The sequence below is a fragment of the Serratia sp. EC4 genome (assembly GCF_059652115.1).
This window is the reverse complement of record NZ_JBNIDE010000002.1, coordinates 283,853-341,523: the sequence shown is the minus strand read 5'-3', so window position 1 is coordinate 341,523 and position 57,671 is coordinate 283,853. Positions and strand designations below refer to the sequence as shown.

General features: G+C 60.2%; 51 protein-coding genes and 6 tRNA genes (2 of these 57 running past the window's edge). 30 read left to right on the top strand and 27 right to left on the bottom strand.

Annotation, left to right across the window (positions count from 1 at the left end):
• The 5 genes from sucA to sdhC all read right to left on the bottom strand — a co-directional run.
• Positions 1-64 carry the 5' end (the start) of a 2-oxoglutarate dehydrogenase E1 component gene (gene sucA / locus ACP39K_RS08265; protein ID WP_025301881.1) on the bottom strand. The gene continues 2,744 nt to the left of window position 1, outside the view, so only the first 64 of its 2,808 coding nucleotides appear in the window; the start codon lies at positions 62-64; the stop codon falls past the left edge of the window.
• A gap of 275 nt (positions 65-339) precedes the next feature.
• Entirely contained in the window at positions 340-1,056 is a 717-nt protein-coding gene (locus ACP39K_RS08260; RefSeq protein WP_015376975.1) for a succinate dehydrogenase iron-sulfur subunit, read from the bottom strand.
• A gap of 16 nt (positions 1,057-1,072) precedes the next feature.
• On the bottom strand, positions 1,073-2,839 hold the full coding sequence (gene sdhA, locus ACP39K_RS08255; protein ID WP_015376974.1) for a succinate dehydrogenase flavoprotein subunit: 1,767 nt from the start codon (positions 2,837-2,839) through the stop codon (positions 1,073-1,075).
• Positions 2,840-3,187 carry a succinate dehydrogenase membrane anchor subunit gene (sdhD, locus tag ACP39K_RS08250; protein ID WP_004939891.1) on the bottom strand — a complete coding sequence of 116 codons (348 nt, stop codon included), beginning with the start codon at positions 3,185-3,187 and terminating at the stop codon, positions 2,840-2,842. It abuts the gene before it with no gap.
• Entirely contained in the window at positions 3,181-3,570 is a 390-nt protein-coding gene (gene sdhC, locus ACP39K_RS08245; protein WP_004939893.1) for a succinate dehydrogenase cytochrome b556 subunit, read from the bottom strand. The genes sdhD and sdhC overlap by 7 nt, the downstream gene beginning before the upstream one ends.
• A gap of 728 nt (positions 3,571-4,298) precedes the next feature.
• Between sdhC and ACP39K_RS08240 the strand changes: the two genes are divergently transcribed.
• Complete coding sequence (locus ACP39K_RS08240) at positions 4,299-5,591, top strand: citrate synthase (protein WP_016928730.1); 1,293 nt, start codon at positions 4,299-4,301, stop codon at positions 5,589-5,591.
• 58 nt (positions 5,592-5,649) lie between these two features.
• Here the strand turns inward: ACP39K_RS08240 and nei are convergent, their stop codons facing one another.
• The 12 genes from nei to ACP39K_RS08180 form a co-directional block, all read right to left on the bottom strand.
• Positions 5,650-6,441, bottom strand: a complete 792-nt coding sequence (gene nei, locus ACP39K_RS08235) for an endonuclease VIII (protein ID WP_497008422.1) — start codon at positions 6,439-6,441, stop codon at positions 5,650-5,652.
• A 54-nt stretch (positions 6,442-6,495) separates the two neighbouring features.
• Positions 6,496-7,140 (bottom strand): pyroglutamyl-peptidase I, encoded by a 645-nt coding sequence (gene pcp / locus ACP39K_RS08230; RefSeq protein WP_243810974.1) that lies wholly within the window; start codon positions 7,138-7,140, stop codon positions 6,496-6,498.
• A gap of 8 nt (positions 7,141-7,148) precedes the next feature.
• Positions 7,149-8,168 carry a DUF979 domain-containing protein gene (locus ACP39K_RS08225; RefSeq protein WP_033641071.1) on the bottom strand — a complete coding sequence of 340 codons (1,020 nt, stop codon included), beginning with the start codon at positions 8,166-8,168 and terminating at the stop codon, positions 7,149-7,151.
• Positions 8,165-8,896, bottom strand: coding sequence for a DUF969 domain-containing protein (locus ACP39K_RS08220; protein ID WP_016928734.1), 732 nt, complete (start codon positions 8,894-8,896; stop codon positions 8,165-8,167). Before ACP39K_RS08220 ends, ACP39K_RS08225 begins: the two co-directional genes overlap by 4 nt.
• 54 nt (positions 8,897-8,950) lie before the next feature.
• A complete protein-coding gene (gene pxpA / locus ACP39K_RS08215; RefSeq protein ID WP_497008421.1) occupies positions 8,951-9,691 on the bottom strand; it encodes a 5-oxoprolinase subunit PxpA in 741 nt (246 codons plus the stop codon).
• Positions 9,681-10,613 carry a 5-oxoprolinase subunit PxpC gene (pxpC, locus tag ACP39K_RS08210; protein WP_243810972.1) on the bottom strand — a complete coding sequence of 311 codons (933 nt, stop codon included), beginning with the start codon at positions 10,611-10,613 and terminating at the stop codon, positions 9,681-9,683. The genes pxpA and pxpC overlap by 11 nt, the downstream gene beginning before the upstream one ends.
• Positions 10,607-11,263, bottom strand: coding sequence for a 5-oxoprolinase subunit PxpB (pxpB, locus tag ACP39K_RS08205; protein ID WP_016928737.1), 657 nt, complete (start codon positions 11,261-11,263; stop codon positions 10,607-10,609). The genes pxpC and pxpB overlap by 7 nt, the downstream gene beginning before the upstream one ends.
• A 159-nt stretch (positions 11,264-11,422) precedes the next feature.
• Positions 11,423-12,166, bottom strand: coding sequence for a type 2 GTP cyclohydrolase I (locus ACP39K_RS08200; RefSeq protein ID WP_016928738.1), 744 nt, complete (start codon positions 12,164-12,166; stop codon positions 11,423-11,425).
• Between the two features lie 18 nt (positions 12,167-12,184).
• On the bottom strand, positions 12,185-13,165 hold the full coding sequence (locus tag ACP39K_RS08195; RefSeq protein WP_033641074.1) for an MBL fold metallo-hydrolase: 981 nt from the start codon (positions 13,163-13,165) through the stop codon (positions 12,185-12,187).
• Between the two features lie 22 nt (positions 13,166-13,187).
• Positions 13,188-14,618 carry a deoxyribodipyrimidine photo-lyase gene (gene phrB / locus ACP39K_RS08190; protein ID WP_115116085.1) on the bottom strand — a complete coding sequence of 477 codons (1,431 nt, stop codon included), beginning with the start codon at positions 14,616-14,618 and terminating at the stop codon, positions 13,188-13,190.
• A gap of 15 nt (positions 14,619-14,633) precedes the next feature.
• A complete protein-coding gene (locus ACP39K_RS08185) occupies positions 14,634-15,590 on the bottom strand; it encodes a YbgA family protein (RefSeq protein ID WP_016928741.1) in 957 nt (318 codons plus the stop codon).
• Between the two features lie 142 nt (positions 15,591-15,732).
• Entirely contained in the window at positions 15,733-15,942 is a 210-nt protein-coding gene (locus ACP39K_RS08180) for a YbfA family protein (protein WP_004939916.1), read from the bottom strand.
• A 441-nt stretch (positions 15,943-16,383) separates the two neighbouring features.
• Between ACP39K_RS08180 and ACP39K_RS08175 the strand changes: the two genes are divergently transcribed.
• The 6 genes from ACP39K_RS08175 to kdpE all read left to right on the top strand — a co-directional run bounded on the left by ACP39K_RS08175 (position 16,384) and on the right by kdpE (position 24,321).
• On the top strand, positions 16,384-16,473 hold the full coding sequence (locus ACP39K_RS08175) for a K(+)-transporting ATPase subunit F (protein WP_016928742.1): 90 nt from the start codon (positions 16,384-16,386) through the stop codon (positions 16,471-16,473).
• Positions 16,473-18,161 carry a potassium-transporting ATPase subunit KdpA gene (gene kdpA / locus ACP39K_RS08170; protein ID WP_048794600.1) on the top strand — a complete coding sequence of 563 codons (1,689 nt, stop codon included), beginning with the start codon at positions 16,473-16,475 and terminating at the stop codon, positions 18,159-18,161. The genes ACP39K_RS08175 and kdpA overlap by 1 nt, the downstream gene beginning before the upstream one ends.
• A gap of 26 nt (positions 18,162-18,187) precedes the next feature.
• Positions 18,188-20,257 carry a potassium-transporting ATPase subunit KdpB gene (gene kdpB, locus ACP39K_RS08165; RefSeq protein WP_497008420.1) on the top strand — a complete coding sequence of 690 codons (2,070 nt, stop codon included), beginning with the start codon at positions 18,188-18,190 and terminating at the stop codon, positions 20,255-20,257.
• Between the two features lie 18 nt (positions 20,258-20,275).
• Positions 20,276-20,845, top strand: a complete 570-nt coding sequence (gene kdpC / locus ACP39K_RS08160) for a potassium-transporting ATPase subunit KdpC (RefSeq protein WP_048794605.1) — start codon at positions 20,276-20,278, stop codon at positions 20,843-20,845.
• A gap of 73 nt (positions 20,846-20,918) precedes the next feature.
• On the top strand, positions 20,919-23,615 hold the full coding sequence (gene kdpD / locus ACP39K_RS08155) for a two-component system sensor histidine kinase KdpD (RefSeq protein WP_197787894.1): 2,697 nt from the start codon (positions 20,919-20,921) through the stop codon (positions 23,613-23,615).
• A 16-nt stretch (positions 23,616-23,631) separates the two neighbouring features.
• The gene (gene kdpE, locus ACP39K_RS08150; protein ID WP_033637458.1) at positions 23,632-24,321 is read left to right on the top strand and encodes a two-component system response regulator KdpE; all 690 of its coding nucleotides are present in this window, start codon (positions 23,632-23,634) and stop codon (positions 24,319-24,321) included.
• Positions 24,322-24,348: 27 nt separating this feature from the next.
• Here kdpE and ACP39K_RS08145 read toward each other — a convergent pair whose 3' ends face one another.
• The 4 genes from ACP39K_RS08145 to seqA all read right to left on the bottom strand — a co-directional run bounded on the left by ACP39K_RS08145 (position 24,349) and on the right by seqA (position 27,744).
• Positions 24,349-24,648, bottom strand: coding sequence for a DUF3861 domain-containing protein (locus ACP39K_RS08145; protein ID WP_004939927.1), 300 nt, complete (start codon positions 24,646-24,648; stop codon positions 24,349-24,351).
• The gene (locus tag ACP39K_RS08140; protein ID WP_033641079.1) at positions 24,648-25,289 is read right to left on the bottom strand and encodes a PadR family transcriptional regulator; all 642 of its coding nucleotides are present in this window, start codon (positions 25,287-25,289) and stop codon (positions 24,648-24,650) included. The genes ACP39K_RS08145 and ACP39K_RS08140 overlap by 1 nt, the downstream gene beginning before the upstream one ends.
• A gap of 191 nt (positions 25,290-25,480) precedes the next feature.
• Positions 25,481-27,124 (bottom strand): phosphoglucomutase (alpha-D-glucose-1,6-bisphosphate-dependent), encoded by a 1,644-nt coding sequence (gene pgm, locus ACP39K_RS08135; protein WP_016928750.1) that lies wholly within the window; start codon positions 27,122-27,124, stop codon positions 25,481-25,483.
• Positions 27,125-27,201: 77 nt separating this feature from the next.
• Entirely contained in the window at positions 27,202-27,744 is a 543-nt protein-coding gene (gene seqA / locus ACP39K_RS08130; RefSeq protein ID WP_161544481.1) for a replication initiation negative regulator SeqA, read from the bottom strand.
• 224 nt (positions 27,745-27,968) lie between these two features.
• Here seqA and ybfF point away from each other — a divergent pair, with 224 nt between their 5' ends.
• The 4 genes from ybfF to fur all read left to right on the top strand — a co-directional run bounded on the left by ybfF (position 27,969) and on the right by fur (position 30,857).
• A complete protein-coding gene (gene ybfF, locus ACP39K_RS08125; protein ID WP_080286931.1) occupies positions 27,969-28,742 on the top strand; it encodes an esterase in 774 nt (257 codons plus the stop codon).
• A gap of 256 nt (positions 28,743-28,998) precedes the next feature.
• Positions 28,999-29,286 (top strand): LexA regulated protein, encoded by a 288-nt coding sequence (ybfE, locus tag ACP39K_RS08120; protein WP_004939936.1) that lies wholly within the window; start codon positions 28,999-29,001, stop codon positions 29,284-29,286.
• A gap of 255 nt (positions 29,287-29,541) precedes the next feature.
• Positions 29,542-30,081, top strand: coding sequence for a flavodoxin FldA (gene fldA, locus ACP39K_RS08115; protein WP_004939938.1), 540 nt, complete (start codon positions 29,542-29,544; stop codon positions 30,079-30,081).
• 329 nt (positions 30,082-30,410) lie between these two features.
• Entirely contained in the window at positions 30,411-30,857 is a 447-nt protein-coding gene (fur, locus tag ACP39K_RS08110; RefSeq protein WP_004939939.1) for a ferric iron uptake transcriptional regulator, read from the top strand.
• A gap of 251 nt (positions 30,858-31,108) precedes the next feature.
• On the opposite strand, the gene ACP39K_RS08105 is transcribed toward fur, so the two are convergent.
• From ACP39K_RS08105 to nagE, 5 genes are all read right to left on the bottom strand, one after another.
• Positions 31,109-33,766, bottom strand: coding sequence for a beta-N-acetylhexosaminidase (locus ACP39K_RS08105; protein ID WP_497008419.1), 2,658 nt, complete (start codon positions 33,764-33,766; stop codon positions 31,109-31,111).
• Positions 33,767-33,779: 13 nt separating this feature from the next.
• Positions 33,780-34,106 (bottom strand): ChiQ/YbfN family lipoprotein, encoded by a 327-nt coding sequence (chiQ, locus tag ACP39K_RS08100; protein ID WP_016928754.1) that lies wholly within the window; start codon positions 34,104-34,106, stop codon positions 33,780-33,782.
• Positions 34,107-34,152: 46 nt separating this feature from the next.
• Positions 34,153-35,556, bottom strand: coding sequence for a chitoporin ChiP (gene chiP, locus ACP39K_RS08095; RefSeq protein ID WP_033641082.1), 1,404 nt, complete (start codon positions 35,554-35,556; stop codon positions 34,153-34,155).
• Positions 35,557-36,135: 579 nt separating this feature from the next.
• Positions 36,136-37,800 (bottom strand): glutamine--tRNA ligase, encoded by a 1,665-nt coding sequence (gene glnS, locus ACP39K_RS08090; RefSeq protein WP_033641083.1) that lies wholly within the window; start codon positions 37,798-37,800, stop codon positions 36,136-36,138.
• A 240-nt stretch (positions 37,801-38,040) separates the two neighbouring features.
• Positions 38,041-40,077 (bottom strand): N-acetylglucosamine-specific PTS transporter subunit IIBC, encoded by a 2,037-nt coding sequence (nagE, locus tag ACP39K_RS08085; RefSeq protein WP_028127712.1) that lies wholly within the window; start codon positions 40,075-40,077, stop codon positions 38,041-38,043.
• Positions 40,078-40,411: 334 nt separating this feature from the next.
• On the opposite strand from nagE, the gene nagB reads away from it, so the two are divergent.
• From nagB to ACP39K_RS08025, 12 genes are all read left to right on the top strand, one after another.
• The gene (gene nagB, locus ACP39K_RS08080; protein ID WP_004939952.1) at positions 40,412-41,212 is read left to right on the top strand and encodes a glucosamine-6-phosphate deaminase; all 801 of its coding nucleotides are present in this window, start codon (positions 40,412-40,414) and stop codon (positions 41,210-41,212) included.
• Positions 41,213-41,230: 18 nt separating this feature from the next.
• Positions 41,231-42,370, top strand: a complete 1,140-nt coding sequence (gene nagA, locus ACP39K_RS08075) for an N-acetylglucosamine-6-phosphate deacetylase (protein ID WP_060444145.1) — start codon at positions 41,231-41,233, stop codon at positions 42,368-42,370.
• A 27-nt stretch (positions 42,371-42,397) separates the two neighbouring features.
• Positions 42,398-43,618 carry a DNA-binding transcriptional regulator NagC gene (gene nagC / locus ACP39K_RS08070; RefSeq protein ID WP_004939956.1) on the top strand — a complete coding sequence of 407 codons (1,221 nt, stop codon included), beginning with the start codon at positions 42,398-42,400 and terminating at the stop codon, positions 43,616-43,618.
• A 67-nt stretch (positions 43,619-43,685) separates the two neighbouring features.
• A complete protein-coding gene (locus ACP39K_RS08065; protein WP_004939957.1) occupies positions 43,686-44,438 on the top strand; it encodes an HAD-IIA family hydrolase in 753 nt (250 codons plus the stop codon).
• A gap of 189 nt (positions 44,439-44,627) precedes the next feature.
• Complete coding sequence (chiC, locus tag ACP39K_RS08060; protein ID WP_497008418.1) at positions 44,628-46,070, top strand: chitinase ChiC; 1,443 nt, start codon at positions 44,628-44,630, stop codon at positions 46,068-46,070.
• A gap of 284 nt (positions 46,071-46,354) precedes the next feature.
• A complete protein-coding gene (gene asnB / locus ACP39K_RS08055) occupies positions 46,355-48,019 on the top strand; it encodes an asparagine synthase B (protein WP_497008417.1) in 1,665 nt (554 codons plus the stop codon).
• A 219-nt stretch (positions 48,020-48,238) separates the two neighbouring features.
• Positions 48,239-48,315 (top strand) — tRNA-Met (locus tag ACP39K_RS08050).
• Positions 48,316-48,331: 16 nt separating this feature from the next.
• Positions 48,332-48,416, top strand: a tRNA-Leu gene (locus tag ACP39K_RS08045).
• 30 nt (positions 48,417-48,446) lie between these two features.
• Positions 48,447-48,521 (top strand) — tRNA-Gln (locus ACP39K_RS08040).
• A 44-nt stretch (positions 48,522-48,565) separates the two neighbouring features.
• Positions 48,566-48,640: transfer RNA gene (locus ACP39K_RS08035), tRNA-Gln, on the top strand.
• 41 nt (positions 48,641-48,681) lie between these two features.
• Positions 48,682-48,758, top strand: a tRNA-Met gene (locus ACP39K_RS08030).
• A 4-nt stretch (positions 48,759-48,762) separates the two neighbouring features.
• Positions 48,763-48,837 (top strand) — tRNA-Gln (locus ACP39K_RS08025).
• Between the two features lie 87 nt (positions 48,838-48,924).
• Here the strand turns inward: ACP39K_RS08025 and ubiF are convergent.
• Entirely contained in the window at positions 48,925-50,106 is a 1,182-nt protein-coding gene (ubiF, locus tag ACP39K_RS08020; RefSeq protein WP_048796867.1) for a 3-demethoxyubiquinol 3-hydroxylase, read from the bottom strand.
• A 197-nt stretch (positions 50,107-50,303) separates the two neighbouring features.
• Here ubiF and miaB point away from each other — a divergent pair, with 197 nt between their 5' ends.
• The 7 genes from miaB to ACP39K_RS07985 all read left to right on the top strand — a co-directional run.
• Complete coding sequence (gene miaB, locus ACP39K_RS08015) at positions 50,304-51,728, top strand: tRNA (N6-isopentenyl adenosine(37)-C2)-methylthiotransferase MiaB (RefSeq protein WP_004939964.1); 1,425 nt, start codon at positions 50,304-50,306, stop codon at positions 51,726-51,728.
• 119 nt (positions 51,729-51,847) lie between these two features.
• Entirely contained in the window at positions 51,848-52,183 is a 336-nt protein-coding gene (locus tag ACP39K_RS08010) for a zinc ribbon domain-containing protein YjdM (protein WP_016928764.1), read from the top strand.
• Positions 52,184-52,417: 234 nt separating this feature from the next.
• Positions 52,418-53,473, top strand: coding sequence for a PhoH family protein (locus ACP39K_RS08005; protein ID WP_497008416.1), 1,056 nt, complete (start codon positions 52,418-52,420; stop codon positions 53,471-53,473).
• The gene (gene ybeY / locus ACP39K_RS08000; RefSeq protein WP_497008415.1) at positions 53,470-53,943 is read left to right on the top strand and encodes an rRNA maturation RNase YbeY; all 474 of its coding nucleotides are present in this window, start codon (positions 53,470-53,472) and stop codon (positions 53,941-53,943) included. The genes ACP39K_RS08005 and ybeY overlap by 4 nt, the downstream gene beginning before the upstream one ends.
• An 85-nt stretch (positions 53,944-54,028) precedes the next feature.
• A complete protein-coding gene (gene corC / locus ACP39K_RS07995; RefSeq protein WP_004939973.1) occupies positions 54,029-54,907 on the top strand; it encodes a CNNM family magnesium/cobalt transport protein CorC in 879 nt (292 codons plus the stop codon).
• Between the two features lie 7 nt (positions 54,908-54,914).
• Positions 54,915-56,444, top strand: a complete 1,530-nt coding sequence (gene lnt / locus ACP39K_RS07990) for an apolipoprotein N-acyltransferase (RefSeq protein ID WP_033641090.1) — start codon at positions 54,915-54,917, stop codon at positions 56,442-56,444.
• Between the two features lie 394 nt (positions 56,445-56,838).
• Positions 56,839-57,671 carry the 5' portion of an amino acid ABC transporter substrate-binding protein gene (locus tag ACP39K_RS07985; protein ID WP_004939976.1) on the top strand. The gene runs 64 nt beyond the window's last position, so 833 of the gene's 897 nt are visible here — the first part of the coding sequence; its start codon is at positions 56,839-56,841; the stop codon falls past the right edge of the window.

The window sequence follows — 57,671 nt, the reverse complement described above, 5'->3', positions numbered from 1 at the left end:
AAGACTGGTTCGCGCCCGCCAGATAGGAGGAATCCAGCCAGGCCTTCATTGCGCCGTTCTGCATCATGATCCCTTAAGCTTTGAAGCTTTAGTTTTCGCCGTGGTTAACATAATTACCGTGATGAATACGGTTTGCCGTAAAACGGTTCACTCGACGTACTTGCGGCCATGACGGCCCGATACGTTCTGTTATGGACCTTGCGGTCCCTTACAAGGAACCTCTAAAAACCGGCGGAAGAACCAGGCTGCATAGCGCCGCAGCCGCGGGTCAGTTTTTAGAGGTTCCCTCCCCTATGGGATGTGCGCCGGAAAAGAGCCCGGCGCAGCATCTCATTCCGTTTATGCGCCGCGTTGCAGCAGCATGGACTTGATATGCCCGATCGCACGCGTCGGGTTCAAGCCTTTAGGACATACACTGACACAATTCATAATGCTATGGCAGCGGAAAACACTAAAAGCGTCGTCCAGATCATCTAAACGTTCTTGCGTTTCCGTGTCACGGCTGTCGATCAGGAAGCGATACGCCGCCAACAGACCGGCTGGGCCGATGAACTTGTCCGGGTTCCACCAGAACGATGGGCAAGAGGTTGAACAGCAGGCGCACAGGATGCACTCGTACAGACCGTCCAACTTGGCGCGCTGCTCCGGCGATTGCAGGTGCTCGCGCGCCGGCGGGTTCTTGCCGTCGTTCAGCAGGTATGGCTTGATCTTTTCATATTGGGTATAGAACTGGCCCATATCCACCACCAGATCGCGCACTACCGGCAGGCCCGGCAGCGGACGGATCACGATCTTGCCGTTGCCTTTGCGCAGCGACGAAACCGGAGTGATGCACGCGAGGCCGTTTTTACCGTTCATGTTCAGGCCGTCGGAACCGCACACGCCTTCGCGGCATGAGCGACGGAACGACAGGGTCGGGTCTTTTTCTTTCAGCTGGATCAACGCATCCAGCAGCATCATGTCGCGACCTTCTTCCGCTTCCAGGGTGTAATCCTGCATGTGCGGCGCGTCGTCGACATCCGGATTGTAGCGATAAATGGAAAATTCGAGTTTCATCTGTCGATCTCCGCAATTAGTAAGAACGCACTTTCGGCGGGAATGCCGGGCGCAGCTTCGGTTGCATGTTCACTTCACGACGCGTCATGCTTTCCGATTGCGGCAGATACAGCGAATGGCACAGCCAGTTGGCGTCATCGCGTTCCGGATAGTCGAAGCGGCTGTGTGCGCCACGGCTCTCGGTACGGAAGTTGGCCGACACGGCGGTGGAATACGCGGTCTCCATCAGGTTATCCAACTCCAGACATTCGATGCGCTGGGTGTTGAACTCGCTGGAGGTATCGTCCAGGCGTGCGTTCTTCAGACGTTCACGGATCACTTTCAGTTCTTCCAGGCCCTTGGCCATCGCATCGCCTTCGCGGAATACCGAGAAGTTGTGCTGCATGCAAGACTGCAGCGCTTTGCGAATTTCGACCGGGTCTTCGCCGGAACGGGTATTGTTCCAACGGTTCAGACGGTCCAGCGAGGCTTCCACGTCGGAGTCGCTGGCGTCACGGCTCACGCCCTGCTCTTCCAGCGATTCCTGCAGGTGCATGCCGGCGGAACGGCCGAACACCACCAGGTCGAGCAGCGAGTTGCCGCCCAGGCGGTTGGCGCCATGCACCGATACGCAGGCGATTTCGCCCACGGCGAACAGCCCCGGGATCACCACGTCTTCGCCCTTCTCGTTCACGGTCAGCGCCTGGCCGGTCACCTTGGTCGGAATGCCGCCCATCATATAGTGACAAGTTGGGATAACCGGGATCGGCTCTTTCACCGGATCGACGTGCGCGAAGGTGCGGGACAGTTCCAGAATGCCCGGCAGACGGGATTCCAGCACCTCTTTGCCCAGGTGATCCAGCTTCAGCTTGGCGTGCGGGCCCCAAGGACCGTCGCAGCCGCGGCCTTCGCGGATTTCGATCATGATCGAACGGGCAACCACGTCGCGGCCCGCCAGATCTTTGGCGTTCGGCGCATAACGCTCCATGAAGCGCTCGCCGTGCTTGTTCAGCAGGTAACCGCCTTCGCCGCGGCAGCCTTCGGTCACCAGCACGCCCGCGCCGGCGATGCCGGTCGGGTGGAACTGCCACATTTCCATGTCCTGCACCGGCACGCCGGCGCGCAGCGCCATGCCGACACCGTCGCCGGTGTTGATGTGGGCGTTGGTGGTGGACTGGTAAATGCGGCCTGCGCCGCCGGTCGCCAGCACGGTGGCCTTGGCTTTGAAGTAAACCACTTCACCGGTTTCGATGCAGATAGCCGTGGTGCCGACCACCGCGCCGTCCTGGTTTTTCACCAGATCAAGCGCATACCACTCGGAGAAGATGGTGGTGTGGTTTTTCAGGTTCTGTTGGTACAGGGTGTGCAGCAGCGCATGGCCGGTACGGTCGGCTGCGGCTGCGGTACGCGCCGCCTGCTCGCCGCCGAAGTTCAGCGACTGGCCGCCGAACGGGCGCTGATAAATGCGGCCGTCGTCCAGACGAGAGAACGGCAGGCCCATGTGTTCCAGTTCCAGAATCGCTTCCGGGCCGGTTTTACACATATATTCGATGGCGTCCTGGTCACCGATATAGTCGGAACCTTTCACCGTGTCGTACATATGCCATTCCCAGTTGTCCTCGTGGCTGTTGCCAAGCGCGACGGTGATGCCGCCCTGTGCGGACACGGTATGGGAACGGGTCGGAAAAACTTTGGACAGCAGGGCACAGGTCGAGCCCGCTTGGGAAATTTGCAGCGCGGCACGCATGCCCGCACCGCCGGCGCCGATTACGACGGCATCAAACTCTCTGACTGGCAGTTTCATTTAAGCACCCCACACTACGATTGTTCCGTACAGTAAATAGACCAGCAACGCGACCACGACAGCCAGCTGCAACACCAGGCGAACCGCCAGCGGCTTGACGTAGTCCGTCAGCACCTGCCACAGCCCGATCCAGGCGTGCACCAGAATCGACAGCAAGGTCAGCAGAGTGAACACTTTCGTAATGGAAGTGGCGAAGAAACCGCGCCAGATGTCATAAGTGAGTTCCGGAGCCGTGACGAAAAAGCCCAGGATATACAGGACGTACAGGGTGATGATGATCGCGGAAGCACGCAGCAGCAGCCAATCGTGCACGCCGTTGCGCCCTAATGCAGAAACGTTGTTTACCATACGAGGACTCCAGCCAGAACTGACAGCACGACGGTCAGACCGATCGCCACCTGGGCGGAACGGGTGCCGGCGGCCAAACTCTCTTCGATGTAGCCAAAATCCATTAACAAGTGACGGATGCCACCGCAAATGTGATAGGCCAGCGCCGTGAGGATGCCCCAGAATATGAATTTGACGATGAAGCTATTCATGATGGCGGCCGCCTGCAGGAACCCCTCTTGGGAAGAGAGTGACAGGCCCAGCAGCCAGAGGAGGATACCCACGGCAACGAAGGTAATTACGCCAGAGACTCGGTGTAAGATAGACGCTATCGCAGTTACGGGGAACCGGATCGTTTGCAGATCCAAGTTGACAGGTCGTTGTTTTTTCACGTATTTGCCCACACAGCTCTTATTATTTTCCTTCCTCCGGGCCTGGGCGGGGATCAGACAGCGTTAAGAGCCTAAAACCCTTACACGTCACGCGCTCAAACATCAACATCCTCTGTGCTCAAACGGCGCGCATTTATAACGCTGGGTGCTCCTACTTCAGGGTAATCCGGAGACCTGGCGGCAGTATAGGAGGATCACATTCTGATTACAATTCTCATACAACCGCTTTGATAACATTTCCCCCGAACAGTGATTCAGATCACGGATTTCACAATTAGTGCAAAATTAATTATCTGATTTGACAAGAGATCAACATTTCCATTACATATAGGGGCACAAACGGTCCTATGATGCGCTATGGGTCAGCAGATACACTTCCTCCCGGGTTCGAGTTATGCAACAGTGTATTTGGCGAACCTATCCCAATAGCCGTTGTTTCCCGCTCGAGTTTGCCGGCGTCAAAAGCAAATAAAGCACATAAAAACAGATTATTGGGATAGGTTCACATCTCTTCGAACAGCTCATAGGTAAGATTAACAGACTATAACGAATTACTATGAATCGTTAACAACTGGTCACCCGTCTCGTTCGCCTGGTCAGCACTCTGTACCCTACCCGCGCACAGTTGCGCAGTCGCTCACAGAGTTAGCGTCCGCACCATTTTTTGCGGGCAACCTGCAGAGATTTAAGGTATTTCAGTTGTTAGTGGTTTTTAAAATAAGGCGCTAAGGAGACAGTAAATGACTGATAAGAAAGCGACGCTAACCATTAACGACAGCGAAGCTCCGATCGAACTGGGCGTATTGACACCAACACTGGGCCCTGATGTCCTCGATGTCCGCGCTCTGGGTTCCAAAGGTTATTTCACATTTGATCCCGGCTTTACCTCCACCGCTTCTTGCGAATCCAAGATTACCTTCATCGACGGCGACAAAGGCGTGCTGCTGCACCGCGGCTTCCCTATCGAGCAGCTGGCGAAAGAGTCTTCCTACCTGGAAGTGTGCTACATCCTGCTGTACGGCGAGACCCCAACGCCGGAAGAGTTCGAAACCTTCAAGACCACCGTAACCCGTCACACCATGATCCACGACCAGATCACCCATCTGTTCCGTGGCTTCCGCCGCGACTCGCACCCGATGGCGGTGCTGTGCGGCGTGACCGGCGCGCTGGCGGCGTTCTACCACGATGCGCTGGACGTCAACAACGAGCGTCACCGTGAAATCACCGCGTTCCGCCTGCTGTCCAAAATGCCGACCGTGGCCGCGATGTGCTACAAATACTCCCTGGGCCAGCCGTTCGTTTATCCGCGCAACGATCTGTCCTACGCCGGCAACTTCCTGCACATGATGTTCGCCACTCCGTGCGAAGAATACGTGGTGAACCCGGTGCTGGAACGCGCCATGGACCGCATCCTGATCCTGCACGCCGACCATGAGCAGAACGCCTCTACCTCAACCGTGCGCACCGCCGGCTCTTCCGGCGCCAACCCGTTCGCCTGCATCGCGGCCGGCATCGCCTCCCTGTGGGGGCCGGCGCACGGCGGCGCCAACGAAGCGGCGCTGAAAATGCTGGAAGAGATCAAGACCGTCGAGCACATTCCGGAATTCATCAAACGCGCCAAGGACAAGAATGATTCCTTCCGCCTGATGGGCTTCGGCCACCGCGTGTACAAGAACTACGATCCGCGCGCCACCGTGATGCGCGAAACCTGTCACGAAGTGCTGAAAGAGCTGAACAAGAAGGACGACAACCTGCTGCAAGTGGCGATGGAGCTGGAACACATCGCGCTGAACGACCCGTACTTCATCGAGAAGAAACTGTACCCGAACGTCGACTTCTACTCCGGCATCATCCTGAAGGCGATGGGCATTCCTTCTTCCATGTTCACCGTGATCTTCGCCATCGCGCGCACCATCGGCTGGATCGCCCACTGGAACGAAATGCACGACGAAGGCATCAAAATTGCCCGTCCGCGTCAGCTGTACACCGGCTATGCCGAACGCGATTTCAAATCCCAGCTGAAAAACAAGTAAGCCGCTTACCCGGCTGAAACCGCACAGCGCCGCCCCTTCGGGCGGCGTTTTTTTTTGGTTATTTCTGGCAACCCGGGCACCAATAAAACGGCCGCGACGACAGATCGGTGCGCACGATCATCCCACCGCAGCGTTCGCAGGGCTCGCCGCTGCGATGAAATACCTTGAAGCGAAACAGCGCGCCGTGATGACGGTTGTCATCCGCCTGCCCGCGCGTCTGGTAGGAGAGGCGCGGCACCGCCAGCAATGCCTCCGCCAGGCGCCACAGCGCCTCTGGCGCCAGATCCTGCGGTTTGTGCTGCGGCGCCAGTTCGGCCTGCCACAGGATTTCGGCGCGCAGATAGTTGCCCAATCCGGCAAGAAACGCCTGGTCGAGCAGCATGCCGCCCAGCTGCCTGCGGCGAAAACGCGGCGTCAGCAACCGCTCCTGCACCTCATCCACTGTCAGCGACATGTCCAACACGTCAGGGCCGATGCGTTGCAAAAACGAGTGTTGTTCTATTTCCTCGCGCGGCCCGAGGGTAATGTCGGAAGCGCTGTAGAGCAATATCGCGCTGCGGGCGGTTTCCAGCCGCACCCGCAGATCGCGTTTGGTCTCCGGCGTCTCCCCCGCCGCCGCCACTTTCCACACGCCATACAGCTGGTTATGGCTGTACATCGTCAGCCCGTTGGAGAAATGGGTCAGCAGCGCCTTGCCGCGCGGCTCGATGGCGACGATGCGCTCGCCGAGCAAACGCTGGCTGTAGTGCTTCAACTGGGGAAAAGCGAAATCGACGGCGGTCAGCGGCTGATCGATCACCGCCGCCGCCAGTTTGTCCGCCGCCCGGCGGATCTCCGGTCCTTCCGGCATAGGCCACTCCTTGCGTAGACCCGGCGCAACCCGGTGCGCCGGGAGTGTTCTTGATTAATGCGTCGCGCCGCCCACCACTTTCAGATCGTGTTCCACCTGCAAAGCGATGGAAACGGCCAGCTCCAGCGCAAACAGCACCGTCGAAGCCGCCATGCTCGGCGCGCCGGAGTGCGCCGCCGCCTGCTCAGGCAGATACGGGATATGGATAAAACCGCCCTTCACCTCGCGTTGGCCGCTCAAACGGTGCAGCAGCCCATACATCACATGGTTGCACACGTAGGTGCCGGCAGTCTGCGAAACGGCGGCCGGAATGCCGGCCTCGCGCATCGAACTCACCATCGCTTTGATCGGCAAGGTGCTGAAATAGGCCGCCGGACCGCCGGCGACGATCGGCTCGTCCACCGGCTGCTGCCCCTGATTGTCGGGAATGCGCGCGTCGTCGACGTTGATCGCCACCCGTTCAATCGTGATGTCGGTGCGGCCGCCGGCCTGGCCGATAGCCAACACCATCACCGGCTGCACCTCGTCGATCGCCGCGTTGAGCGCCTCCAGCGCCGCGCCGAACACGCACGGCAGCTGGCGCGCCACAATGCGCGTGCCGACCAGTTCCATATCGTTGAGCTGCTTCACCACTTCCCAAGAGGGATTGAGGCGCTCACCACCAAACGGCTCGAAGCCGGTGATCAATACTTTTTGCATCCTTACTCCTACAGGAACATCAGGAAATACAGCAGGAACACGTTAACCAACAGCAGCAGCACGCCGGTCGGCACCTGCGCCTTGATCACCGCATTCTTGTCCGGCAACTCCAGCAGCGCCGCCGGCACAATGTTGAAGTTCGCCGCCATCGGCGTCATCAGGGTGCCGCAATAGCCGGAGAACATGCCGATCGCCGCCATCACCGCCGGGTTGCCGCCGTGCTGCAACACCAGGATCGGAATGCCGATGCCGGCGGTAACGATCGGGAACGCGGCGAAGGCGTTGCCCATCACCATGGTCAGCACCGCCATACCGATAGCGTAGACCGCCACGGCGATAAAGCGGTTATCGACCGCCAGATACTCCTGGGTCAAATGCGAGATTGCGGTGCCAACGCCGGCGACGGTAAACAGCAACCCCAGCGTGGCGAGGATCTGCGGCAGAATGAACGCCCAGCCGATCGAATCCAGCAGGCGCCGCGCTTCCTGCACCGGCTGCAACGCCTTCTCATGGGTCATTTTCACCGCGATCGCCAGGCCAATCAGGCAGCCGACGGTCATCGAGAACAGGGTGATCAGCGTCGCGTGGTTACCGCTGCCGAACACCGCGCTTTGCAACGCCGGAATGTTGTTGAACAGCAGCACGCCGATCACCGTCACGACCGGGATCGCCAACGCGGGGATAAACAGCTTGTTGCCCAAACGCTTGGCGCTGGTCTCGCGCTCCTGCGGCGTTCGCTGATGATAGCTGCCGAGGCGCACGCCGCCGAAGCCGGCGATCAGGGCCATCACCACCACCACCCCGCCAACGATGATGTGCAGCATGCGTTTCTCGTTACTGCCCTCGCCCAGTACGTCGCCCAGCAGGCGGTAAGTCCAGTCGCCGACCAGGAATACCAGGCCGTACAACCCCCAAAACAGCCCGGTGGTGATGCGGCGCGGATTGGCGCGATCGCGGAAGGACATCACCGCCACAATCAGCAGCACCGCGCCGGCCAGCCAGTAGAGATATTGTTGCTGGAAGTTCATCGTGCCTCCCCCTTCGCCTGCAGCGCCGCCTGATTCAGCTGCGCCAGCTCGGCGCTCAGCTGTTTATCCATCCGATACAGCCGGAACGCGTGGATCAGGAAAGCGAAAATGGCGGTCGGAATGCCCCACAGCGCGATATGCAGCGGCTCGGTCTGAATGCCACCGGACTCCAGCATAAAGTTATGCATGAAGATGATCGCGCCGAACGCCACGAAAATATCTTCGCCGAAGAACAGCCCGACGTTGTCGGTCGCGGCCGACATGGCGCGCAGGCGGTGGCGGGTACGTTCCGGCAGCTCGCCGTAGCGGTTTTCCGTCGCCCCTTCCGCCATCGGCGCCAGCAGCGGCCGCACCATCTGCGGATGCCCGCCCAGGCTGGTCAGCCCCATCGCCGCGGTGATCTCGCGCACGAACAGGTACACGATCAGCAAACGGCCGGCGGTGGCGCTTTTGATCTTGGCGATCCACGCCTGCGCACGCTCTTTCAGCCCGTGGCGCTCCAGCAGGCCGATCACCGCCAGCGGCAGCAGCAGGATCAGCGGCAGGTTACGGGTGTTGAGAAAGCCCTCGCCGAGCTTTTCCAGAATGACGTCCAGCGGCATCAGCGCCGCCAGACCGGTGATGATACCGGCGGCGATCACCACCAGCACCGGGTTGAAACGCAATACAAATCCGACCACGATGGCGGCGATGCCGATCAGTGGCCAGAGATTCACGGCCTGTTCCATAGTCTTCCCTCGATATTTTCTAATAGTTTTTTGCTTGTGATGTTGTGTCTTGCTTTACTGCTCCGCGCTTACGCGGATCCCCTGCTGAACAAAACTGTCCCGCAGCTTGCGCGCATACGCCAGCGCATGCTCGCCGTCCCCGTGCAGGCAGACGGTTTCCGCCTGAACGGCGGCCCAGACGCCATCCACGCTGCGCACCCGGTGGTGGCGCACCATCTCCAGGGTTTGCACCAGCGCCTGTTCGTCGTCCTCGATCAGCGCCCCCGGCAAACCGCGTGGCACCAGCGTGCCGTCGGCCTGATAGCCGCGATCGGCGAACACCTCTTGCCGAGTGGTCAGACCGAGTTTTTCCCCGGCGCGGATCAGCTCGCTCCCGGCCAGCCCCACCAGCCGCAACGCCGGATCGACCGCCTGCACCGCCCGGGCGATCGCTTCCGCCAGCGCCGGTTCAACCGCCGCCTGGTTATACAGCATGCCGTGCGGCTTGACGTGCACCATCACCCCACCCTCAGCGCGGGCGATGGCCGCCAGCGCCCCGAGCTGATACACCACCTGCGCGTACACCGTTTCCGGCGGCAGCTGCATGCGGGTGCGGCCGAAATTCTCCCGATCGGGAAAACTCGGGTGGGCGCCGATCGCCACGCCGTACTGCAATGCCCAGCGCACCGACTGGCGCATGGTCTGCGCATCGCCGGCGTGGAAGCCGCAGGCGATGTTGGCCGAACTCACCAATTGCAGCAGCGCCTGGTCGTTGGCGCAGCCTTCGCCGAGATCGGCGTTCAAATCAACGATCATGTAACCCCCAGGCAATCTGTCGAAGGAAGAGATCCTGCTCGGCCTTGGCGCGCTGCGCCTCGGCCAGTGAGCAGAGAACGAAGTGGATCGGTTCGCCGAGACGGACCTGCGCCAGATGGTAGAGATCGGCTTCGATCACGCAGGCGATGCGCGGGTAACCGCCGGTGGTTTGCGCATCGGCCATCAGCACGATCGGCTGGCCGTTGTGCGGCACCTGCACCACGCCGGGCAGCAGGCCGTGCGACAGCATCTCGCGGTCGGTGGTGCGCTCCAGCGGCGTGCCGCCGTGCAGGCGGTAGCCCATGCGGTTGCTCTGCGGGCTGAGCTGCCAGGCGGTGCGCCAGAACGTGTCCTGTGCCTCTTCGCTGAATTCGGCGTACTCCGGCCCCGGCAGCGCGCGGATGCGGTTGGTGAACAGCAGCTGTTTCACGCCGCAGCGATGTTGAGGTTGAGCGGCCGATTTGCCCAGCGGCAGCCGATCGCCGTCCTTCAGGTTACGGCCTTCGTGGCCGCCAAAGGCGGCTTTCATGTCGGTGCTGCACGAGCCCAGCATTTCCGGCACGGCGATACCGCCCGAGATCGCCAGGTAGCTGCGCATGCCGCGTTTCGGCGTGCCCAGCACCAGCCGCTGCCCCTTTTTCACCGGATAGCGCCAGCCGGTCCACAGCGGCTTGCCGTCCAGCTGCGCGTCGCAGCCGGCGCCGGTCAGGGCGATCCAGCCTGCGCGGGTAAACTCGGCGCTGAACTGGCCGAGGGTGATCTCCAGCCCGGCGGCCTCCGGCGCATTGCCCACCAGCAGGTTGGCGATCTTCAGCGCCGGTTGATCCAGCGCTCCGCCGGTGCTGATGCCCAGACGGCGGAATCCCTCGCGGCCCAAATCCTGCACCGTGGTATAGATGCCGGCGCGCAGAATAATCAGCATACGCCCTCCTTCTGCGGCACGAAGCGTACGTTATCGCCCGGACGCAGCAGCGTCGGCGGCATTTCATGCGGATTGAACAACGCCAACGGCGTGCGGCCGATCAGCTGCCAGCCGCCGGGCGTCACCAGCGGATAGATGCCGGTCTGGCCACCGCCGATGCCGACGGAGCCGGCCGCCACCGCCAGACGCGGTTCAGCGCGGCGCGGCGTCGCCAGTTGTTCCGGCATGCCGCCCAAATAGGAGAAGCCCGGCTGAAAGCCGAGAAAATAGACCACATAGGCCGCCGCCGCGTGGCATTCCACCACCTGTTGCGGCGTCATGCCGGTATGGCGCGCCACTTCATCCAGGTCGGGGCCCTGTTCCCCGCCGTAGACCACCGGAATATCCACCTGGCGCGACTCCGGCGTCAGGCGCTCTTTGCTTTCCCAGCCCTGCTGCAGCAACGCCAGCATCGCTTCGGCGTCGGCCTGCGGCGTATGCAGCAGCAGCGTCAGGTTGTTCATCCCCGGCACCACTTCCCGCACGTCGGGATGGTGATTCAGCTTTTCCGCCAGCGCCCAGATGCGCTGCTGGCTCGGCAACGTCACCGGCGGCGACAGTTCAAGCACTACCGCTCTTTCACCCAACAGGTAATAACGCGCTTGTTGCACCCTTATTCTCCTTATTATTATCGCGCTGAAAAACACACCAGTTATGCGTGACGCGGCCCTGGCTGTCAATAGAGCGCAACCATAAGGAAAATAAGGAAATAGCGCGATAAAAGGATTCAGCCGGCGCACAGGCCGGGCTGGATCCGGGGAAGAGAAAAATCAGGCGGGATTCGGGATATCGATAAAGGTCACATCAAAGCCGTGGTGTTGGGCCAGCCACTCACCCAACGCTTTCACGCCGCCGCGCTCGGTGGCGTGGTGACCGGCGGCGAAGAAATGTACGCCCATTTCGCGCGCGCTGTGAATGGTCTGCTCAGACACTTCACCGCTGATGAACGCATCGACGCCGAAGCGCGCCGCGCTGTCGATAAAGCCCTGGCCGCCGCCGGTGCACCAGGCCACGCGGCGAATATGTTCAGGCGCGTTATCGCCGCAGTGCAGCACCGCGCGCCCCAGTCGGCTTTCGATACGCTGCTGCAGCGCTTCACCGGTCAGCGGCTGCTCAAATTCGCCGTGCGGCACCAGCGGTTCGACGTCGCCAATCACCCGGATGCCCAGCGCCTGCGCCAGCTGCGCGTTGTTGCCCAGCACCGGATGCGCGTCCAGCGGCAGGTGGTAGCCGTACAGATTGATATCGTGGGTCAGCAGCGTTTTCAGGCGATTGCGTTTCATGCCGCGCACCGCCGGCGCCTCGTTTTTCCAGAAATAGCCGTGGTGCACGATAATCGCGTCGGCCTGATGCGCCACCGCGGCGTCCAGCAGCGCCTGACAGGCGGTGACGCCGGTCACGATGCGCTGCACGTGCGGGCGGCCTTCTACCTGCAAACCGTTGGGGGCATAGTCCTGAAACGCCGCGGCGTTCAGTTCCGTGTTGATCAGTTGTTCCAGATCGAGGTTACGCATTCTCTTCTCTCTTCATAGTCAAAATGTCTGCCGGTCGCCCTGCGCCATCAGGATGAATTTCACCCCCAGATCGTTGCCCTGCGTCAGCTGCTGCGCAATGGCGGCGCGCGCGTCTTCGCCCTGCTTCAGGCTGGGCTTGATGTGGCTGATGACCACCGGCAGCCCCTTCAGCGAGCCTTCGCCGCCGCTGTACTGCGTCAGGTTCTTCAGCTCCTTCAGCAGCCAGGCCGGCGTCAAATGACCGTACAGATGTTTGTCCTCCACCCCGTTGGGGTAAGAGGTTTCGATAATCATGCCTTTGAGCTTTTTCTGCTCGACAAGCGGCCCCAGCGCGCGCCAGACGGTATCGAGATCGCGCGACTGCTCCACCTTATCCGGCCCGGTATCGCCGAAGTAGGCGAAGAACTCGTTGCCGTTGGAAATCAGCAGCATCGACGAAGGGTAGCGATCGTGGCTGAGCGGGTACATCACGCCGGTCAACCCGGTCAGCCCGAGGGTAAACCGCTGCTGCGGCCGCACCGTTTGCAGCCGGTAGGTGCCCAGCCGCGCACCGTTGCCGGCGTCGGTAAAGTTCGGCCAGGCCTTCCAGTTAAAGTAGTGATTACGCAGGGTCAGCACGGTGTCCGCCTGGGCGTAAACGGTTTTTTTATTGTCCTCGGGCGAGCCGACGATCAGCCCCGCCACATGGTCCAGATGGCCGTGGCTGATAAAGTAACTGCCGATCAACTGCCGGAACACATGGCCCTGCGGCGTGTAAGGCGCGGCCAACTCGGCGGTCACCTGCGGGAAGCTGCCCTTCTCCAGCCCTTTGGCGATGCCCGGCAGCAGCGAACCGGCGTCCAGCGCCACATACTGCGGCTGATTGTCGCTGCGGATCAGGTAGGAAGTCAGGTTGCCGTCGCTGACGCCGCCGTCGACGCCCAGCGCCACCACGTCAAAGCCGGCGATCGCCAGCGCGGAATAGCCGCTCAGGCACAGGGCCAACACCTTTTTCATCATTGCGTCGCTCCTTGCAGTTGCCTCAAGACTCTCCCCGTTTCGCCGCCTCGAACGCCGCCAGCGTCTCCAGGCGGGCTTGCTTATGATCGACGATCGGCAGCGGGTAATTCAGCACGCATGGCTGCTTTTCCGCCCAACGGTGAGGATGATGGATGTCATTGTCGGGCACATCCGCCAGTTCCGGCAACCATTTACGGATAAAAGTGCCTTGTGGATCAAAACGTTCACCCTGCGTCGTCGGGTTGAAGATGCGGAAATACGGCGCGGCGTCGGTGCCGGTGGACGCCGCCCACTGCCAGCCGCCGTTGTTGGCCGCCAGATCGCCGTCCAGCAGTTGCGACATGAAGTAGCGCTCCCCGGCCCGCCAGTCGATCAGCAGATCCTTCACCAGGAAACTGGCGCTGATCATGCGCAGCCGGTTATGCATCCAGCCGGTGGCGTTCAGTTGGCGCATGGCGGCATCGACGATCGGGTAGCCGGTCTCGCCCCGCTGCCAGGCCTGCAGCTTCGCCGCGTCATCGCGCCAGCGCACTTTGTCCGTCCAGGCGATAAACGGCCGATGGCGGCACAGCTCGGGATAGGCCACCAGCAGATGGCGGTAGAACTCGCGCCAAATCAGCTCGTTCAGCCAGGCGAAAGCGCCGCTCTCGCGATCTTCCAGCAACCGTGGGCATTCGGCGCGCAGGCGATTGAAGCACTGGCGCGGCGACAGCGCGCCAATCGCCAGATAGGGCGACAGGCTGCTGGTGCCGGCGATGGCGGGCAGATCGCGCTGGCGAAGGTAATCCTGCACTTGCTCACGGCAAAAGGCGCGCAGACGTTGCAGCGCGGCCTCCTCGCCGGCGGGATAGCCATCCCCAACCTCCGCCGCGGGGTAATCGAACGCCGCCGGCGCCTCAGGCGCAGGCAACGCGCCACCGGCACGGGTTTTAGGCGCCGGCAGGCAGCTGAGATCGGACTCGGTCAGGCGCTGAATGAAAGCGTTGCGAAACGGCGTATAGACCTTGTACATCTCGCCGCCGCCGGTTTGCACGCTGCCCGGCGGCAACAGCAGGCTGTCATCGAAACCGCGGCATGCCACCCGGTCGCTCAATCGCTGTTCCAACCGCGCATCGCGGCGCCGTTCATTCAGTTCGTACTGGCGATTGTAAAACAGCGCATCTACCTGCTCTCGCTCGCAATAGTCCGCCAGCCAGTCGATCGACGCGGCAAAGTCCGTGCCAGCATGGCAATGCAGCGCAATGCCTTTTTGCGCCAACGCCTGCTGCACCGCCCGCAGGCTGGCGTGGATCAGCGCCGCCTGCCGCGGCGCCATCTCATGTTGCCGCCACTGCTGCGGGGTGGCGATAAACACCGCCAGCACCCGGGCTTCGGGATCGCTGCAGGCGGCGTGCAGCGCTTTGTTGTCGGTGATACGCAGATCGTTACGCAACCAGACCAGATGCGTGGTCATAAAACTCCTTGTCAATCAATGGCCGTAACGCAAACGCAGCGCCTCCGGGTAAGGTTCGAAATAACGTTGTTCCGCCAGATAGCGGTCGGGGTATTCCGCCATGTAATGCTTAAGCAGCGCGATCGGCGCCAGCAGCGGCTGCATGCCCTGCCGATAACGGTCGATCAGGTGCGCCAGTTCCTGACGCTGCGCCGCGCTGAGCTGACGGCGGAAATAGCCCTGCACGTGCATCAGCACGTTGGTGTGGTTGCGCCGCGTTGCTTTGTGCGCCAACAGCGCCATCAGGCGGCTGCGGTATTCCACGGCGAAGGCCTCCAGCGAGTCCCAGCGGTGAATATCGGCGACGAAGCGCCCCAGCTCGCGATAAGCCGGCTGCGAATGCGCCAACAGTGAAAGCTTGTAGCGGCTGTGAAACGCGATCAGCCCGCCGCGGGTCAGCCCCTGGCGCCACAGCATATTCAGCTCATACAGCGCGTACACCCGTTCAATGAAGTTTTCCCGCAATGCCGCATCCTGCAATCGTCCGTCTTCTTCCACCGGCAGCCACGGCATCTGACGCAGCAGTTCAGCGGTAAACAGCCCGACGCCGTTTTTACGCGAGTCTTTGCCGTTCTCGCTGTAGACCCGCACCCGCTCCAGTCCGCAGCTCGGCGACTTGGCGCAGACGATATAACCGCACAGGTGCTGCAACGCGGCCACGCGCTGCGAGGAGAAACTGCGCATCTCCTCAGTCAGATCCACGCCGGCGTCGTTGCTGTAACGCATCGCCGGCCACGGCTGCGCCTGTTTCACCAGGCGCAGCGCCGGGCGCGGCGTGGGCAGACCAATCGCCATTTCCGGGCAAACGGGCTCAAAGCGCACATAGGGCGCCAACTGTTCCACCGCAAAGGCCAGCCGCTTGTGGCCACCGTCGAAACGCACCGCATCGCCCAGTAAACAGGCGCTGATGCCGATAGGGATCTTGTCACTCATACCGCTCTCCCGCGTTGTTAGCCGATTGAGGAAAGTGTAGAAGAATGGCTTGCCGAATACGACCTTGCACTTGATAGGGGCGGCTATAGGCATAAAAAAACCCCCGCCGCAGGGCGAGGGTTTTTCGTGAATCAGTAGTGGCTCAGTAGAAATCGCAGGACGCCAGTTCCGCCTGCTGCAGCCAGACCGGCTTATCGCTGGTTTTTGACCAGACGCGGTGCAGGTAGCTGTAAAAACGCCCGCGATCGCTGCGGAACAGCATCACCGGCAGGGCCAAAATGCCCGCGATCACCACTGCGCTGCGGCGCAGGAGAATCCGATGCAATGAATAAGCGTGATAGGTCGTAGACATGCGAACCTCCTTAAAAACGCCTGCCGTTGATTTGTCAGGGAAAACGGCGTGGGCGTATCAAATGAACAATCGGTAATTTGGTAACTGGACAAAATTTTAGCGCACTTGATGAAAGTTTACTACTCATCCGACCACTAAATCGCACAAAAAATCGCTAATCACCATGCTGATTCGTAATTTTGTTACAATCAAGTTAATTTTTAACTAAACATGGGTTACATTGTGGTTATTATTCGGTTCTTCATCCCACGCCTCAGCCCCTGCTTATTCACACATCAGGCGCAATCTCGCCGCAAGCAGGCTGCCTGAAATGGCCAATTTCCGCTGAAATTTCAGTCATTTTTATACTTTTTTTACACCCGCCCGCGCGATTTTTTCATCTTCTTTCTACCCCTCTCCCTACACTGCCTCTATCAAAAACAACACCTCTGGAGGTGTCCCGTGAGTTTCAGCGTTATTGGTGGTGCGCTGTTGGTTCTGCTGCTGTTGGCCTATCTGGTCTACGCCCTGTTTAACGCGGAGGATTTCTGATGGCGGCTTCAGCCTTTTTACTGATCGCCAGTTTCCTGCTGGTGCTTCTGCTGCTGGCCCGGCCGCTGGGCGGCTTTATGGCGCGCCTGATCGAAGGTGAGCCGCTGCCTGCGCTGCGCGCAGTGGAAGCCGGCGTCTGGCGCGCCTGCGGCATCCGCCCCACCGAGATGAATTGGTGGCAGTACGCGCTGGCGATCCTGGCGTTTAACCTGCTCGGCCTGGCGCTGCTGTTCGCCCTGCTGATGGCGCAAGGCTCGCTGCCGCTCAACCCGCAAGGCTTCCCGGGTCTCTCCTGGGATCTGGCGCTCAACACCGCCGTCAGCTTCGTCACCAACACCAACTGGCAGGCCTACAGCGGCGAAAGCGCCCTCAGCTATTTCAGCCAGATGGCCGGGCTGGCGGTGCAGAACTTCGTCTCCGCCTCCACCGGCATCGCCGTGGCCTTTGCGCTGATCCGCGCCTTCACCCGCCGCGCCGGCAAGACCGTCGGCAACGCCTGGGCCGATCTGTTCCGCATCACGCTGTATGTGCTGCTGCCGATCGCGCTGCCGATCGCCCTGTTCTTCGTCAGCCAGGGCACGCTGCAAAACTTCCTGCCTTACCTGCACGTCACCACGCTCGAAGGCGCGCAGCAGACGCTGCCGATGGGGCCGGTGGCCTCGCAGGAAGCGATCAAAATGCTCGGCACCAACGGCGGCGGCTTCTTCGGCGCCAACTCGGCGCACCCGTTCGAGAACCCAACCGTGCTGACCAACTTCGTACAAATGCTGGCCATCTTCCTGATCCCCTGCGCGCTGTGCTTCTCCTTCGGCCAGTTGGCCGGTGAAAACCGTCAGGGCCATGCGCTGATCTGGGCGATGGCGCTGATCTTCGTGGTGGCGGTGGTAGTGGTGATGGTCGCCGAACTGGCGGGCAACCCGCACCTGAGCGCGTTGGGCGCCGACAGCAACATCAATATGGAAGGCAAAGAGTCGCGCTTCGGCATTCTCGCCACCAGCCTGTTCTCGGTGGTGACCACCGCCGCGTCCTGCGGGGCGGTCAACGCCATGCACGACTCTTTCACCGCGCTGGGCGGCATGGTGCCGATGTGGCTGATGCAGATCGGTGAAGTGGTGTTCGGCGGCGTCGGCTCCGGCCTGTACGGCATGCTGCTGTTCGTACTGCTGACGGTGTTTATCGCCGGTCTGATGATCGGCCGCACCCCGGAATACCTGGGCAAGAAGATCGACGTTTACGACATGAAGATGACCGCGCTGGCGATCCTGGTCACGCCGACGCTGGTGTTGCTGGGCAGCGCGCTGGCCATCGGCACCGACGCGGGCCGCGCCGGCATCCTCAACCCGGGCGCCCACGGCTTCAGCGAAGTGCTGTACGCCCTGTCTTCCGCCGCCAACAACAACGGCAGCGCCTTCGCCGGGTTGAGCGTCAATACGCCGTTCTACAACCTGCTGCTGGCCTTCGCCATGTTCGTCGGCCGCTTCGGGGTGATCCTGCCGGTGCTGGCGATCGCCGGTTCGCTGAGCGCCAAACAACGCCAACCGGCGGGCAACGGCACCCTGCCGACCTATGGGCCGCTGTTTATCGGCCTGCTGATCGGCACCGTGCTGCTGGTGGGTGCGCTGACCTTCGTGCCGGCGCTGGCGCTGGGCCCGGTGGCCGAGCATTTGCAGCTTTGGTTGGCAAACTAACCGACGTCACAGAGAGAGAATAAGAGATGACTCGCAAACAACGCGCGCTGTTTGAACCGGCCCTGGTGCGCACCGCGCTGATCGATGCGGTGAAAAAACTGGACCCTCGCGTTCAATGGCGCAACCCGGTGATGTTCGTGGTGTATATCGGCAGCCTGCTGACCACCGCCATCTGGCTGGCGATCCTCGCCGGCCAAACCGACGGCGCCGCCGCCTTTACCGGCAGCGTCACCCTGTGGTTGTGGTTCACCGTGCTGTTCGCCAACTTCGCGGAAGCGCTGGCCGAAGGGCGCAGCAAGGCCCAGGCGGAAAGCCTGAGGGGCACCAAGAAAACCAGCTGGGCGAAAAAGCTGGCCGGCCCGCGCCGCGACGGCGCCACGGAGAAAGTGGCCGCCGAAAGCCTGCGCAAAGGCGATATCGTGCTGGTGGAAGCCGGCGACACCATCCCGTGCGACGGCGAGGTGCTGGAAGGCGGCGCTTCGGTGGATGAAAGCGCCATCACCGGCGAATCCGCCCCGGTGATCCGCGAATCCGGCGGCGACTTCTCCTCGGTCACCGGCGGCACCCGCGTGCTGTCTGACTGGCTGGTGGTGCAGTGCAGCGTCAACCCGGGGGAAACCTTCCTCGATCGCATGATCGCCATGGTGGAAGGCGCCAAGCGCCGCAAAACGCCGAACGAGATCGCGCTGACCATCCTGCTGGTGGCGCTGACCATCGTGTTCGTGTTGGCCACCGCCACCCTGTTCCCGTTCTCGCAATACAGCGTCGAGGCGGCCGGCAGCGGCAGCGTGGTCACCATCACCGTGCTGGTCGCATTGCTGGTTTGCCTGATCCCCACCACCATCGGCGGCCTGCTGTCCGCCATCGGCGTGGCCGGGATGAGCCGCATGCTCGGCGCCAACGTGATCGCCACCAGCGGCCGCGCGGTGGAAGCCGCCGGCGACGTGGACGTGCTGCTGCTGGATAAAACCGGCACCATCACGCTGGGCAACCGCCAGGCGTCGGAGTTCCTGCCGGCGCCGGGCGTGAAAGAGCAAGAGCTGGCGGACGCCGCGCAGCTGGCCTCGCTGGCGGACGAAACGCCGGAAGGCCGCAGCATCGTGGTGCTGGCCAAACAGCGCTTTAACCTGCGCGAGCGCGATCTGCAGGCGCTGAACGCCACCTTCGTGCCCTTCTCCGCCCAGACCCGCATGAGCGGCGTCAACGTGCAGGAACGCATGATCCGCAAAGGCGCAGTGGATGCCATTCGCCGTCACGTCGAATCCAATCAGGGCCACTTCCCGCGGGCGGTGGACGATCTGGTGGAAAGCGTGGCGCGCACCGGCGGCACGCCGCTGGTGGTGGCGGAAGGCGCCCGGGTGCTGGGCGTGGTGGCGCTGAAGGATATCGTCAAAGGCGGCATCAAAGAGCGCTTCAATGAGCTGCGCAAGATGGGCATCAAAACGGTGATGATCACCGGCGATAACCCACTGACCGCGGCGGCGATCGCCGCCGAAGCCGGGGTGGACGATTTCCTGTCGGAAGCCACGCCGGAAGCCAAGCTGGCGCTGATCCGCCAGTATCAGGCGGAAGGCCGTCTGGTGGCGATGACCGGCGACGGCACCAACGACGCCCCGGCGCTGGCGCAGGCCGATGTGGCGGTGGCGATGAACTCCGGCACCCAGGCCGCCAAAGAGGCGGGCAACATGGTCGATCTGGATTCCAACCCGACCAAGCTGATCGAAGTGGTGCATATCGGCAAACAGATGCTGATGACGCGCGGCTCACTGACCACCTTCAGCATCGCCAACGACGTGGCCAAATACTTCGCCATCATTCCGGCGGCGTTCGCGGCCACCTATCCGCAGCTGAACGCGCTGAACGTGATGCACCTGCACTCCCCGGCCTCCGCCATCATGTCGGCGGTGATCTTCAACGCCCTGGTGATCGTGTTCCTGATCCCGCTGGCGCTGAAAGGGGTGAGCTACAAACCGATGAGCGCCGCGGCCCTGCTGCGCCGCAACCTGTGGCTGTACGGAGTCGGCGGCCTGCTGGTGCCGTTCGTCGGCATCAAACTGATCGACCTGATCCTGGTCGCGCTGCACGTCGCCGGTTAACCATTGAGGGAAATGAACATGACGTATTTACGACCTGCGCTGGTGATGGTGATCCTGCTGACGCTGATCACCGGCATCGCCTATCCGCTGCTGACCACCGGGCTGGCGCAGCTACTGTTTTCGGGCTCGGCTAACGGTTCGCTGCTGTACCAGGGCGACAAGGCGGTCGGCTCCGCGCTGATCGGCCAAAACTTCACGCGCGCCGACTATTTCTGGGGCCGCCCGTCGGCCACCGGCGATTCGGCCTATAATCCACTGGCCTCCGCCGGCAGCAACCTGGCGGCCACCAACCCGGCGCTGGATAAGGCTATCGCCGAGCGCGCAGCGCAGCTGCGCCAGGCCAATCCTGCGATGAGCGGCCCGATCCCGGTGGATCTGCTGACCGCCTCCGGCAGCGGGCTGGATCCGCAGATCTCGATCGCCGCGGCGCGGTATCAGCTGGCGCGGGTCGCGGCGGCGCGTCATCTGCCGCCGGAACAGATCGCCAAACTGATCGAAGACAACACCGATCGGGCCACGCCCAACTTCATGGGCGAATCGGTGGTGAACGTGTTGAAGCTGAACCTGGCGCTGGATGCGTTGAAGTAACGCGCCGTATTCAGCATAGTGATAGGGTTCGGCGTGCCGAACCCCTTTTTGCTTGGTAACACAAGGAATTGCCATGGTCGAAGAAGAACAGCAGCGTCCCGATCCCGACAGCCTGCTGGCGCTGGCCAATGAAAAACCGCGCGGCCGGTTGAAGGTATTCTTCGGCGCCTGCGCCGGCGTGGGCAAAACCTACGCCATGCTGCAGGAGGCCCAGCGCTTGCGCGCACAGGGACTGGATGTGCTGGTCGGCGTGGTGGAAACCCACGGCCGCAGCGAGACCGCCGCCCTGCTCGACGGCCTGGCGCTGCTGCCGCAAAAACGCATCCAGCATCGCGGGCGACTGGTGCATGAATTCGATCTCGACGCCGCGCTGGCGCGCCACCCGGCGCTGATCCTGATGGACGAACTGGCGCACAGCAACGCCCACGGTTCGCGCCACCCCAAACGCTGGCAGGATGTGGAAGAGCTGCTGGACGCCGGCATCGACGTGCTGACGACCGTCAACGTGCAACATCTGGAAAGTCTGAACGACGTGGTGGGCGGCGTGACCGGCGTGCGGGTGCGCGAAACGGTGCCCGACCACGTGTTTGACGAGGCCAGCGAAGTGGTGCTGGTCGATCTGCCGCCGGACGATCTGCGCCGACGGCTGCACGAAGGCAAAGTGTATATTCCCGGCCAGGCCGAGCGCGCCATCGAGCACTTCTTCCGCAAAGGCAACCTGATCGCCCTGCGCGAGCTGGCGCTGCGCCGCACCGCCGATCGGGTCGATGACCAGATGCGCGAGTTTCGCGACACCCAGGGGCGCGAGAAAGTGTGGCACACCCGCGACAGCATTCTGCTGTGCGTCGGCCACAATAGCGGCAACGAAAAGCTGGTGCGCATCGCCGCCCGGCTGGCGGCGCGGCTTGGCTGCCATTGGCATGCGGTCTACGTGGAAACCCCCAAGCTGCACCGACTGCCGGAAAACCAGCGCCGCGCCATTCTGCGCGCGCTGCGGCTGGCGCAGGAGCTGGGCGCCGAAACCGCCACCCTGGCCGATCCGTCCGAAGAGCGCGCGGTGCTGCGCTACGCCCGCGAGCATAACCTCGGCAAAATCATCATCGGCCGCCGCAGCGAGCAGCGCTGGAAACTGCGCGGCAGCTTCGCCGATCGCCTCGGCCGGCTGGGCCCGGATCTCGATCTGGTGATCGTGGCGCTGGACAGCGACGCCGCGCAGCCCCCGCCGGGCAAGGAGCACGACGGCCGCAGCTTCAATGAGAAATGGCGCATGCAGCTGCGCGGCTGCGCGGTGGCGATAGCGCTGTGCGCGCTGATTACCCTGCTCTCGCAGTGGCTGCTGCCGGGCTTCGATCAGGCCAACCTGGTGATGGTCTATCTGCTCGGCGTGGCGATCGTCGCGCTGTTCTTCGGCCGCTGGCCGTCGGTGCTGGCGGCGGTGATCAACGTCGCCAGCTTCGATCTGTTCTTCGTCCAGCCCGAATGGTCGTTCGCCGTCAGCGATATGCAGTATCTGTTGACCTTCGGCGTGATGCTCGCCGTCGGCATCATCATCGGCAATCTGACCGCCGGAGTGCGTTATCAGGCCCGGGTGGCGCGCTATCGCGAGCAGCGGGCGCGCCATCTGTACGAAATGTCGCGCGGGCTGAGCCGCGCGCTGACCGTGGCCGACATCGCCAACACCAGCCGTCATTTCCTCTCCAGCAGCTTCCAGGCGAAAACCGTGCTGCTGCTGCCGCAGGAAGACGGTCGGCTGCAGCAAATGATCGGCGAGGAAGGCGGGCTGCTGTCGGTAGACGAAGCCATCGCGCGCTGGAGTTTCGACAAAGGCTTGCCGGCCGGCGCCGGCACCGACACCCTGCCCGGCGTGCCTTACCAACTGCTGCCGCTCAATACCCCCAAACAGACCTTCGGCCTGTTGGCGATCGAACCCAACAACCTGCGCCAGCTGATGGTGCCGGAACAACAGCGGCTGCTGCAAACCTTCGCAGTGCTGATCGCCAGCGCGCTGGAACGGCTGCACCTGGCGCGCAGCGCCGAAGAAGCCAAGCTGGACGCCGAACGTGAACAGCTGCGCAACTCGCTGCTGGCGGCGCTGTCGCACGATCTGCGCACCCCGCTGACGGTACTGTTCGGCCAGGCGGAAATTCTCACGCTGGACCTGGCGGCCGAAGGCTCCAATCACGCCACCCAGGCCAGCCAGATCCGCCAGCAGGTGCTGAGCACCACCCGGCTGGTGAACAACCTGCTGGATATGGCGCGCATCCAGTCCGGCGGTTTCAGCCTGCGTAAAGAGTGGCAGTCGCTGGAAGAGATCGTCGGCGCCTCGCTGCACATGCTGGAGCCGCTGCTCAGCCAGCATCCGATCGAGGTCGAGCTGCCGTCGGAACAGATCCTGGTCAACTGCGACGGCAGCCTGCTGGAACGGGTGTTCACCAACCTGTTGGAAAACGCCAATAAATACGCCGGCGCCGAGGCCACCATCGGCATTCGCGCCCGCACGCTGCCCGAGTGGCTGGAAGTCGAGGTCTGGGATAACGGCCCCGGTATCCCCGCCGATCAGCTGCAGCTGATTTTCGACAAGTTTTCACGCGGCAATAAAGAGTCGGCGATCCCCGGCGTCGGCTTGGGGTTAGCGATTTGTCGTGCCATTATTGAAGTGCATGATGGCCGCATCTGGGCGGAAAACGGCGCCAACGGCGGCGCCAGCTTCCGCTTCGTGCTGCCGCTGGAAAAACCGCCCGAGATCGACGGCGACGCCTTCGATCTGTAATCAACGCAGGGGAAACGTGAGCATAACGCCAACCAACATTCTGATTGTTGAAGATGAAAAAGAGATCCGCCGCTTCGTGCGCACCGCGCTGGAGAGCGAAGGCCTGCGGGTGTTTGAAAGTGAAACGCTGCAGCGCGGGCTGATTGAGGCCGGCACGCGCAAACCGGATCTGATCATCCTGGATTTGGGGTTGCCGGATGGCGACGGGCTGAGCTACATCCGCGATCTGCGGCAGTGGAGCGCCATTCCGGTGATCGTACTGTCGGCGCGCAACGCCGAAGAGGACAAAATCGCCGCGCTGGACGCCGGCGCCGACGACTATCTCAGCAAACCGTTCGGCATCGGTGAGCTGTTGGCACGGGTGCGGGTCGCGCTGCGCCGCCACTCCGCCAGCCAACAGGAAAGCCCGCTGGTGAGCTTTTCGGCGATCACCGTCGATCTGGTGAATCGCCGGGTGCTGCGCAACGACGAAGATCTGCACCTGACGCCGATCGAGTTTCGCCTGTTGGCGGAGCTGCTGGCCAACGCCGGCAAGGTGATTACCCAACGCCAGCTGTTGAGCCACGTCTGGGGGCCGAACTACGTGGAACACAGCCACTACCTGCGCATCTACATGGGCCATCTGCGGCAGAAGCTGGAAGCCGATCCGGCCCGGCCCAAACATCTGCTGACCGAAACCGGCGTCGGCTACCGTTTCATGCCTTAACCCCGGCGAGCGCGGTGTGCCGCGCCTTTACGCCGCCGGGCCCTTCTTCAATCCGACCATAAATTCCTTAAACGCCTCGCGCAGCGGAGCGAACACCGGGTGTTTGCGGTTTTCGATCATCACTTCGGAGAACAGTTTCAACCCCACGGCGAAGGCCGCGCTCTGCTCGGGGCCGAAGTTCAGATCGTCACGCGCCCGAATGCGCTCGACGATCTCGAGAATATCGTCATGATTGGTCACCTCAAAACTCAGCGGTGCCTTCTCGACGGGGTTGCCCTGGCGGTCGCTCAGGGCTTCAACGGTAATGTTAAAACGGTGGCCGGGCATCAGTTCTCCTCCTGCTGCGTGGGTTGAATGTGCATTTCGCTTTCGATCGCCGCCACGGCGGTCAGCAACGCGGCGTTGATGCGCTCCACCTGCTGCGGCGTGAGATCGGCGCGCATCACGTTGCCGCGCAGCAGGCTGCGCAGACGGTTCATGGCGTCGTAGATGCCTTCCGCCAGGTTGCCGTGCCGATGATGCTCGCGGCCGGCGCCCGCCAGACGCGCCAGAATGACGTCAACCACCTGTTGATGCTTTTGCAGCTCGCCCTCGCCCGCCGTGGTGATGCGGTAGCTTTTTCGGCCGTTGCCGGTGGTGAGCGGTTCGAGAAAATCCTGTTCTTCCAGCAGCGTCAGCGTGGGGTAAATCACCCCCGGGCTCGGCACATACAGGCCGGAAGAGGCTTCCTCGATCGCCTTGATCAATTCGTATCCGTGGCTGGGCTTGCGCGCCACCAGCGCCAGCAACACCAGGCGCAGATCGCCGTGTTCGAACAGACGATGACGCCCGCCCCGGCCGCCGCGCCCACCTCGGCCGTGCTCTTCGCCTTCGCCGCCGAAGTGATGACGCCCGCCGCGATGACGGCGCCCCTCTTCGCACGCATGAGGGTGGTGGTGATGCCGGTGTAAACCTAATCGATGAAACATAGGGTGATACCTCGCTTTAACAGTGAACATCAATACGAGGTTGTTTAGATATATCTAAACAGCGTCGATAACGCTAATCTAGATCGATATATCTAAATGCGCAAGCGCGTGCCGTGAAAAAGATATATCTAAATTGCAGACATAAAAAAAGCGCTGTAAAAACAGCGCTTTTTATCCATCAAGAAAAGCGATTACTTGGCGGAAGCCAGCACTTCGCTGACGATCTCGACCGCTTCGTGCTCAATCTTCTCGCGGTGTTCCGCCCCGAGGAAGCTCTCGCAGTAGATCTTGTAAGCCTCTTCGGTGCCGGAAGGACGGGCCGCGAACCAGCCGTTGTCGGTCATGACTTTCAGGCCGCCGATCGACGCGCCGTTGCCCGGCGCCGCGGTCAGACGTGCGGTGATCGGATCCCCGCCCAGCGTACTGGCCTTGACCATCTCCGGCGACAGCTTGGACAGCGCCGCTTTCTGCGCATGGGTTGCCGGCGCCTGGATACGGTTGTAGCTCGGCGCGCCGAAGCGCTTGGCCAGATCGTCATAATGATGCTGCGGGTTCTCACCGGTTACCGCGGTGATTTCAGCCGCCAGCAGGCACATGATGATGCCGTCTTTGTCGGTCGACCAAGGCTGGCCGTTGAAGCGCAGGAACGAGGCCCCGGCGCTCTCTTCACCGCCGAAGCCCAGGCTGCCGTCGAACAGGCCGTCCACGAACCATTTGAAACCGACCGGCACTTCCACCAGCTTGCGGCCCAGGTCAGCCACCACGCGGTCGATCATCGCGCTGGACACCAGCGTTTTACCTACCGCCACATCGGCGCCCCACTGCGGGCGATGTTGGAACAGGTAGTTGATGGCTACCGCCAGATAGTGGTTCGGGTTCATCAGGCCTTTCGGCGTGACGATGCCGTGGCGGTCGTAATCCGGATCGTTGGCGAACGCCAGATCGAATTTGTCGCGCAGCGCCAGCAGGCCGGCCATCGCCGACTCGGACGAGCAATCCATGCGGATGATGCCGTCGTGGTCCAGGTGCATGAAGCGGAAGGTCTGATCGATGGAGTCGTTCACCAGCGTCAGATCCAGCTTGTAGTGTTCCGCCACCCGCTGCCAATAGGCGATGCCGGAGCCGCCGAGCGGATCCACGCCCAGCTTCAGGCCGGCGCGTTGAATGGCCGGCATGTCGACCACGTCAACCAGCCCTTCGACATAAGGCTGCACCAAATCTTTGGCGTGCAGGTGGCCGCTGTTCCAGGCCTTGTCCAGCGACTGGCGCTGAACGCCTTTCAGCTGCTGCGCCAGCAGTTCGTTGGCGCGCTTTTCGATCACCGACGTCAGGTTGGTGTCAGCCGGGCCGCCGTTCGGCGGGTTGTATTTGATGCCGCCGTCTTCCGGCGGGTTGTGGGACGGCGTAATGACGATGCCGTCAGCCTGCGCGCCGCCGCGGCGGTTGTGGCACAGAATGGCGTGCGATACCGCCGGCGTTGGCGTGAAGCCGTTGTTTTCCTGCACGATCACATCGACGCCGTTGGCGGTCAGCACTTCCAGCACGGAAATAAAGGCCGGCTCGGACAGCGCATGGGTGTCTTTGCCCACGTAGCACGGGCCGGTGGTGCCCTGCTGATGACGAACTTCGGCGATCGCCTGAGCGATGGCGAGGATGTGCGCCTCGTTGAAGCTGTGGCGCTGCGCGCTGCCGCGGTGGCCGGAAGTGCCAAACTTCACCGCATGTGCGGCATTGCCAGCTTCCGGTTGCAGCACATAGTACTGCGACGTCAGCTGGGCTACGTTGATCAGATCGCTTTGACGGGCGGGCTGCCCGGCACGTGGATTATTCGCCATCGACATATCTCCCTCATCCCTGTCGGTGACCGGGCAAATACGTCGCGCACGGCCATCATGACGGGCTGTTCGCTAAATTAGACGGTACCGCAAACTTTCTCGATCAGTTCCGCCGGGAACTGCATCGCCTGCATGATGTGTTCGATCATGCTGCGCTTGCGGCCGGTATTGGTATTGGTGATCACCCAGTAAGGGGTGCCCGGTACATGCTTCGGCTTGGTGTGCGTGCCGTTGGCCAGCAGGGTCTGCTGATCGCCGGCGAAATAGGTGCGGGTGCGGCCGGTCAACGCCTCGGTAGCGGCGGCGAAACCGGCGGCATCGAGGGTGTATAGCGTGGACAGCACCAGCATGAAACGGTTGACCGCTTTGTTCTGCTCGGCGTATTCATCCGACAGCAGCAGTTCACGCACGGCGCGTACGCGATCGCGCGGGCGCTGAACCGGCGTCGCTTTTTCCAGTTCGACGGACGACGACGCACTGGCGGCAGGCAACGCGCGCACCGGCTGACCGGCGGTGAATTTCAACATGCGGCGTAAAATATCGGACGCGCTTTCACCGATGTGTTGCGTGTGGCTGGCAATATAACGGTAAAGCTCTTCGTCGACTTCAATAGTTTTCATCTTTATCCAATACTGTTTTTTCTACTTAGAACCTGAAGCCAGATCCTGCATTCAAGCCATGGGATTATAAGGTTAAAAGCGCTGGGGCGAACACAACAATGTGCCTCCGGACGGCAAATGCAGACTAATACCTATAGCCGGCACTGCCAAGCCCGCGCCGCGAAAATTCCGCATGATTCATCGTGCGATTCAATCATGATACCCTAATCTGAATCTCTCTCAGTATGAACTTCGCCATGAAATTACATTATCAACTGCTGGCCGCCGAGTCAGACGCGCTGCCGGTGCTGCTGATCCACGGCCTGTTCGGCAATCTCGACAACCTGGGCGTGCTGGCGCGCGATCTCCATAAACAGCACAGTGTGATCAAGGTCGATCTGCGCAACCATGGCCTCTCCCCGCGCGCCGACGACATGAACTACCCCGCCATGGCGCAGGATCTGCTGGCGCTGCTCGACGAACTGCAGTTGGAGAAAGCGATCGTCATCGGCCACTCGATGGGCGGCAAAGCGGCGATGGCGCTGACCGCCATCGCGCCCGAGCGCATCGCCAAGCTGATCGTCATCGACGTCGCGCCGGTGGATTACCAGACCCGACGTCATGACGAGATCTTCGCCGCGCTGAAGGCCGTCAGCGCCGCCGGCATCACCCAGCGCCAGGCGGCCGCCCAGTTGATGCGCGACTACCTGCAGGAAGAAGGCGTGATCCAGTTCCTGCTGAAGTCCTTCCATAACGGTGAATGGCGCTTCAACCTGCCGGTGCTGATCGAACGCTACGAAGACATCACCGGCTGGCAGGACGTCCCGGCCTGGCCACACCCGACCCTGTTCATTCGCGGCGGCCTGTCGCCGTACGTGCAGGACAGCTACCGTGCAGATATCGCCCGCCAGTTCCCGCAGGCCCGCGCGCACGTCGTCGCCGGCACCGGCCATTGGGTGCACGCCGAAAAACCGGAAGCGGTGCTGCGCGCCATCCACCGTTTCCTCGGCGAAGCCTGAAAAATACGTTAATCTGGCGAAAAAACGCGCTAAAGATAACGGCTTAGCGCGTTTAGCCCGCAGTTAGGCATTGTCGCCGCTCCATCTGCTGGGGTAATATGGCGCGCTATAATTTTGCCGCCGCGCCAGCGCGTTCGCGAACGCCGGTTCGGGGGTAAATTTGGGTTAGGGTTTATTGGCCCGAAGTGTGTTAATCGATGCCTCCGGAAGCGTGCGAGCGCTTTTTGATGCAAACTCCCTTGCAGTACCGCTACCTATGGCAAAAGAACAAACGGATCGCACGACGCTGGATCTGTTCGCAGATGAACGCCGTCCGGGGCGCCCGAAAACCAACCCGCTTTCCCGCGATGAACAGCTTAGAATCAATAAGCGCAATCAGTTACGGCGCGATAAAGTGCGCGGATTGCGGCGCGTAGAGCTGAAAATCAACGCGGATGCGGTGGACGCCCTGAACAAACTGGCGGAACAGCGCAACATCAGCCGCAGCGAACTCATCGAGCAGATGCTGTTGGCGCAACTGGCGGAAGAACAGCCGGAACATTGATCTCTTCGGCCGCACGCGCGGCGCGGCGTTAAGGACAACGCCGGATCGACCACGCTTTTCTTCATCCTTCGGCATCGCATAAATGCGATAAAACCCCGGCGCCACTTTCTGGCATGATACGCATTTACCGGTAAGAGACTGCGCCTGTCGGCGCCCGCCACCATGGCGAAAGGCTCTTGTCATGGCATCATTTTAATCGGCGGCAGTGCCGGCGCCGAGTAATGCAATTAATTGAATTTAAAGGTTATACGCGATATGGCTACTGTAGGCATTTTCTTTGGCAGCGACACTGGCAATACCGAAAACATTGCCAAAATGATCCAGAAAATTCTTCAGAAACAGTTTGGCGACGATGTCTCAGAAGTGCATGACATCGCCAAAAGCAGCAAAGAAGACCTGGAAGGGTTCGATATCCTGCTGCTGGGTATCCCGACCTGGTACTACGGTGAAGCGCAGTGTGACTGGGATGATTTCTTCCCGACGCTGGAAGAAGTCGATTTCAACGGCAAACTGGTGGCGCTGTTCGGCTGCGGCGACCAGGAAGACTACGCGGAATATTTCTGTGACGCGATGGGCACCATCCGCGACATCATCGAACCGCGCGGCGCGGCCATCGTGGGCCACTGGCCGACCAAAGGCTACCACTTCGAAGCTTCCAAAGGCCTGGCGGACGACAACCACTTCATCGGTCTGGCGATCGACGAAGACCGTCAGCCGGAGCTGACCAATGAGCGCGTGGACGCCTGGGTCAAACAGATCGTCGAAGAGCTGAGCCTGGCCGATATCGTCGGCTAAACGCCGGTACTGGCGAAAGGTTGAACAAAGGCCCTGTAAAGTGCATAGTGTGCCGACAGGGCCGTCATCGGCAACAGGGATTGCTGCGATAGAAGCTACAGATTTGTAACTTCCCACCCCGTCACGGTAGACTGAGATATCGGTTTATCCCATCCATCAAGGCGTTGCATGCAAAACATGCAATAGTGCAATTATATCTTTGTTAACAACCGGCGGTTTCCATTTAGTACAACCGGTTCTATAATGAGACGCATTAACTCTTTGTGCCGACCGATGCCACAGGCGAGTACGCCTCAACTTGATTAGCATAGTAACAGGACTGAATTCGCATGACCGACAACAACATCGCATTGAAGAAGGCCGGCTTAAAAGTCACGCTTCCGCGACTCAAAATCCTGGAAGTACTGCAAAATCCGGAATGCCATCACGTCAGTGCGGAAGATTTGTACAAAAAACTGATTGATATGGGCGAAGAGATCGGCCTGGCGACGGTTTATCGCGTACTGAACCAGTTTGACGATGCGGGCATTGTGACACGTCACAATTTCGAAGGCGGCAAGTCCGTGTTCGAGCTGACCCAACAGCATCACCACGATCACCTGATTTGCCTGGACTGCGGCAAAGTGATCGAATTCAGTGATGAATCCATCGAAGTGCGCCAGCGTGATATCGCCAAGCAGCACGGCATCAAGCTCACCAACCACAGTCTGTACCTGTACGGCCACTGTGAAACCGGTGACTGCCGCGAAGACGAATCGCTGCACGACAAGAAATAAGCCTGACCGGCTATGAAAAACCGCCTCACATTGGGGCGGTTTTTTTATGCCCGCCGTACAACGGGCAAAAAAATCCCCGGACAAGCCGGGGGAAGATCATGTCATGAAATACTACAATTGCAGCGGCACTGCGACTCCACGTACTGCTCTCACTTCAACATCCGCCCCACGCCGGCACGCGCGGGGGCGAACGCATTCCCCCTTCATTATGATGCGGCCCGCTGCCAGAACCACGGGCCCCGGAGCCAGACCTAGACCTTCTCGGCGCGGCTGTAGCGTTTACCGTCCGGGCTGACCGAACGCACCTGCACGTCACCGGAGACCGTCGGCTTGGCCTTGGCGTCATAGCGCTGCCACTGCTTGCCGCCGTCGGTGGAATACTCGATGCCCAATCCCGGCAGCGCGATATTCGCTTCCAGCTTGCCGCCCGCCACGCGGGCGCCCGGCACCGGCAGACGATAAGCGACGCCGCCTTTGTCCAGCTTGGCCAGTTCACGTTGGCCCAGGATATTGGCGAAGCGCAGCCAGTCTTTCTCCAGCGCCTGGGTATCGACAAAGTGGGTTTCCCCGCCTTTGTATTCGCGGCCGGCGCGATAGTCCTGCTCCCAACCGGCGCGGTGCCAGGCGCGTTCCGCCACCGACAGCGCGCGCGGGAAGATCATGTATTCCATCTGCGGATCGGTGCGCTGGGTTTCGCTCCACAGCTGAGCGGACAGACCGTAGGCACCCGGCCACGGCTTGTCGCTTTTGGCGTTGAAGTGGTTGCCGTCGCGGTCGACCGAGGTTTCCGCGTTCTGCGGCATGTTGTCCGGCGCGAAGCTGAACACCTTGCGCTCGTCGCTGAAGCGGGTGCCCCAGTAGTAACCGCGCTCGTCCGGATTCACCTCGTAAGGGAAGTCCATGTAGACGTAGTCCGGGTTGGAGACCACCACTTCATACCCTTTATTGGCCCAGTCGTTAACGCTGTCGAAACCGCCCCAATACAGGGTGTCCCAGAAGTTGACGCCCACGCGCGAGGTGGCGAACGCCTTCGAACTTTCGGCGTCTTTCAGACCGTCCTGCCAGGCCTGCATTCTGTCGATGCCGTGCGCCTTCACCAGCTTGCTGACCTCCTGGCCGAAGTAGCTCGGCAGGTGCTCCATGTCGGCCACCTTGCCTTCTTTGATCATCGTCTGGCACACCTGCGACTTGGCCCACGGCTTGTCTTCATTACTCTGGTCAATGATGCCTTTACCCGGTTCCGGTTTCGCCTTGTCGGTATAGCCTGCGCCCAGGCGGATGTTTTTCGCCTCATCGCCGCCAAAGTGCCAGGTTTTGATCGGCTGGCCGGCTTCTTTATGCATCTGGGCAATCTCGCCAATCACCTTGTCGACAAAGCGCTGGGAAGAGTCCAGGCACGGGTTCAGGTAGCTCTGGCGGTTAAAGAACTGCACGGAGGTGGTGTTGGAGGTATCGGTCGGATCCACCAGGCGGAATTCGTTGGCCTCCTGCTCTTTCCCGGCGGCATGCAGCTTTTTATAGCGCGCTTCCATCGAGACCACCGCGGCGCGGGCGTGTGCCGGCATGTCGATCTCCGGGATCACCTCAATCTGGCGCGCCTGAGCGTATTTGATGATGTCGATATAGTCCTGACGGCTGAAGAAGCCGCTGTAGACGTCCGGCCCCTGGCCGTACTGCGGCAGCAGGCAGGTGGTTTCGCTCAGATCGTGGCAGCGCTGGCCGCCGACTTCCGTCAACTCCGGCAAACCGGGGATCTCGATGCGCCAGCCTTCGTCATCGCTCAGGTGGAAGTGGAATTTGTTGAGCTTGTAAGCCGCCATCTGATCCAGCAGGCGCAGCACCGCGTCCTTCTTATGGAAGTTACGCGCCACGTCGAGGAAAATGCCACGATACGGGAAGCGCGGCGCATCGCTGGCGTCCAGCGTGGCGATCTTGCCGCTGCCGTCGCTCGGCACTAACGACAGGATCGACTGCAGCCCGTAGAACACCCCGGCCTGATCGAAGCCGATCACTCGCGCCTCTTTCTTGCCGATTTTCAGCTCATAGGCGCCCGATACCGCCATCGCGCCTTTAAACTTGCCCGGCTGGATATCGGTCTTGATCGGGTAACCGTTGGTCTGAACCGGCACGCCCAGCAGCGCGAAACGCTGGCTGACGACGTCCGCCGCCGGCTTGACCAGCGTGCTCAGATCCAGCGCCACCCCTTTGCGCAGGTCGGCGTCCTGTGCGTGGACCTTCACCTGCATCGGCGTCGGCACGATCTGGCCGCGCAGCGCGCCGGCGGGCAGCGTCTGCAGATCGGCATTGCTGACAAAGCGCGAAGCCGGCGTCATCAGAATGTTTTTGTCGTCCTTGGTGCGCTTCCACTGGTCGCCGGTGAACGGCGCCACAAACTGATCCAGGTTTTCGGTGTCGGTATTCGCCAGCATTTTCGGCTTGGCGTCGCCGGAGGTGGCATACCAACGCGGCAGGAAGTCGTTTCTGAACAGCTGCCAGTATTCGGCGACCACCGGGATTTCCACCGCCTTACCGGCCGGGAAACCGCTGAATTTGGCGGTCGGCTCCAGCTTGTACAGATCGCCGGTCAGATGCGCGATCTTGAACTGGTCGTTGTCCACCCGCAAGGTCTGCCGCGGGCTGTGGAAATAGATGACCCAGTCTTTGCCGTCGATCGCCTGGCCGTCGTTGCTGAGGGTGAACAACACCCGGTTGCAAGAGGCCCAGTCGGCGCCCAGCGCCGCGCAATCCACGCCGTTTTCGCCGGCGCGGTTATCCAGCATTTTCACGTTCAGCTTCAGCTGGCTCAGCTGATCCACCAGCTGTTGATCGGCCATGGCGCTCCCCATGCCGCCCAGGAATCCCATCGTTGCCGTCAACGCGGCTAATGCGCTCAGTTTGAATGCGTTCATCTTCTCATCCTTCTTAATTATTGTTATCGCGAATTTCTTGCCACAGCTTGCCGCACTTGGCGTCATAAGCCTGACCGTTACCGCTGTGAACCGCCATAATGCAGTTCTGATAATCCATCACCCGCACCGTTTCCTGCTCAGCAAATTGCTGGTGCTGTTTTTCTTGTTTCAGCACGTTCAGCACCGACTTGCAGGGCTGCAGACGCTCCGGCGAACCTTCGGCGGTGTTGATGCAGGCGCTGTAAGCCTGCTTCAATTTGGCGTCTTCCGGCGGCGCGGCGGGTTGCGCACAGGCGCTCAAGGCCGCGGCGGCCGCCAGCATCAGCATGATTTTTTTCATCGTTGAATTCCCTTAACTGCCCCCGGCGGCGAGGCCGGGGAACGCATCAGAAGATGGTGAATGGCGCGATGACCATGAACTTGACGTCTTTCTCGTCCTGGAAGATGTTGCCGTAACCGCCGCCCCAGCTCGGGATGTTGGTGTGGTTGTCATACTGGGTGTAGTGCAGCTTGATCAGGGTGCCCTTGGCGCGCCCTTCCTGGATGGTGTACATCGCGTCCAGGCTCCAGGCGCTCTCTTTCAGGCGCTGGCTCTGATCGTAGATCGGGTTGGTGCTCGGCTTGGCGTCCCAGGCGTACACGTAGGAGCCGCCGACCGCCATGCCCGGCAGGTTCCAGTTGCTGAGGTCGTACATCACGCCGGCGTACACCGCTTTCTCGCCGTTGGCGTTAAAGTCGGAGCGGTTGTCCCACCACACGTCCAGACGGCCGTTGGATGAGGCGTAGGTCGGGGTCATACGTTGCAGGAAGAAGCCCTGGTTGCCTTCCGCCTTGACCATGGTGCCTTCCAGACGCCAGTTGAACTGCCCGGTGGTGTAACCGAAGGTCAGCGCCTGCAGCCAGGCCAGGCCGTCGTAGATGCTGTTCGGATCGTTCTTGTCGCTGATGCGGTCTTCCGCGCCGTAGAACTGGTAACTGGTGGTCAGCGGGTTGCCCAGCAGATCGAATTTGTAAGACGCCTTGGTGAAGTACTGATTCACGTAACCCTGGGCTTGGCCGAAAGCGGCTTCCAGCACCAGATCGTTTTTGAAATCGTACTTGGCGCCCAGCGAGTGCAGATAGGAGACGCGGGTTTTCTTATCATTCTGGCGGAAGTCGTCCACCTCGATATGCCACGGCGCCTTGTATTTGTCGGCCCACATGTAGGAGAAGCTCAACGCGCCGGCATCGCCGTAGTCGAACTTGGCGCCGGCCTCGGCGCCCTGATAGGTGCCCGGCATAAAGCTCCAGTGCGGCGCCAGCAGGGTTTGGCCGCTCGGCTGAATGTAGCCGGCGCGCGCCCAGACCGGGCCGTATTTGAATTTGGCGGCGGCTTTGTACAGGCTGATACCGCCTTTGTCACCGGAGTAGTCTTCGTCGTAGGTACGGTTCTTCGAGGAGAACGCAATTTCGTTCGGGTGACCGCTGGCGCTGGATTCAGCCAGTTCGATGGCGGTAAAGGCGCCGACATCCAGACCGAACATGTCCCAGGCGTAGCCCGACGCGAAATCCAGGCTCAGGTTGGCGGTGGAGTGCGACAGGTTGGTGGTGTATTGGTTGTAATCCTTGCTGTCCGGATTGAGATCTTTACGGTCACGCTCACGTTGCCAGTAATAGATGCCGCCGGTCAGCGTGGAATCATCGATAAACCCTGCGGCTTTCGCCTCAGGCGCCATGGCAAACCCTGTTCCCAACAGCGCGCCCGCGACTGCGAGCGCCAGCGTTTTACGCTGAGCACCGTGCGTACCCATAGTGAAATTCCTCTTTGACTTAACTTAAAAGTTGCAGCCGCCTGTGTTCACCACTGCCCTGCACGACTGCCAATAAAAAACCCGAACGGGTAAAAAATATTGCCGACGAGATGTTATTCCCACAGCACTAATTGCTACAGATAGACTATTTTTCGCGACGCGAATTATCAAATGAAAAATGCGGGAGATTTGTCAAAGTATGACAAGCAGCACATATCAGTGAGATTTTGTTACGTCGGTGTTCATGGAGGGTGTCGAATAAAAAATTCAATTAAATCAGAATAAATTAAGATAAGAGGTCAACCAGAGACGATTAATGGTTTCAGCCTGACTAAATTCGTCAGTCAGACGATAAAAATTGAGAGCGCTCTCTAAATGAAATTAATTCGCATCACGAATATATAAGTAAAAATTAAGACTATTAAACCCAATATCAGAAAACTTATTGATTAACGCACCGCGATTAATTAAACACAGCCCGGAATAGCTGGGCAGGAATAGATGGTTTGCTCAATAGCAGACATAAAAAAAGCGCGGCTTAAAGCCGCGCTGATTCATTAATTTTCGAGGCGAATAAGATTAGCCTTCGATTTTCGCCCAGGTGTCACGCAGGCCGACGGTGCGGTTAAACACCAGATGTTCGGCCGACGAATAACGGTTGTCGGCGCAGAAGTAGCCTTCACGCTCGAACTGGTAGGCCTTCTCCGGCTGTGCGGCCGCCAGACTCGGCTCGACGAAGCCGTGCTTGATGACCAGCGATTCCGGGTTGATGGTGGAGAGGAAATCCTCCGCCGCGCCCGGGTTAGGCACGCTGAACAGGCGATCGTACAGGCGAATTTCCGCCGGCAGCGCGTGCGCCGCGGACACCCAGTGGATCACGCCCTTCACCTTGCGGCCGTCGGCAGGATCTTTGCTCAGCGTTTCCGCATCGTAGCTGCAGAAAATGGTGGTGATCTCGCCCGCTTCGTCCTTCTCGACGCGCTCGGCCTTGATCACGTACGCATTGCGCAGACGCACTTCCTTGCCCAGCACCAGACGCTTGTACTGCTTGTTGGCTTCTTCGCGGAAGTCGGCGCGATCGATATAGATCTCGCGGCTGAACGGCACATCGCGGCTGCCCATTTCCGGCTTGTTCGGGTGGTTAGGCATGGTGACCATTTCCACCGCATCGCCCATGTTCTCGATGACGACCTTCACCGGATCCAGCACCGCCATGGCGCGCGGTGCGTTCTCGTTAAGATCGTCGCGAATGCAGGATTCCAGCGCCACCATCTCGACGTTGTTGTCTTGCTTGGTCACGCCGATACGCAGGCAAAACTCACGAATCGAGGCGGCGGTATAACCGCGGCGGCGCAGGCCGGAGACGGTCGGCATGCGCGGGTCATCCCAACCTTCGACGATCTTCTCGGCCACCAGCTGGTGCAGCTTGCGCTTCGACATGATGGCGTATTCGAGGTTGAGACGCGAAAACTCGTACTGCCGCGGGTGGCAAGGAATGGTGATGTTATCCAGCACCCAGTCATACAGACGGCGGTTATCCTGGAATTCCAGAGTACACAGCGAATGGGTGATCCCTTCCAGCGCATCGGAAATGCAGTGGGTGAAATCGTACATCGGGTAGATGCACCATTTGTTGCCGGTCTGGTGGTGTTCGGCGAACTTGATGCGGTACAGCACCGGATCGCGCATCACGATAAACGGCGAAGCCATATCGATCTTGGCGCGCAGGCAGGCGGCGCCTTCGGCGAACTCGCCGTTGCGCATCTTCTCGAACAGCGCCAGGTTCTCTTCCACGCTGCGGTCGCGGTACGGGCTGTCTTTGCCCGGCGCGGTCAGGGTGCCGCGATATTCACGGATCTGCTCCGGCGACAGCTCATCGACGTAGGCCAGCCCCTTGGTGATCAGCTCAACCGCATACTGGTGCAGCTGATCGAAATAGTCTGAGGAGTAATGAACGTTGCCGCTCCACTCAAAGCCCAGCCACTCCACGTCGTGCTTGATTGACTCCACGAACTCGATGTCTTCTTTCACCGGGTTGGTGTCATCGAAACGCAGGTTGCACTGGCCCTGATAGTCCTTGGCGATGCCGAAGTTCAGGCAGATGGACTTGGCGTGGCCGATATGCAGATAGCCGTTAGGCTCCGGCGGGAAACGGGTATGTACCGACGTGTGTTTCCCCGACGCCAGATCTTCATCGACGATCTGACGGATAAAATTGGTTGGGCGGGCTTCAGCCTCACTCATTTCACTGTTCCTCAATGCAAAGCGCTACACATAACCGCCTATGATCCAACAAGCCACGTCTGGAAACAACCGTTTGTTTCACGAAAAATGCGGCATATTGCACCCTCGGCGCGCAGCGCGCCGCCGTGGCGCGAAACGGGATAAAAAAAGCGGGAAGAGATCGCTCTCTTCCCGCCAAGTCGGGGCAAACTCCGCCATGATGCGTGACCGGCCCCGGGTACTACTCAGGTAAAAACGGCCTTACTTTTGGATCTCGTACAGCTTGGTCTGACCGGCGACCACTGAGCCGCTGGCCAGCGCCGCCAGGCCGGCATAGTCGTCAGAATTGCTGACCACCACCGGGCTGATCATCGAACGCGCATTGGCGTTCAGGTAATCCAAATCCAGTTCCAGAATCGGTTGACCGGCTTTCACTTCCGCGCCCTCTTCCACCAGGCGTTTGAAGCCCTGGCCTTCCAGCGCGACGGTGTCGATCCCCATGTGCACTACGATCTCGGCGCCCTTGTCGGTTTCCAGGCAGAAGGCGTGGTTGGTATTGAAGATTTTCACCACGGTGCCGTCAGCCGGCGACACGACGATGTTGTCGGTCGGGCGAATCGCCAGGCCGTCGCCTACCGCCTTGCTGGCGAAGGCTTCGTCCGGCACCTGATCGAGCGCCACCACTTCACCGGTTACCGGCGCCACCAGCGTTTCAAACGCGGCTTTCGGTGCGTTCGGCACCGCCTGCGGTTTGGCTTCCGCAGCAGGAGCCGCCGCCGGAGCCGCCGCAGCCGCCACCGGGCCGGCCGCAATTACGTTGCGCATTGCGCTGGCAATCAGCTCGGCACGGGTGCCGACGATCACTTGCACGCTCTGCTTGTTCAGACGGATAACGCCCGACGCGCCGAGGCGCTTCGCCAATGCGTCGTTCACCAGCGCAGAGTCCTTCACGTTCAAACGCAGTCGGGTGATGCAGGCGTCGATGCCGGTCAGGTTGTCGGAGCCGCCGATCGCGCCGACGTAGCGACGGGCCAGCGTGGTGGTTTCATTCTCGTCTTTACCGGCGCTGCTGTTGACGTTGACGTCATAACCGTCGGTTTCGTCACCGGCAACCGCCAGCTCGCGGCCCGGGGTCATCAGGTTGAACTTGTTGATGGTGAAGCGGAACACCACATAGTAGATAACGAAGAACACCAGGCCCTGCGGGATCAGCATGTACCAGTGGGTCGCCAGCGGGTTACGCACCCACAGCATCATATCCACCAGGCCGGCGCTGAAACCGAAGCCTGAAATCCAATGCATGTTAGCGGCGATGAACACCGAGATACCGGTCAGTACGGCGTGGATCACGTACAGCACCGGTGCCACGAACATGAAGGAGAACTCCAGCGGTTCGGTGATGCCGGTAAAGAAGGCAGCGAATGCCCCTGCCATCATGATCCCCAGCACCTTCGCCTTATTCTCAGGACGCGCGCAGTGATAGATGGCCAGCGCCGCGCCCGGCAGACCGAACATCATGATCGGGAAGAAGCCCGCCTGATAACGGCCTGTGATGCCAACAACCGCTTTACCCGCGTCAATCGACTGCTGGCCGCCGAGGAAGTTAGGGATATCGTTGATGCCGGCCACGTCGAACCAGAACACCGAGTTCAGCGCGTGGTGCAAGCCGACCGGGATCAGCAGGCGGTTGAAGAAGGCGTAGATGCCCGCGCCGACGGAGCCCAATTTTTGGATGTGTTCGCCGAAGCTCACCAGAGCGCCGAACACGACCGGCCAGACGAACATCAGGATGTAAGCGACCAGGATCATCAGGAAGGAAATGAGGATCGGCACTAAACGGCGGCCGCTGAAGAACGACAGCGCCTTAGGCAGCTCGACGCCGCTGAAGCGGTTGTACACTTCGGCGGAGATGATACCCACCAGAATACCAACGAACTGGTTCTCAATCTTGCCGAACGCGGCAGGCACCTGATCGAGCGGGATCTTCTGAATCATCGACACGGCGGCCGGTGAACAGAGGGTAGTCAGCACCAGGAAACCGACGAAGCCGGTCAGTGCGGCAGATCCGTCCTTATCTTTGGACATGCCGTAGGCGACACCAACGGCGAACAACACCGCCATATGATCGATAATCGCAGAGCCAGACTTAATCAATAAGGCAGCGAAAGCGTTGTCGCCGCCCCAACCAACAGGGTCAATCCAGTACCCGACGCCCATCAAGATGGCGGCGGCGGGCAGCGTGGCGACCGGCACCATCAGCGCCCGTCCCACCTTTTGCAAATAACTAAGAATGTTCACCTTTTCCCCCTATGTTGTCCGCGGACGGACCCTATTAGTAGTTTATTTGGAGCTCTCACTACCTTTTTAGAAACAGCGCTTGGCACGTATCACTCATGCCGAGTGTAAAAAAATTATTTTGTATCGCAAATTAAAACCTCCCTTTTTGTGATAAATATCACCAAAAAGTAGTCTTCACCTCCCAGATTGCTGGCCATCACACAAAACTTATTTTATCATTCAAAAAATCAACCGAACGGACGATTCACGCGAGAATCATAAAGCTGGGTTACGCTTAGGACTCCCGCAGGCCCGTACAGTATAGCTTTAGTTTACTTATCCCAAGAGGTGTTAGATGAGACTTATCCCACTGAAAGATACCGCACAAGTCGGCAAATGGGCCGCGCGTCATATCGTTCAACGCATCAACGCATTCAAGCCAACCGCAGAGCGCCCGTTTGTACTCGGCCTGCCTACCGGCGGCACGCCGCTGGAAGCCTACAAACATCTGATTGCGATGCACAAAGCAGGTGAAGTAAGCTTTAAGCATGTTGTGACTTTCAACATGGACGAGTACGTTGGCCTGCCGCAGGAACACCCGGAAAGCTACCACACCTTCATGTACCGCAACTTCTTTGATCACGTTGATATTCCTCGTGAAAATATCAACCTACTGAACGGCAACGCCGCGGATGTCGACGCCGAGTGCCGCCAGTACGAAGAGAAGATCAAGTCTTACGGCAAAATTAACCTGTTCATGGGCGGCGTGGGTATCGACGGCCATATCGCGTTCAACGAGCCGGCTTCGTCCCTGGCTTCGCGCACCCGCATCAAAACGCTGACCGAAGACACCCGCATCGCCAACTCGCGCTTCTTCGGCGGCGACGTCAGCCTGGTGCCGAAATATGCGCTGACCGTCGGCGTGGGTACGCTGCTGGACGCGGAAGAGGTGATGATCCTGGTGACCGGCCACGCCAAGGCGCAGGCGCTGGAAGCCGCTGTGGAAGGCAACATCAACCACATGTGGACCATCAGCTGCCTGCAGCTGCACGCCAAAGCGGTGGTGGTGTGCGACGAACCGGCCACCATGGAACTGAAAGTCAAAACCGTCAAATATTTCCGCGAGTTAGAAGCGGAAAGCGTGAAAAGTCTTTAATCTTTGCAGGGGGCTACGATGTTCGCTTTAACCCACGGCCGAATCTATACCGGCCACGACGTACTTGATGACCATGCAGTCATTATCGCTGATGGGCTGATTGAGAAAGTCTGCCCGGTGGCTGAATTGCCCGCCGGCATCGAAACGCGCGACCTGGGTGGCGCCATCCTGGCCCCCGGGCTTATCGACGTGCAGCTGAACGGCTGCGGCGGCGTCCAGTTCAACGATTCGCTGGAAGCCATCTCGGAAGAAACGCTGGAGATCATGCAGCGCGCCAACGAGAAATCCGGCTGCACCAGCTATCTGCCGACGCTGATCACCAGCAGCGACGAATTCATGAAGCACAGCGTCAACGTGATGCGCGCTTATCTGAAAAAGCACCAAAACCAGGCGTTGGGCCTGCACCTGGAAGGGCCGTACCTCAGCCCAGTGAAAAAAGGCACCCACAACCCGGCGTTCATTCGCAAGCCGACCCAGGACATGATCGATTACCTGTGCGCCAACGCCGACGTGATCACCAAGGTGACGCTGGCGCCGGAAATGGTTGAGCCGCACTTTATCAAGCAGCTGACCGAGGCCGGCATCGTGGTCTCCGCCGGCCACTCGAACGCCACCTACGATCAGGCGCGCACCGGCTTCGCTGCCGGCATCAGCTTCGCCACCCACCTGTACAACGCCATGCCGTATATCACCGGCCGCGAACCGGGGCTGATGGGGGCTATCTTCGATACGCCGGAGGTCTATACCGGCATCATCGCCGACGGCCATCACGTAGCCTGGGCGAGTATCCGTAACGCCAAACGCCTGAAAGGTGATAAATTGGTCTTGGTCACCGACGCGACCGCACCGGCGGGTGCAGATATTGACCAATTTATTTTCGCCGGTAAAACAATATACTATCGGGATGGGCTGTGCGTGGATGAGAACGGCACCCTGAGCGGTTCCGCGCTGACCATGATCGAAGCGGTGCAAAACAGCGTCGAGCATATCGGCATCGCGCTGGACGAAGCGCTGCGCATGGCGACGCTGTACCCGGCGCGCGCCATCGGCGTCGATCACCGTCTGGGTACCCTCGAAGCCGGCAAGGTGGCTAACCTGACCGCCTTCACCCGTGATTTCAAGATCACCAAAACGCTCGTTAACGGTAACGAGGTTTAATTCAATGAACAGCGAGTAACATTATTGATGAGCACTGGCGGACAAGCACAAATAGGGAACGTTGACTTAGTCAAACAACTTAACGGCGCGGCAGTTTATCGCCTGATCGACCAACAGGGCCCGATCTCGCGCATTCAAATCGCCGAACTCAGCCAGCTCGCCCCCGCCAGCGTCACTAAGATTACTCGCCAGCTGCTGGAGCGCGGGTTGATCAAAGAAGTCGATCAGCAAGCCTCCACCGGCGGCCGCCGCGCGATCTCCATCGTGTCGGAAACCCGTCATTTCCATACCGTCGCGGTGCGCCTCGGCCGCCACGACGCCACCATCACGCTGTATGACATGAGCGGTAAATCGCTCAGTGAAGAACACTATCCGCTGCCGGAACGCACCCAGGAAACGCTGGAGAATGCGCTGTTCGCCGCCATCGCCCAATTCATCGAAGCGAACCAGCGCCGCCTGCGCGAGCTGATCGCCATCGCGGTGATCCTGCCCGGCCTGGTGGATCCGGCGCTGGGCGTGGTGCGCTACATGCCGCACATCAGCGTCAGCAACTGGGCGCTGGTGGACAACCTGCAGCAGCGCTTTAACGTCACCAGCTTCGTCGGCCACGATATCCGCAGCCTGGCGCTGGCGGAGCACTACTTCGGCGCCACCCGCGACTGCGAAGACTCGATATTGGTACGCCTGCACCGCGGCACCGGCGCCGGCATTATCGTCAACGGGCAGATTTTTCTCGGCAACAACGGCAACGTCGGCGAGATCGGCCATATCCAGATCGATCCGCTCGGCGAACGCTGCCACTGCGGCAACTTCGGCTGCCTGGAAACGGTGGCCGCCAACGCGGCGATCGAACAGCGCGTGCGCCAACTGCTGAGCCAGGGCTATCCAAGCAAACTGACGCTGGAAGACTGCGGCATCAACGCCATCTGCAAGGCCGCCAACCGCGGCGATCTGCTGGCCAGCGAAGTGATCGAACACGTCGGCCGCTATCTGGGCAAGGCGGTGGCCATCGCCATCAACCTGTTCAATCCGCAGAAGGTGGTGATCGCCGGTGAGATCACCGAAGCGGACAAGGTGCTGCTGCCGGCGATCCAAAGCTGCATCAATACCCAGGTGCTGAAGGACTTCCGCAAAAATCTGCCGGTGGTGACCTCCGAACTCAATCATCGCTCGGCTATCGGCGCTTTCGCCCTGGCCAAACGCGCGATGCTCAACGGCGTGCTCTTGCAGCGATTGCTGGAAAGCTGATCCGCCGCTTCTGGCAGGTGTGTTATCGTCACTTCTTGCCTGCCGTAATCATGAGAAACAGCGACAAATGAAAATCAAAAACGTTATATGCGATATCGACGGCGTGCTGCTGCATGACAATACGCCGGTGCCCGGCGCCGATCTGTTCCTGGCGCGCATCCAGGAACAAGGCATGCCGCTGGTGGTGCTGACCAACTACCCGTCACAGACCGCACAGGATCTGGCGAACCGCTTCGCCGCCGCCGGGCTGGAAGTGCCGGAGAGCGCGTTCTATACCTCGGCGATGGCCACCGCCGACTTCCTGCGCCGTCAGGAAGGCAAAAAAGCCTATGTGGTCGGCGAAGGCGCGCTGATCCATGAGCTGTACAAAGCCGGTTTCACCATCACCGACATCAACCCGGATTTTGTGATCGTCGGTGAAACCCGCTCTTACAACTGGGACATGATGCACAAAGCCGCCTACTTCGTCAGTAACGGCGCGCGCTTTATCGCGACCAATCCGGATAGCCACGGCCACGGCTTCTCGCCGGCCTGCGGCGCCCTGTGCGCGCCCATCGAGAAGATCACCGGCCGCAAGCCGTTTTATGTCGGCAAGCCCAGCCCGTGGATCATTCGCGCCGCACTGAATAAAATGCAGGCGCACTCGGAAGAGACGGTGATCGTCGGCGATAACCTGCGCACCGACATTCTGGCGGGCTTCCAGGCCGGCCTGGAAACCGTGCTGGTGCTGTCCGGCGTCTCCACGCTGAGCGACATCGAAACCATGCCGTTCCGCCCGAGCTACGTCTACCCTTCCGTCGCCGATATCACCATCTTCTGATCCATCGATGGCGGCTGCCCGGCCGCCATTATTTCCCTCTTCCTGGCCGCAGTTTGAATTTAATTCGTTCATGGCCGCAAAAGGTTTCAGCCTGCCTGCGCTAAAAATCCTCATTATAAGTTTACGCCCCGCCAATAGCTGATATTGCCGGCGAGCGAAAAACCCTCCCCCCTAATGAATGAGGCCACCATGAGCACAAATAACATTATTAATGCCGTCGCCGCCGATGACGCGGCCATTATGCCGTCTATCGCCAATAAAAAGATCCTGATGGGTTTCTGGCACAACTGGGCCGCCGGCGCCAGTGACGGTTATCAACAAGGCCAGTTCGCCAATATGAATCTGACCGACATTCCCGCCGAGTACAACGTAGTGGCCGTCGCCTTTATGAAAGGCCAGGGCATCCCGACCTTCAAACCTTACAACCTGTCCGACGCCGAGTTTCGCCGCCAGGTGGGTGTGCTGAACAGCCAGGGCCGCGCGGTGCTGATCTCCCTCGGCGGCGCAGACGCGCATATCGAGCTGAAGACCGGCGACGAAGAAAAGCTGAAAGACGAGATTATTCGCCTGGTGGAAGTCTATGGCTTCGACGGCCTGGATATCGATCTGGAACAGGCGGCGATCGGCGCCGCCAATAATAAAACCGTCTTGCCTGCAGCATTGAAAAAAGTAAAAGACCATTACGCCGCGCAGGGGAAAAACTTTATTATCAGCATGGCGCCGGAATTCCCGTATTTGCGCACCAACGGCACCTATCTGGATTATATCAACGCCCTTGAAGGCTATTACGACTTTATTGCGCCGCAATATTACAACCAGGGCGGCGACGGTATTTGGGTGGATGAACTCAACGCCTGGATCACGCAGAATAACGACGCCATGAAAGAGGACTTCCTCTACTATCTGACGGAAAGCCTGGTCACCGGCACCCGCGGCTATGCGAAAATCCCGGCGGCGAAATTCGTTATCGGCCTGCCGAGCAACAACGATGCCGCCGCCACCGGCTACGTGATCGACAAACAGGCGGTGTATAACGCCTTCGCGCGTCTTGACGCCAAAAACCTGTCGATCAAGGGCCTGATGACCTGGTCGATCAACTGGGACAACGGCAAGAGCAAAGCCGGCGTCGCCTACAATTGGGCGTTCAAAACCCGCTATGCGCCGCTGATTCAGGGCGGCGTCACCCCGCCGCCGGGAAAGCCTAATGCGCCGACGGCGCTGACGGTCGCCGAGCTGGGCGCCACCTCGCTGAAACTGAGCTGGGCCGCCGCCACCGGCGCGTTACCGATCGCCAGCTACACCGTCTACCGCAACGGCAACCCGATCGGCCAGACCGCCGACCTGTCGCTGACCGACAGCGGCCTGACCCCGGTCACCCAGTACAGCTACTTCGTTACCGCGACCGACAGCCAGGGCAATACCTCGCTGCCGAGCAGCGCGCTGGCGGTCAAAACCGCCAACGACGGCACGCCGCCCGATCCGGGTGCGCCCGAGTGGCAGAACAACCACAGCTACAAGGCTGGCGACGTGGTGAGCTATAAAGGCAAGAAATACACCTGTATCCAGGCGCACACCTCCAACGCCGGCTGGACGCCGGACGCCGCCTTCACCCTGTGGCAGCTCATCGCCTAATCGCTAATCGATTGCCGGTCAAACTGGCCGGCAATCCCGCCATCACGCTAAAAATTGCATAATCGATAATTTTTCACGCCGATAACTGAACATCCGTTAAAAACCGCACCTAAGCAAACAACTATTTCTCAACGCATGGCTAAAACGCTTGCATCTCCCGCAGCTTTTGGCGCATTTTCATAACCACAGCGCAGCAAAACCGGGTTATCGCTGATAAATCGGCAATGCTGCCCATAACAGTAAAAAACAACATCACAGTCATAAAAGCCCGTTAGGAGAGTTGTATGTGTTCTATTTTCGGTGTGCTCGATCTGAAGTCCGATCCCGTTGAACTGCGTAAGAAAGCGCTGGAGCTGTCACGTCTGATGCGCCACCGCGGCCCGGATTGGTCCGGCGTTTACGCCAGCGACAAAGCCATTCTGGCTCACGAACGCCTGTCGATCGTCGACGTCAACAACGGCGCTCAACCGCTGTACAACGCTGCGCACACCCACGTTCTGGCGGTCAACGGCGAAATTTACAACCACCAGGCGCTGCGCCAACAGCTGAGCGACCGCTATGCGTTCCAGACCGGTTCCGACTGTGAAGTGATCCTGGCGCTGTACCAGGAGAAAGGCCCGGACTTCCTCGACGATCTGCAAGGCATGTTCGCCTTCGCCCTGTATGACACCGAAAAAGACGCCTACCTGATCGGCCGCGATCACCTGGGCATCATTCCGCTGTACATGGGCCACGACGAGCACGGCAACCTGTACGTCGCCTCGGAAATGAAAGCGCTGGTGCCGGTGTGCCGCACCATCAAGGAATTCCCGACCGGCAGCTATCTGTGGAGCCAGGACGGTGAGATCCGTGAATATTATCGCCGCGACTGGTTCGATTACGACAGCGTCAAGGACAATGTGACCGACGCCGCCGCCCTGCGCACCGCGCTGGAAGAGTCGGTGAAAAGCCACCTGATGTCCGACGTGCCCTACGGCGTGCTGCTGTCGGGCGGGCTGGATTCCTCGGTCATCTCGGCGATCACCAAGAAATACGCTGCGCGCCGCGTGGAAGATCAGGAACGCAGCGAGGCCTGGTGGCCGCAGCTGCACTCCTTCGCCGTCGGCCTGGAAGGCTCGCCGGATCTGCGCGCCGCGCAAGAGGTGGCCAACCATCTGGGCACCGTGCACCATGAAATCCACTTCACCGTGCAGGAAGGCCTGGACGCCATCCGCGACGTGATTTATCACATCGAAACCTACGATGTCACCACCATTCGCGCCTCGACGCCGATGTACCTGATGTCGCGCAAAATCAAGGCGATGGGCATCAAGATGGTGCTTTCCGGCGAAGGCGCGGACGAAGTGTTCGGCGGCTACCTGTACTTCCATAAGGCGCCGGACGCCCGCGAATTCCACGAAGAGACCGTGCGTAAACTGCTGGCGCTGCACATGTTCGACTGCGCGCGCGCCAACAAGGCGATGTCCGCCTGGGGCGTCGAAGCCCGCGTGCCGTTCCTGGACAAGAAATTCCTCGACGTGGCGATGCGCATCAATCCGAAAGATAAAATGTGCGGCAACGGCAAAATGGAAAAACACATCGTTCGCGAATGTTTCGAGTCCTATTTGCCGGCCAGCGTGGCCTGGCGCCAGAAAGAGCAGTTCTCCGACGGCGTTGGCTACAGTTGGATCGACACGCTAAAAGAGGTCGCTGCGCAGCAAATCAGCGATCAACAGCTCGAAACTGCGCGTTTCCGCTTCCCGTACAACACGCCGACCTCTAAAGAAGGCTACCTGTACCGCGAAATCTTCGAGGAGCTGTTCCCGCTGCCGAGTGCCGCCGAATGCGTGCCGGGCGGCCCGTCCGTCGCCTGCTCGTCCGCCAAGGCCATCGAATGGGACGAATCGTTCAAGAAGATGGACGATCCTTCCGGCCGCGCCGTCGGCGTGCATCAGGCCGCCTATAAATAATCGCGCGGCGTTTTCCCTTGGGGCGGGCCTTTTGGCCCGCCTTTTTGTTGCCTTTTTCCTCCGCCAACTGCCTGAATTGCCGATTTTATCGCCATAATGTTCACAACCCAGACAAACGGCGCTTCCGGGCGCTTTTTCGGGAAAAAACTTGTTGACGCAAATCGGTCATATACGCATAATGCGCCCCGCAACGCCGATGAAGGCAAAGCAAAAAAAGAGGGCTACGTAGCTCAGCTGGTTAGAGCACATCACTCATAATGATGGGGTCACAGGTTCGAATCCCGTCGTAGCCACCATCTCTTTTTTGCATTTGCGGGAGTGGCGAAATTGGTAGACGCACCAGATTTAGGTTCTGGCGCCGCAAGGTGTGCGAGTTCAAGTCTCGCCTCCCGCACCATTTCTCTTCATCGTCGGCGCAGTATGTTGATGGGGTATCGCCAAGCGGTAAGGCACCGGTTTTTGATACCGGCATTCCCTGGTTCGAATCCAGGTACCCCAGCCATATTCTTTCGGGAACGGGGTTTCAACATAAGATTTGTTTGCAGGTGGGGTATCGCCAAGCGGTAAGGCACCGGTTTTTGATACCGGCATTCCCTGGTTCGAATCCAGGTACCCCAGCCATAACAAACTGCTTGCAAATCAAAGAAGTAAAAAGTAACATCGGCTACGTAGCTCAGCTGGTTAGAGCACATCACTCATAATGATGGGGTCACAGGTTCAAATCCCGTCGTAGCCACCATAATTGGGGTGTCGCCAAGCGGTAAGGCTCTGGTTTCTGATACCAGCATACCCAGGTTCGAATCCTGGCACCCCAGCCATATTTAGAAAAGCCCGCTTCGGCGGGCTTTTTGCTGTCTGGCGTTCAGCCAATCCTAACGGGCCCAGCCGCCGCTGAGCCCTACCGGTTACAATCCCAAGGCGTACTTCAACGCATGCTCTTTCAGCTTGCCCGCCCGCTGCGCGGCCATCAGCGCCAGATTGCGCGCCACGTTCAGCGGCGCCAGGTTATTGCTGAAGGCGGTATAAAACAGATCCATGCCGCTCTGCATCAGCAGATTGTCGGTGCGACGGCGACGCTGATAACGCAACAGCACCGCCTCGCTGCTCCAGTCCTCTCCCTGATCCCGCGCCTCGCTCAACACATTCAACAAGGCATCCACATCGCGATACCCCAGATTGACGCCCTGCCCGGCCAGCGGGTTGATGGTATGCGCGGCATCCCCCAGCAGCGCCAGCCCCGGCAGTACGTAACGCTGCGCATGACGCCGCGTCAACGGGAACGATCCGGCGGCGTGCACCTTGACCGGGCCCAGTCGCGCCGGAAAAGCGGCGGCGATCTCGCGCTCCAGCTGCGCCGGCGGCATCGCCTGCAGTTGGCGAATGCGCTGCGGGCTGTCATACCACACCAGCGATGCCCAGCTGTCGTACAGCGGCAGGAAGGCGCGCGGCCCGGACGGGAAGAAGCGCTGCCAGGTCACATCCTGCTGCGGCGCGCCGGTATCGACGGTGATCAACATGCATGCCTGACGATACTGCCAACCGTTGGTGCCGATCGCCGCCAGCTTGCGCACCTGCGAGTTGGCACCATCGGCGCCGATAACCAGCCGCGCTTGCAGCGTCTCGCCGCTGTCCAGCGTCAACTGCCAGGCCTTGTCCGCCCGCTGCAGCGATTGCAGCCTGGCGGGGCACAGCAACGTCAGATTGGCGCACTGCGCGAACTGCTGCCACAGCGCCAGCTGCAGAATGCGGTTTTCCACCATAAAGCCCAGCTCGGGCAGCCCCAGGGACACCGCGTCGAACGCCACCCGCGACGACGCCCACTCCCAAGTCTCCAGCCGGCGATACGGCGCCGTACGCATCGCCGTCACGGCCGGCCAGGCGCCGAGCTGTTTCAGCAGCCCCACCGAGGTGCAGCCGATCGCGGAAATGCGCAGGTCCGGCGGGCTTTGCGCCTCGAACGCCTGCGGCGCCTGATGTTCCAGCAACGCCACCGACCAGCCCGCCTGCGCCAGCCCAAGGGCCGCCGCCGCGCCGACCATGCCGCCGCCCACCACCACCGCGTCATACCGATTTTGAGATGTCTTCATATTGGCTATGTTTTCTGTGTGAATGCTCGCCATCCCACCCGGCATGGCGTTTTGCGCAGTGTACCGGATTTTCGCTTCGGCTTCAGGTTGCGTGCCATTTTCCCCCGCGCTGGTCACAACGGCGGCAAATGATTACAATACGCGCCCTGCATGTCGCGTAACGCAACTTTCGCTCCGCACTGAGTAATGGCAAGTCAATGACGAAAAAACTACATATCAAAACCTGGGGCTGCCAGATGAATGAGTACGATTCATCGAAAATGGCCGACCTGTTGAACAGCACGCACGGCTTCGAGTGGACCGACAACGCCGAAGAAGCGGACGTGCTGTTGCTGAACACCTGCTCGATCCGTGAAAAAGCGCAGGAGAAAGTTTTCGCCATGCTGGGGCGCTGGCGCTTGCTGAAAGAAAAGAACCCGTCTGTCATCATCGGGGTCGGCGGTTGCGTGGCCTCGCAAGAAGGGGAGCTTATCCGCAGCCGCGCGCCTTGCGTCGACGTGGTATTCGGCCCGCAGACCCTGCACCGCCTGCCGGAAATGATCAATCACGTTCAGGGCACCCGCAGCCCGGTGGTCGATATCAGCTTCCCGGAGATCGAAAAATTCGACCGCTTGCCGGAACCGCGCGCCGAAGGCCCGACCGCATTCGTGTCGATCATGGAAGGCTGCAACAAATACTGCACTTTCTGCGTGGTGCCTTACACCCGCGGCGAGGAAGTGAGCCGCCCGAGCGACGACGTGCTGTTCGAAATCGCCCAGTTGGCGGCGCAGGGCGTGCGCGAGGTCAACCTGCTCGGCCAAAACGTCAACGCTTACCGCGGCGCCACGCATGACGGCGATATCTGCTCGTTCGCCGAACTGCTGCGCCTGGTGGCCGCCATCGACGGCATCGATCGCATTCGCTTCACCACCAGCCACCCTATCGAGTTCACCGACGATATCATCGCGGTGTACGAAGACACGCCGGAGCTGGTCAGCTTCCTGCATCTGCCGGTGCAAAGCGGTTCGGATCGCATCCTGACCATGATGAAACGCGCGCACACCGCGCTGGAGTACAAGGCGATTATCCGCAAGCTGCGCAAGGCGCGCCCGAACATTCAGCTCAGCTCCGATTTCATCGTCGGTTTCCCGGGCGAGAGCCAGGCCGACTTCGAACAGACCATGAACCTGATCGCCGACGTCAACTTCGACGTCAGCTTCAGCTTCATCTATTCGTCGCGCCCCGGTACGCCGGCGGCGGACATGGTTGACGACGTCAGCGAAGAAGAGAAAAAGCAGCGGCTGTACATTCTGCAGGATCGCATCAACCAGCAGGCGCTGCAGTTCAGCCGCCGCATGCTCGGCACCGTCCAACGTATTCTGGTGGAAGGCACCTCGCGCAAAAGCGTGATGGAACTGGCCGGGCGCACGGAATGCAACCGTGTGGTAAACTTCGAAGGCACGCCTGACATGATCGGCCAGTTTGTCGACGTGGAAATTACCGAGGTGCTGACCAACACCCTGCGTGGCGCAGTGGTGCGCACCGAACAGCAGATGGATCTGCGCGTACATGAATCCCCGCAGTCGGTGATCGCCCGTACCCGCAAAGAAAACGCGCTGGGCGTCGGCATTTACCAGCCCTGACGCGGCGGCGGCCGCCTTATCGCCGCCCATTCACGCTATTCCTTACCGTTTCTCCGCCGGGCGTCCGCGCCCGGTGATGTTCTTTTTTCTATTTTTTATTGTTGAAGAGGCGACATAACATGCAACTCCCACACTGCCCGAAGTGCAACTCCGAATACACCTACCAGGACAATGCCCTGTTCATTTGCCCTGAGTGCGCCCACGAGTGGAGCGACAGCGCCCCGGCGGAAGATCAGGATGCGCTGATCGTCAAAGACGCCAATGGCAACCTGCTGGCGGACGGCGATGCGGTCACCGTGGTCAAAGACCTGAAGGTCAAAGGCAGCTCCTCGATGCTGAAGATCGGCACCAAGGTGAAAAACATTCGTCTGGTGGAAGGCGATCACAACATCGACTGCAAAATCGACGGTTTCGGCCCGATGAAACTGAAGTCCGAATTCGTGAAAAAGAACTGATTCCCAGCGGTCTTGTCCTGCGATGACGCGGCGGGCTTTGCGCCCCGCCGCGTTTTTTCCTGATCTTCCCTTGAATTCCGCCGACGGCGCACAGATAGATCAGCGGTAAACTTGCGCCGTTGCGGCGCACCATGAATAATTCAAGAAAGAGAGTATTCAGGCTCGCCCTGAACGCGCGCGTCCCGGACGCGCTATGTGACATCAACCAGGCCCGATGTGACCTAGAGGAATAGTTTGAACGTCGCAACACAAGAAATTTTGTTAGAGCCCGCAGACAACAAGCGTTTGCTCAGCCTGTGCGGCCCGTTTGATGACAACATCAAACAACTCGAGCGCCGATTGGGCATCGAAATCAATCGCCGCGACAACCGTTTCAAGCTGGTCGGCAAGAACCTGTGCGTGGTCGCCGCCGCCGATATCCTGCGCCATCTGTACGTGGATACCGCGCCGATTCGCGGCGTGATCCCGGATATCGATCCGGAGCAAATCCATCTGGCGATCAAAGAGAGCCGGGTGCTGGAACAGGTGGCCGACAGCGTGCCGGATTACGGCAAGGCGGTCACCATTAAAACCAAGCGCGGCATGGTGAAACCGCGCACGCCTAACCAGGCGCAGTACATCGCCAACATTCTCGATCACGACATCACCTTCGGCATCGGCCCGGCCGGCACCGGCAAAACCTACCTGGCGGTCGCCGCTGCGGTGGATGCGCTGGAACGCCAGGAAATTCGCCGCATACTGCTGACCCGCCCCGCGGTCGAGGCCGGCGAAAAGCTGGGCTTCCTGCCGGGCGATCTGAGCCAGAAGGTCGACCCTTATCTGCGCCCGTTGTACGACGCCCTGTTCGAAATGCTGGGCTTCGAGCGCGTGGAGAAACTCATTGAGCGCAACGTGATCGAAGTCGCGCCGCTGGCCTATATGCGCGGCCGCACGCTGAACGACGCCTTTATCATCCTGGATGAGAGCCAGAACACCACCATCGAGCAGATGAAGATGTTCCTGACGCGCATCGGCTTCAACTCGAAGGCGGTCATCACCGGCGACGTCACCCAGATCGACCTGCCGCGCAACCAGAAATCCGGCCTGCGCCACGCGGTGGAAGTGCTGTCGGACGTGGAGGAGCTGAGCTTCAACTTCTTCCACAGCGAAGACGTGGTGCGCCACCCGGTGGTGGCTCGCGTGGTCATCGCCTATGAGGCCTGGGAAGCGGCCGAACAGAAACGCAAAGACGCGATTGCCGAACAACGTAAGCGCGAGGCGATCGCCGCCTCCGAGCAGGAGACACCATGAGCCAGGTGATTTTGGATTTGCAGATTGCCTGTGAAAGCAGCGACGGCCTGCCGGATGAGGCCACCTTCCAGCGCTGGCTGGAAGGCGTGCTGCCGCAATTTCAGGAAGAGGCCGAGGTGACCGTGCGTCTGGTGGACGAAGCGGAAAGCCACGAGCTGAACCTGACCTACCGCGGCAAAGACAAGCCGACCAACGTGCTCTCTTTCCCGTTCGAAGTCCCGCCGGGCATCGAGCTGCCGCTGCTCGGCGATCTGATCATCTGCCGTCAGGTGGTTGAGCAGGAAGCAATTGAGCAAGGCAAGACGCTGGAGGCCCACTGGGCGCATATGGTTGTCCACGGCAGCCTCCATCTGCTAGGGTATGACCACATCGAAGACGATGAAGCCGAAGAAATGGAGTCTTTGGAAACCGAAATCATGCACGGACTGGGCTATCCTGATCCGTACCTGGCGGAAAAAGACCCCGTCTGACGTCAGCCGTTTACCCTACAGCCCCTCTGCGGGGCTGTCGCTGACGCCCCTTAACTCTGACATGAGTGACAGTAACGAAAACGCCATGAGCGACGACCATTCACAAAGCAATGACAGCCCCAGTCCCAAGAAGGGGTTCTTTACTCTTATCCTTAACCAGCTGTTCCACGGCGAGCCCAAAAACCGTGGCGATCTGGTCGAGCTGATCCGCGATTCCGAACAAAACGACCTGATCGATCCCGATACCCGCGACATGCTGGAAGGCGTGATGGATATCGCCGAGCAGCGCGTACGCGACATCATGATCCCCCGCTCCCAGATGGTGACGCTCAAGCGCAACCAGACGCTGGAAGAGTGCCTGGACGTGATTATCGACTCCGCCCACTCGCGCTTCCCGGTGATCAGCGAAGACAAAGATCACATCGAAGGCATCCTGATGGCCAAGGATCTGCTGCCGTTCATGCGCGCAGACTCCGAGCCGTTCAGCATCGACAAGGTGCTGCGCACCGCGGTGGTGGTGCCGGAAAGCAAGCGCGTCGACCGGATGCTGAAAGAGTTCCGCTCCCAGCGCTATCACATGGCGATTGTCATTGACGAATTCGGCGGCGTGTCCGGCCTGGTCACCATCGAAGATATCCTGGAACTGATCGTCGGCGAGATCGAAGACGAATACGACGACGAAGACGATCTGGATATCCGCCAGCTCAGCCGCCACATGTACACCGTGCGCGCGCTGGCGCCGATCGAAGACTTCAACGAAGCCTTCGGCACCCACTTCAGCGACGACGAGGTCGATACCATCGGCGGTCTGGTGATGCAGGCCTTCGGCCACCTGCCGGCGCGCGGGGAAACCATTGAAATCGAAGGTTACCTATTTAAAGTTGCCATGGCCGATAGTCGACGTATCATCCAGGTTCATGTAAAAATTCCGGACGATTCTCCACCACCGAAACTGGAAGATTAAATCCAACATGGCTAAAGCCTCATTACTTGAACGCCAGCGGGTTCGCGCCCTGCTGGCGCTGTTGTCAGGTGCCGGCGGGACGCTGGCGTTCTCGCCCTACGACTTCTGGCCCGCGGCCATCGTTTCCCTGTTCGGCCTGCTGGCCGTTACCCTCAATCGCACCACCAAACAGTCCGCCCTGCTCGGCTTTGTCTGGGGCTTCGGGCTGTTCGGCAGCGGCATCAACTGGGTGTATGTCAGCATCGCCGATTTCGGCGGCATGCCCTTCGCCGTCAACGTCTTCCTGGTGGTACTGCTCGCCGCTTACCTGTCGCTGTATACCGGGCTGTTCGCCGGGCTGTTGACGCGCCTGTGGCCGGCCACCCGCTGGTGGCGGCTAGCCATCGCCGCGCCGGCGCTGTGGCAGGTGACCGAATTCCTGCGCGGCTGGGTGCTGACCGGCTTCCCGTGGCTGCAGTTCGGCTACAGCCAGATCAATGGCCCGCTGAAGGGCATCGCGCCACTGCTGGGCGTCGACGCCATCACCTTTGTGCTGATGGCCATCGCCGGCCTGCTGGTGTACGCCGTCAATCAGCGCCGTCTCTCGGCTGCCGTGATTGCCGCCGCGCTGCTGCTGTTGCCGTGGCCGCTGCGCCAGCTGCAGTGGTTTGCCCCGCAGCCGGAGAAAGCGGTGAACGTCGCCATGGTGCAAGGCAACATTCCCCAGTCGATGAAGTGGGATCCGAGCATTCTGCTCAGCACGCTGCAAACCTATCTGGACGAAACCCGCCCCTACATGGGCAAAGCGCCGATCATCATCTGGCCGGAGTCCGCCATCCCTGACTTCGAGCCGCGTCAGAACGGCTTCCTGACCATGATGGATGACCTGATGCGGGCGAAGAACAGCAGCCTGATCACCGGCATCGTCGATGCGCGCGCCACCCCGCAAGGCGTGCAGGAATACAACAGCGCCATCGTGCTGGGCGAACCGACGCCGTACAGCTACCCGGCCAAAGATCGCTACAACAAGCATCACCTGGTGCCGTTCGGCGAGTTCGTGCCGCTGGGTGAACTGTTGCGCCCTATCGCGCCGTTCTTCAATCTGCCGATGTCCGGTTTCAGCCGCGGCGACTACGTGCAGCCGCAGCTCAGCGTACGCGGCTACAACCTGACGGCGGCCATCTGTTACGAGATCGTGCTGGGCCAGCAGGTGCGCGATAACTTCCGCCCGGACACCAACTTCCTGCTGACCATCTCCAACGATGCCTGGTTCGGTCACTCCATCGGCCCGTGGCAGCACTTCCAGATGGCGCGCATGCGGGCGCTGGAGCTCGGCCGGCCGCTGCTGCGCAGCACCAATAACGGCGTTACCGCCGCAGTGGATGCGAACGGCGAGGTGATCGCCGAGATCCCGCAGTTTACCCGCCAGGTGCTCGAAGTGAAGGTCACGCCGACCACCGGCGTCACGCCTTATGCGCGCTTCGGCGCCACACCGCTGTGGGTGATTACCCTGCTGCTGGGCGGCTGGGCGCTGATGTTGGGCTTGCGCCGCAAATAATCCTCTTCGCCGGGGCGCGCCCGCCGCGCCCCGCGTTCCCGTCAATATCCCCACCTCAGTCAGAAAACGTCGTTAAATCAACGCGGCTGGCACACTCCTTGCTTTTATCTATGGCGACAACGCGCGCCGGTTTACTTTTGCTGACGTTTTGTCGCACCTGCGCACATTTTGGGTGCATTAAGCGCACCGCGCGGGGGCGCCGACGTTTTGTTGCATTAATTTGGTGCGCGCGGCGTCTCAAAAAATGAAACATTTTAGTTTCAATGTGTTCACAATCGGTTATTTTTTAACAGCGTTCAGTTCATAAGACTATCTTTATAACTTGAGCAATAAACAGTCGATTTAACCTGACGCTCTTTAGTCAGAGCCACAACAACAGCAAAGGAGTTGGACCATGCAAATGCGTAAATTGGCGTTATCGTTACTGCTGCTCGGTGCGGCAGGTAGCGTGGCTCACGCGGAAGACCTGACCGGTACGCTGAAGAAAATCAAAGACAATGGCGTGATCGTTGTCGGCCACCGCGAATCGTCAGTGCCGTTCTCCTACTACGACAACCAACAAAAAGTTGTGGGCTACTCTCAGGACTACTCCAACCAAATCGTTGAAGCCGTTAAGAAAAAGCTGAATGCGCCGAATCTGCAGGTGAAAATGCTGCCGATTACCTCGCAGAACCGCATCCCGCTGCTGCAAAACGGCACCTATGATTTCGAGTGCGGCTCCACCACCAATAACCTCGAGCGCCAGAAACAGGCCGCCTTCTCCGACACCATTTTCGTGGTCGGCACCCGCTTGCTGGTGAAGAAAGGCTCCGATATCAAAGACTTTAAGGACCTGGCCGGCAAACCGGTGGTGGTCACCTCCGGCACTACCTCCGAAGTGCTGCTGAACAAGCTGAACGACAGCGACAAAATGAACATGCGCATCATCAGCGCCAAAGACCACGGCGACTCCTTCCGTACCCTGGAAAGCGGCCGCGCGGTGGCCTTCATGATGGACGACGCCCTGCTGGCGGGCGAACGCGCCAAGGCCAAGAAACCGGATCAGTGGGAAATCATCGGCACGCCGCAGTCGAAAGAAGCCTACGGCTGCATGCTGCGCAAAGACGATCCTGAGTTTAAAAAGCTGGTCGATGACACCATCGCCCAGGCGCAAACTTCCGGTGAAGCGGCCAAGTGGTTTGAGAAATGGTTCAAGCAGCCTATTCCACCGAAAAACCTCAACATGAA

What these genes read in the sequence shown, in the direction of transcription:
- ubiF (WP_048796867.1), bottom strand. Translation starts at nt 50,106, where the DNA reads ATGAAGACATCTCAAAATCGGTATGACGCGGTGGTGGTGGGCGGCGGC.
- chiQ (WP_016928754.1), bottom strand. Translation starts at nt 34,106, where the DNA reads ATGAAAAAAATCATGCTGATGCTGGCGGCCGCCGCGGCCTTGAGCGCC.
- ACP39K_RS08240 (WP_016928730.1), top strand. Translation starts at nt 4,299, where the DNA reads ATGACTGATAAGAAAGCGACGCTAACCATTAACGACAGCGAAGCTCCG.
- chiC (WP_497008418.1), top strand. Translation starts at nt 44,628, where the DNA reads ATGAGCACAAATAACATTATTAATGCCGTCGCCGCCGATGACGCGGCC.
- pgm (WP_016928750.1), bottom strand. Translation starts at nt 27,124, where the DNA reads ATGGCGAATAATCCACGTGCCGGGCAGCCCGCCCGTCAAAGCGATCTG.
- glnS (WP_033641083.1), bottom strand. Translation starts at nt 37,800, where the DNA reads ATGAGTGAGGCTGAAGCCCGCCCAACCAATTTTATCCGTCAGATCGTC.
- seqA (WP_161544481.1), bottom strand. Translation starts at nt 27,744, where the DNA reads ATGAAAACTATTGAAGTCGACGAAGAGCTTTACCGTTATATTGCCAGC.
- ACP39K_RS08225 (WP_033641071.1), bottom strand. Translation starts at nt 8,168, where the DNA reads ATGAACTTCCAGCAACAATATCTCTACTGGCTGGCCGGCGCGGTGCTG.
- sdhA (WP_015376974.1), bottom strand. Translation starts at nt 2,839, where the DNA reads ATGAAACTGCCAGTCAGAGAGTTTGATGCCGTCGTAATCGGCGCCGGC.
- ACP39K_RS08010 (WP_016928764.1), top strand. Translation starts at nt 51,848, where the DNA reads ATGCAACTCCCACACTGCCCGAAGTGCAACTCCGAATACACCTACCAG.
- pxpC (WP_243810972.1), bottom strand. Translation starts at nt 10,613, where the DNA reads ATGCTGATTATTCTGCGCGCCGGCATCTATACCACGGTGCAGGATTTG.
- sdhD (WP_004939891.1), bottom strand. Translation starts at nt 3,187, where the DNA reads ATGGTAAACAACGTTTCTGCATTAGGGCGCAACGGCGTGCACGATTGG.
- phrB (WP_115116085.1), bottom strand. Translation starts at nt 14,618, where the DNA reads ATGACCACGCATCTGGTCTGGTTGCGTAACGATCTGCGTATCACCGAC.
- ACP39K_RS08105 (WP_497008419.1), bottom strand. Translation starts at nt 33,766, where the DNA reads ATGAACGCATTCAAACTGAGCGCATTAGCCGCGTTGACGGCAACGATG.
- kdpD (WP_197787894.1), top strand. Translation starts at nt 20,919, where the DNA reads ATGGTCGAAGAAGAACAGCAGCGTCCCGATCCCGACAGCCTGCTGGCG.
- nagA (WP_060444145.1), top strand. Translation starts at nt 41,231, where the DNA reads ATGTTCGCTTTAACCCACGGCCGAATCTATACCGGCCACGACGTACTT.
- nei (WP_497008422.1), bottom strand. Translation starts at nt 6,441, where the DNA reads ATGCCGGAAGGACCGGAGATCCGCCGGGCGGCGGACAAACTGGCGGCG.
- ACP39K_RS08145 (WP_004939927.1), bottom strand. Translation starts at nt 24,648, where the DNA reads ATGCCCGGCCACCGTTTTAACATTACCGTTGAAGCCCTGAGCGACCGC.
- nagC (WP_004939956.1), top strand. Translation starts at nt 42,398, where the DNA reads ATGAGCACTGGCGGACAAGCACAAATAGGGAACGTTGACTTAGTCAAA.
- ybfE (WP_004939936.1), top strand. Translation starts at nt 28,999, where the DNA reads ATGGCAAAAGAACAAACGGATCGCACGACGCTGGATCTGTTCGCAGAT.
- asnB (WP_497008417.1), top strand. Translation starts at nt 46,355, where the DNA reads ATGTGTTCTATTTTCGGTGTGCTCGATCTGAAGTCCGATCCCGTTGAA.
- nagB (WP_004939952.1), top strand. Translation starts at nt 40,412, where the DNA reads ATGAGACTTATCCCACTGAAAGATACCGCACAAGTCGGCAAATGGGCC.
- ybeY (WP_497008415.1), top strand. Translation starts at nt 53,470, where the DNA reads ATGAGCCAGGTGATTTTGGATTTGCAGATTGCCTGTGAAAGCAGCGAC.
- lnt (WP_033641090.1), top strand. Translation starts at nt 54,915, where the DNA reads ATGGCTAAAGCCTCATTACTTGAACGCCAGCGGGTTCGCGCCCTGCTG.
- ACP39K_RS08140 (WP_033641079.1), bottom strand. Translation starts at nt 25,289, where the DNA reads ATGTTTCATCGATTAGGTTTACACCGGCATCACCACCACCCTCATGCG.
- pcp (WP_243810974.1), bottom strand. Translation starts at nt 7,140, where the DNA reads ATGCAAAAAGTATTGATCACCGGCTTCGAGCCGTTTGGTGGTGAGCGC.
- fldA (WP_004939938.1), top strand. Translation starts at nt 29,542, where the DNA reads ATGGCTACTGTAGGCATTTTCTTTGGCAGCGACACTGGCAATACCGAA.
- miaB (WP_004939964.1), top strand. Translation starts at nt 50,304, where the DNA reads ATGACGAAAAAACTACATATCAAAACCTGGGGCTGCCAGATGAATGAG.
- kdpC (WP_048794605.1), top strand. Translation starts at nt 20,276, where the DNA reads ATGACGTATTTACGACCTGCGCTGGTGATGGTGATCCTGCTGACGCTG.
- ybfF (WP_080286931.1), top strand. Translation starts at nt 27,969, where the DNA reads ATGAACTTCGCCATGAAATTACATTATCAACTGCTGGCCGCCGAGTCA.
- ACP39K_RS08260 (WP_015376975.1), bottom strand. Translation starts at nt 1,056, where the DNA reads ATGAAACTCGAATTTTCCATTTATCGCTACAATCCGGATGTCGACGAC.
- ACP39K_RS08065 (WP_004939957.1), top strand. Translation starts at nt 43,686, where the DNA reads ATGAAAATCAAAAACGTTATATGCGATATCGACGGCGTGCTGCTGCAT.
- ACP39K_RS08185 (WP_016928741.1), bottom strand. Translation starts at nt 15,590, where the DNA reads ATGAGTGACAAGATCCCTATCGGCATCAGCGCCTGTTTACTGGGCGAT.
- pxpA (WP_497008421.1), bottom strand. Translation starts at nt 9,691, where the DNA reads ATGATCGTTGATTTGAACGCCGATCTCGGCGAAGGCTGCGCCAACGAC.
- ACP39K_RS08220 (WP_016928734.1), bottom strand. Translation starts at nt 8,896, where the DNA reads ATGGAACAGGCCGTGAATCTCTGGCCACTGATCGGCATCGCCGCCATC.
- corC (WP_004939973.1), top strand. Translation starts at nt 54,029, where the DNA reads ATGAGCGACGACCATTCACAAAGCAATGACAGCCCCAGTCCCAAGAAG.
- fur (WP_004939939.1), top strand. Translation starts at nt 30,411, where the DNA reads ATGACCGACAACAACATCGCATTGAAGAAGGCCGGCTTAAAAGTCACG.
- kdpA (WP_048794600.1), top strand. Translation starts at nt 16,473, where the DNA reads ATGGCGGCTTCAGCCTTTTTACTGATCGCCAGTTTCCTGCTGGTGCTT.
- ACP39K_RS08195 (WP_033641074.1), bottom strand. Translation starts at nt 13,165, where the DNA reads ATGATGAAAAAGGTGTTGGCCCTGTGCCTGAGCGGCTATTCCGCGCTG.
- ACP39K_RS08180 (WP_004939916.1), bottom strand. Translation starts at nt 15,942, where the DNA reads ATGTCTACGACCTATCACGCTTATTCATTGCATCGGATTCTCCTGCGC.
- kdpB (WP_497008420.1), top strand. Translation starts at nt 18,188, where the DNA reads ATGACTCGCAAACAACGCGCGCTGTTTGAACCGGCCCTGGTGCGCACC.
- ACP39K_RS08200 (WP_016928738.1), bottom strand. Translation starts at nt 12,166, where the DNA reads ATGCGTAACCTCGATCTGGAACAACTGATCAACACGGAACTGAACGCC.
- chiP (WP_033641082.1), bottom strand. Translation starts at nt 35,556, where the DNA reads ATGGGTACGCACGGTGCTCAGCGTAAAACGCTGGCGCTCGCAGTCGCG.